The organism is Vibrio azureus, from assembly GCF_002849855.1.
GTDB classification, from domain to species: Bacteria; Pseudomonadota; Gammaproteobacteria; order Enterobacterales; family Vibrionaceae; genus Vibrio; species Vibrio azureus.
In genome coordinates, this window is record NZ_CP018617.1 from 230,687 (window position 1) to 288,357 (window position 57,671).

Sequence of the window (57,671 nt, forward strand, 5' to 3'; positions counted from 1 at the left end):
TTGGTCCTCTTACAAAAAAAATCTATTGCAAGGTTTGAATATCAATACAAACTACCAAATGGCAAACCAGCGATCCGCACTTATCATTCTTACAGTGGTGATGCGCCGATTACCAAAAGCTTGCAAGGAGATGCTGAAGCTAAAGAGCGATTTAGGCAATGGTCAGAGGCAGAGATGCGCAATGAAAATGAAGTATTAGTTACGGGGAAAATATCCGAGCAGGACTATGCAACCATGGAGCGTTACTTTAAAGCCTCTTCTTATGCGCAAGCCAATGATGCAGAGATAAAGGCATTACGTAGAATTGAACAAGATATGAATGCTGGAGTGATTACTTCTGGTGGAGAGCTCAGAGTCTACGTGAACCAAATACCTTGTCAGTCATGCATGCCGTTATTTGAAGAGCAACTAAAGCAATGGGATTTGATTGAAAGCGCGACAGTCGCGTATTTACCGCAAAACCGCAGTTATTTCGGAAAAGGCCTCAGTGAAGAGGAGTTGAGTAAAAAATCGGCCTACCTTTATGTCAAAAACAATGGTGCACTATCTGCAAGCGAGGCAGAAGAAGGCTTACAAAGCGCCTTTACTTCTCATCGTGCCACTAAGACGAAATATCAAAATTTTAAAAATGAACTCAATAATACTGCCAGTATTCGTGGCGAAGGCTCGGTAGTAACGGGATGCGGTTACTAAAGGCCACTTACTTTTTGAGCAAGTATGACTGGTACATGCTACAAACTGGTTTACAAAATAAACTAATCCTGACGACAAAAAATCTGATTAGTTGATTGACCTGAATTCGGTTTAAATACCGGCAAAGATTAAGACTTGCTTAAAAAGGTATTTAATATGTATTCAGTCGGTGATGTTGTTGTTGCAACGAAAGGGGTTAACTTTGGTGAATTGGTTGTCACAGGCCAAAGCAGTGGCGGTTCTTACACGCACGTTAAAACAAGCCAAGCAACGTTAACTTACCCTACGAAAGATCTTAAAAAAGCATAAATTGAGATCGCACCTAATAAAGCAGCTTTCGAGCTGCTTTTTGTTGTTTAAGGTAACTTGGATATGAATTCAGGTTATTTAAGGGAAGCGGATACAAAAAAGCGCCGTATTTCTACAGCGCCTTTGATATTTATTAGCAAATCATAATAATGACCTGATTAGAGGTTAGATCAATCCTTGCTCTTTGGCCATTTTGTTCGCGATACTTGGTGCTTTCCAGATACTTGGTAACAAGATAAAAGAAACGGGCACTGCAGTGATAACGATAAAAGACTGCAGGGCAGAAATTCCCCCCGATCCCATAGAGATCAGTGCAATTGCAACCAAGCCCATCATTATGCCCCAAAAGCTCCTTACCATAGCATTTGGCTCGGTTGACCCTGTCATGACCACACTGATGGTATAAGTCATAGAGTCACCTGTTGTGACAATGAATGTCGTGGTTAAGATCAAAAATAAGACCGAAATTATCATTGGAAATGGTAATTGAGAGGTAATGGCCAATAACACCGCAGGTAAGTTGAAACCTTCAAAAGCAGTGGAGATGAGTCCAGGGTTACTGATTTCAAACGCCAAGCCACTGCCACCAACGATACTAAACCAAAAACATGTGATCAGAGGAGCGGCGATACTGATTGATAGGATCAACTGGCGAATTGTTCGACCTCGTGAAATGCGCGCAATGAAAATCGCCATCATTGGGCCGTAGCCAATAAACCAACCCCAGAAGAAGACGGTCCACCAACTAAGCCAACCAGTATCACTACGGAACAAGGCCATCGGGAAGAAGTTGTCGATCATTTGACCCACACCTTGAACGTACCCATCAATAATAAAGCTGGTTGGTCCAACGCATAAAATATAACCAATTAATGCCACCGATAAGACGATGTTATAACGGCTTACTAGCTGAATCCCCTTGCTAACACCACTTAATGCTGACAAGGTGTACATGAGTATTGCTGCTAGAATCACTAAACTTTGAGTGACAAAGGTATCCGGTAAACCGAATAATTCATTGAGAGCATAACTGATTTGTAGACCTAAAAATCCGATTGGGCCAATCGTCCCTGCTGCAACGGCAATGATACTACAAGCATCAGCAAGATTGCCTATCCAACCATTGATCGCTTTGTCGCCAAAAATAGGGTAAAGCAAAGTACGGGGCTTGAGGGGTAAGCCCTTATCGTAGTGAAGGTGCATCAGCACAACAGAAGATAAGCAGCCTAATATTGCCCAAGCAAGAAATCCCCAATGCATGAAAGATTGGGAAAGTGCATTGATAGCTGTTGCTTGTGGTAACGCTTCACCAAACAGTGGTGGTGGTGATACAAAATGTGCAATCGGTTCTGCTGCGGCCCAGAAGACACCACCGCCTGCAAGCAGTGTGCAAAGAACAATCGATAGCCATTTAAAGTTATCGATTTCCGGCTTGGCTAAGCCACCCAATCGAACGTAACCAGTACGACCTAGGGCGATAACTAAACCAATGAGAAAGTTTACGAGAAGTAATACTTGCCAAAAAGCGCCAAAGTATTGAGTTGCTAGGCTAAAGCCTGTGTTGACCCAGTGAGTCAGAGTGTCGGTATATGTCAGTGCAAGAACAACAAATAAGGTAAGAAAGCTGCCGCTTAACCAGAACACAGGGTTGGTAAGTTCAAGGCGTTGTAACAGGGAAGGAGGATGAATCGCAGAATAGTCTGCTTCCTTAACACTAGCATCGGTGGTGGAATTCGTCATATTTGACATAATCACTTCGCTTTTAGGGCCTTAGAGGCCGTGTATTTCCCCTCACACATGATGTACAAAAAGTGTGAGGACGTTCAAAAAGCCGCTGATACTAGCACGTTGAGTTTATTAATATAAGCAATAAAAGTTTTAATTTTGTTCATAAATGTCAACTGGTTGGAATTTAAGTAAAAAGATTTTATATCCGGTGTGTCCAGTTGAATATAAATACCATTCAATAACAGAGGCCATTAATTGACCTCTGTGAATGTTCAAGGCACTTGTTATTGAATGCACTTGAGAAAATGCTAAATGTTCAATAGTGAATGAAACAATGGTTAGCGATGTAAACAGCAATTAGTTAAGTAACCAATAATCAGTTAAGTAACCAATAGCTAACTGGGTTATCAGGGCACTGATATGGACCACACTCAACAAATACATTAATAACGTTTAATGCCACTACGGCAATTGCGAGTAGGCAAACAATACGTCCAAAGCTATTCATTTGGTATGGTTCTGAGCTTTCTTCTTTATTTGTCATCATGAGAATGACTGAAACGGCAAAAATAGTCGCAACAAAGAGAACAAACGCCCATGTGTAATAATGCATGCCAAAAATTGCACTGCCATATTCTGGTGTACCAGGGATCACGTGAAGAGAAACTTGTCTAAGTGACGTAATTACGCCAAATAGAGCACCAATAATGACCACCCCGTAGTGTCTTGACTCTGGTCCGTAAACAACATTGAGTAAGAAACCAAACATGACCATAACGAAGCCTATACGTTGTAATAAACATAAAGGACAAGGTAGTTCATTAAGGGCAAACTGAAGGACAAAACCGATGAGTAGGACAGTCGTAATACCTAATAGACCGAGGGTATTAAACAGAGATAAAGATGCACGATTCATATTTATTTACCTCTTACAATAAAATCGAAAGTTGATCGGTTGCATGGTGATTAAACCAGTACAGTCCAATGATTACCGATGAGGCAAATAAAGCGTAACCAGCGCTTTTTTTCCCGAGAAATGCGCTGAGCATCGCAACGAGTAATAGTAAAAAAATGAGTGTCATCATGAGGGGGTTTCCTTCCTTACTATGAGCTTTAATTATTTTAATAATAGGCAATTCTTTAAAATCTGCGACAGCAGATGATGAAATTGTTATTTAATTTGCAAAATAATCCTCTATCAACTGCTTTAAATGAGAAAATTTGGGTTCTTTTTATAGCGTCGAATTGAGAATAAAGTAGCCTAATACCGAGCGTTTTAAGTCAAGATTTGAGTTAAGTAAGCTTGCTTTTAAGGAGAAGTTTACTGACTTAATTCCACTTATTAGAGCATGCGACACAAGCGATGGTTATAAGTTGTGTCGTCTAACCTCCAGTATCACAATTCTTGACGTTAATTAGAAATAGAATGCTACTTTGGGTGATTTTTTAGCATAAAAAACCTCCATTAGAAATAATAGAGGTTTTTTTGTTATGAAAAGTTATTTTGAGAAAATATATTGCTTGTTTTTATTGACTAGCTTTGCCTAATTTGAGCCAAGTATCAATGACGGTGTCTGGGTTGAGAGAAACAGAGCTAATCCCTTGATCCATTAGCCATTCGGCTAAGTCTTCGTGATCGGATGGCCCCTGACCACAAATGCCTACGTATTTACCGGCTTTTGTCGCTGCATCGATAGCCATTTTGAGCATTGCTTTAACAGCAGGATTACGCTCATCAAATAAATGCGCGACATCTCCGGAATCTCGATCCAACCCAAGTGTTAGCTGAGTCATATCGTTGGAACCAATGGAGAACCCATCAAAATATTTTAAAAACTCTTCAGCTAATATGGCATTTGATGGCAGCTCACACATCATGATAACTTTTAAACCTTCATCACCACGTCGGAGGCCAAATTTTGCCAATATATCGATCACCGAAGCCGCTTCACTTGGTGTGCGAACAAATGGGATCATGATTTCTACGTTTTTGAGTCCCATTTGGTTACGTACACGCTTCAGTGCCTGTGTTTCTAATTCGAAGCATTGTTCAAAGACAGGTGAGATATAACGAGATGCACCCCTGAAGCCCAGCATTGGATTTTCTTCATGAGGTTCGTAGGTTTTTCCGCCGATTAAATTGCTGTATTCATTTGATTTAAAGTCCGACATACGTACGATGACACGTTTAGGCCAGAAAGCAGAGGCAATGGTTGCAATGCCTTCGGTTAATTTGCTGACGTAGAAATCGATAGGATCGTTATAACCACGAATACGCTCTTTGATTTGAGTCTTAACTTCATCGCTTTGCTGTTCAAAATTGAGTAAGGCTTTAGGGTGAATACCGATCATTTTGTTGATGATAAACTCAAGCCGAGCGAGCCCAACGCCTTCATTTGGGATCTGAGCGAAATCAAACGCACGGTCGGGGTTACCAACATTCATCATGACTTTCGTTGGTAGAAGAGGTAAGGCATCGACTGAGGATCGTTTGATTTCAAACGGTAAGTCACCTTGATACACATACCCTGTTTCACCTTCAGCACAAGAAACCGTTACGGTTGTTTCATCGGTCAGTTTACTTGTTGCATCGCCGCAACCAACGATAGCTGGTATCCCAAGCTCTCGGGCGATGATAGCAGCATGACAAGTACGGCCACCACGGTTGGTAACGATGGCAGAGGCTTTCTTCATCACCGGTTCCCAATCAGGGTCGGTCATATCAGTGACTAACACATCGCCTTCTTGAACCAATGACATTTGATCCAAAGATTGCACTAATCGCACGGTACCTTGCCCAATACGCTGACCAATTGCTCGTCCTTCGACAAGAACATCGGCTCTGTCATTCAATTCATAACGTTCAATGACATTCTGATCGTCTTGTGAACAAACGGTCTCAGGGCGTGCTTGCACAATATATAACTTACCGTTTACACCATCTTTGGCCCATTCAATATCCATTGGACGTTGGTAATGCTTCTCGATGATCATGGCTTGTTTGGCAAGTTGCGTTATTTCTTCATCATTTAAAGAGAAGGTATTACGTTCTGTTTCTGACGTATCGACAATATCAACTTGTTTACCGATTTCTTGGCTATTGGCATAGATCATTTTGATTTGCTTCGAGCCAAACGTTTTCTTTACGATTGAGTGATGGCCAGCTTCAAGCATAGGTTTATGCACGTAAAACTCATCGGGATTCACCGCACCTTGAACCACCATTTCGCCCAGCCCCCAAGAAGAAGTGATAAACACAACTTGATCGAATCCAGACTCCGTGTCTAGCGTAAACATGACACCAGAGGAGGCTTTATCTGAGCGCACCATTGTTTGAATACCCGCAGAAAGAGAAATACCACGATGATCAAAACCTTGGTGAACACGATAGGAGATTGCTCGATCGTTAAACAACGAAGCATAAACGTGCTTGGTTGCTTCTAACACGGCTTCGATTCCTTTTACATTAAGGAAAGTCTCTTGCTGGCCTGCAAAAGAGGCATCAGGTAAATCTTCTGCTGTGGCTGAAGAGCGAACGGCAACAGAGACATCAGGATCAGAGGAAACAAGCTCAGCATAATTATCACGAATGTCTTGCTCTAAATCAGCAGGAAAGGGCGCATCCAGTACCCATTGACGAATTTTGGCACCCGTTGAACGTAACGCTTCAACGTCATCAACGTTGAGTTCATCCAGTAGTTGATGAATGCGCTCGTCTAGATTTTCATGGTCTAAAAACGTATTAAAAGCATATGAAGTTGTCGCAAAGCCATTAGGGACAGACACACCAAGATTGTCTAGGTTTGATACCATCTCACCAAGAGAAGCGTTTTTTCCACCGACTTTGTCGACATCATTCATGGATAGGCCATTGAACCAAAGGGTATTCTTTTGCATGTCTTTCTCCAAAACCTTGCAGCAAATGTAGGGACTAAGAGAGCAAACGTTTACGTGATGACATAAAAAAATATTGTGTCTTCAAGGTTCAGTCACGTAGCGGTAAGCCAAAATTTTTAATGGGCATCAAAATGAATTTCGCAGGATGGATTGGCTATATTGAGTAAAGTCTGATTTTCAGGGTGTTACTGAATTTTTTAACCAAGTTAGTATCCTTGCGCCATTCACCTTGAGGTCATTTGTATATATTAATATTATGTTGCTTATCCTAAGCAAATAGTTTTCAAAGTCGAAACACAAATGCAAATTAATAGTCAAAGTCGTGATGTGTTCTATGTTTCTGATGGCACTGCGATAACATGTGAAACCCTCGGTCATGTTGTTTTAGGCCAGTTTCCATTCACGCCGAATGAAAAAGCCTTCCCGTTTGTCGAAAGTGTCGACAAAGTTATTGACGTGATCAGAGAAATTGAAATCTCATACCAACGCCACGGCGTGAAACCCTTGGTTTTTTTCTCCATTGTCTTGCCTGATGTACGGCAAAAGTTGTGTGAAGCACCTGCTTTTTGTTATGACGTTTTAGACAGTATTGTGCAAAAGGTGCAGAGCGATATACAAATGGTGCCTGAGCCTAAGCTGCAACGCTCTCGAAGTGTGAGTAAGGATTCAGATACGTATTTTGATCGTATTGCCGCGATTGAATACACATTGGCACATGATGATGGGATGACCCTAAAAGGATTGGAGGAAGCGGATATCATACTTCTTGGGGTTTCTCGTAGCGGCAAGACACCCACCAGTTTGTATATGGCCATGCAATTTGGCTTAAGGGTTGTTAACTATCCTTTTATTGCTCAAGATATTGGAATGATGCGCTTGTTGCCTGAGTTTGAAATCTATCGACATAAACTGTTTGGCCTCACTATCAATCCAGAACGCTTGAACGAAATTCGTGAAAATCGTTTATCTGGGAGTGACTACGCCAGTGCTGAACAGTGCAAATTGGAGTTAGATACTGTTGAAGCTTTATTCAGAAGAGAAGCCATCCCTTATATTAATACTTCTTCACTGTCGGTTGAGGAGATCACGACACGAGTGATGGAGCAGGCCGGTATGAAACGTCGGTTATTCTAGAGCACAATATTAAGTCTCAGACTTACCCCTTACCCAAGCGATTATTCGGTAGTTGGGTATATCACTTGGGTATATAAGGGTAAAAGTATCAATCAGGCCGCCTCTAATTAGACGGCTTCTTGAAATTGGTGCAGAAGGTCTTTTTGTTTGTCCGAAAGGTTCGTTGGGGTATCTATCTTAAGGGTTACGATTAAGTCACCAGTAATGCCTTTGCGGTTTTTAACGCCCTTACCAGACATTTTCATCTTACGTCCGTTTTGAGTGCCTGCGGGGACTTTTAGCTTGTAGCGATTATTGAATACTTGGACCTCGACTTCTCCTCCGAGGGCAGCGTCAATCATGCTGACATGCGTGGTACAAAGTAAATTGTTATTTTCACGCGCAAGATAAGCATGTGGACGAGTATTAATAATTAAAAGTAGGTCCCCATCTGGTCCGCCGTTAACCCCTTTTTCACCTTTGCCTGCGAAGCGAATTTTTTCGCCATCTTTAATTCCCGCAGGTATCTTGACGTTAATTTTTTTCTGTTTGCCATCAATCGGTAATTCGACAATACGTTCAGCACCTTGTATTGCATCAATAAAATCGACAGTAAAGGTATATTCATGATCCTGGCCTTTTCTTGGGCGAGAGCTTCTACTGTGCGCACCTCCAAAAATATCCTCAAAACCACCAAATCCACCAGCACCTTGGCCAAAGCCGGAAAACCCTTGACCACCTCGTCCAAAAGCACCGCCGAAAATATCTTCAAAGCCTTCGTGACTGTACTGTGCCTGTCCTTCATGATTCCCGTAGCCGTTGCCGAAAGCGGCGTGACCAAAGCGATCATATTGCTGGCGTTTTTCCTTGTCAGTCAGAACTTCATAAGCTTCTTTAATTTCCTTAAATTTTTCGGTTGCGGTTTCATCATCCGGGTTTTTATCTGGATGATACTTCATGGCGAGTTTTTTATAGGCTTTTTTGATGTCTTTGACGGGGGTGTCTTTAGGAATACCCAAAATCTCATAATAATCTCGTTTTGACATATTCACCGCTCATTTTAATTGGTTTTAATTGAAAAGAAGACGCCTGAGTTAGCCTCAAACGTCTACATACAAAAAGCAGGAGAAAGACATTAGGCGACCAAGGCCGCCTAGTCAATCGTGGCTCTTATTTCTTTTCGTCTTTTACTTCTTCAAACTCAGCATCCACGACATCGTCTTCTTGAGACTCTGAGTTTGCCTGTGTGCCTTGGGATTGTTGAGCTTGTGCTTTTTGTTGTGCGATTTCCATCAATTTCTGTGATACCGTCATTAAATCTTGCACTTTTGCATCGATATCGTCTTTATCATCACCTTTTCGTGCGGTTTCTAAGGCAGAAATAGCAGTTTCAATTTTCTCTTTGTCTTCCGCAGGAAGGGCATCAGAAGCTTCTTCTAACTGTTTACGCGTACCATGAACAATTTGGTCTGCTTGGTTGCGAGCCGCAGCGAGTTCTTCGAACTTCTGATCGGCTTCTTTGTTAGCTTCTGCTTCCTGAACCATTTTCTCGATTTCTTCATCACTCAGACCTCCTGAGGCTTGAATGGTGATCTTCTGCTCTTTGCCAGTTTGTTTATCTTTGGCTGAGACATTAAGAATACCATCTGCATCGAGATCAAATGTCACCTCAACTTGTGGTAGGCCGCGTGGTGCAGGCTGAATACCTTCTAAGTTAAATTGTCCAAGCGATTTATTGAAAGACGCTTGCTTACGTTCCCCCTGAAGTACGTGGATAGTGACGGCACTTTGATTGTCTTCTGCCGTAGAGAAGACTTGTTGCGCTTTGGTCGGGATTGTTGTGTTTTTCTCAACCAATTTCGTCATCACTCCGCCCATGGTTTCAATCCCTAGGGAAAGTGGGGTCACATCGAGCAACAAGACATCTTTTACGTCTCCAGAAAGAACACCACCTTGTATTGCCGCACCCATTGCGACCGCTTCATCCGGGTTGACGTCGCGGCGAGCCTCTTTGCCAAAGAACTCTGCCACTTTGGCTTGAACCATAGGCATACGTGTCTGTCCGCCGACTAGGATAACGTCGGTGATGTCATTTACAGACAGCTCTGCATCGGCAAGCGCGACTTTTAATGGTTCTAAAGAACGTTGTACAAGATCTTCCACCAAAGATTCTAACTTGGCACGCGTTACCTTGATGTTCATATGCTTAGGTCCAGAGGCATCGGCGGTTACGTATGGCAAATTGACGTCTGTTTGTGAAGTAGAAGAAAGCTCGATCTTGGCTTTCTCTGCGGCTTCTTTTACTCGCTGCATCGCAAGGGGATCGTTTTTCAAGTTAACGCCTTGCTCTTTTTTGAATTCGTCCACCAAGTAGTTGATCATTCGATTATCAAAATCTTCACCACCGAGATGGGTATCACCATTGGTCGCAAGAACTTCGAAAGTTTTTTCGCCCTCGACTTCATCGATCTCAATAATGGAAATGTCAAAAGTACCACCACCAAGGTCATAGACTGCAATGGTGCGGTCACCACCTGATTTATCAAGGCCATAGGCCAATGCAGCTGCAGTTGGTTCGTTGATAATACGCTTAACTTCTAAGCCTGCGATACGGCCTGCATCTTTTGTTGCTTGGCGCTGAGCATCATTAAAGTAAGCTGGTACAGTAATTACGGCCCCTGTGACTTTTTCGCCTAGAAAATCTTCGGCGGTTTTTTTCATTTTTTTCAGTACTTCAGCAGAGACTTGAGGAGCCGCCATTTTTTGGCCTTTTGCTTCTACCCAAGCATCACCGTTGTCCGCTTTGACGATTTTGTATGGCATGATTTCAATGTCACGCTGCACTTCTTCGTCTTCAAAGCGACGACCGATTAGGCGTTTGATTGCAAACAGTGTATTGGTTGGGTTTGTAACTGCTTGACGCTTTGCTGGTTGACCTACAAGTATCTCACCGTCGGTGTAGGCGATGACAGATGCGGTAGTGCGTTCACCTTCCGCATTTTCAATAACACGTGGTTTGTCGCCGTCGAGTACTGCAACACAAGAGTTAGTTGTACCTAAGTCAATACCAATGATTTTACCCATATTTATATCCTCGTTTTGCATTAGCTTATCTAATGTAATCTGAATTTTTTATGACGATTAGAATGAGAACAACGGAACACGGTTAAAGTAGTCTGGCCCGTTGATGGTTCTGATTCGTCTAGCTTCGTTGTTTGCTCGACAATGCCATGAGACGTGAAAAAGCCTGTTTGACTCTGGCGTCATCAATGGTCTGGCCCTTTTGGACAGCGAGAAACACATTGTTTGAAGTTGATATAACTTTCTGATTAATAAAATTTAATGATTAATAAAATTTACTGACTGATGGGAATCTTTCTTGCTTGCATTGATTCCGGCACTTCTCTTATCAGTTCTATATGAAGCAGCCCATTTTCCATGCTTGCGCCAGTAACCGTGACATAATCTGCAAGCTGAAACTTACGTTCAAAGTTTCGTTCGGCAATGCCTTGATAAATATATGAAGGTTTTGCCTCACTGGACTGGATTTCACCAGAAACAATCAGAACATTTTCATTTTGAATCAAGGTTAATGATTCTTCAGAAAATCCTGCAACAGCCATCGTAATCCGGTAGTTATTTTCATCTTTCAATTCGATGTTATAAGGTGGGTAACCATTCGTTGAAGCTTTATGGTTGCTGCTTTCAACGTGATTGAGCAGACGGTCAAACCCAATGGCATGACGGTAAAGTGGAGAAAAATCTACATTACGCATAATACTATCCTTTTAATAAGCAATAGCTCTCAACGCTCAGTGCGCGGAGATAACACACGTATTCAAGCCGTATAAGCTTTTATCGACATACGTGATGATTTATGTGTGTAAAGAAATCATCGATATTGATTTTCAATGATTGTCCTTACCTTATTTTGAGTTCAAGTTGTTTCCCTTTATAGGCAAAACTCTGGACTCCACGAACTCCATCTAGCAATTCGTGTAATGAATATATGCTTCCGTAGGTTGTTTGTCAACACTTACATTAGAAAATCTAAAATGAAAAAATCATCTGCTGCAGTAACATCGAAATTAAACCACTCATCTCATATTGGTTGGTGCTGTCAGTACTGCCTTGTCGATAACATGTTGCAAGATGTTATAGCCAGCGAGGGCTCCTGAAGCATGCTCAGGTAAGTCGATTTTATCAGTATTCAATGCGTAAACTGTGATTTGATAGTTGTGTGGGGCTGAATTTGGTGGAGGACAGGCCCCCCCGAACCCTTTATAGCCAAAGTCATTGGTTACCATACTGGCACCTTTAGGCAAGCTTTGACCACCTTGAGCACCTGCATTTTCTGCTAAACCTGTTTGATCCGATGGGATATTGACCACTAACCAATGCCACCAACCGCTTCCTGTCGGTGCATCAGGGTCATACATCGTCACGGCAAAGCTTTTTGTTTCTTTAGGTACAGCACTCCAACTGAGTTGAGGAGATTTATTCTCTCCAGTACAGCCCCATTGATTGAAAACTTGGGCTTTGCTGAGAGACTTGCCATTAGTGATATCTGTACTTTCTAACTCGAAGGCTTGGATAGAAAGGACAGGTAGAGCAGTGAATAAAAACGAGACTAACTTAGAACACTTCATTGCAACTCCTAGCAGTTCATGGTGATGAAAGCAATCAAAGCGTAGTTGAATATTATTGCTAGGTTGTTCTGAAAATGGCTTTTGTTACTAAAGCTTGACGGCTCAATCAACATGGCGGTCTGTTAGTGATAATAATCATCAATTGAAGCACTTCTCCTAGCGTTTTGTGGATAGAGTGAGTCAAAAATGAAATTGCTCACCTTTAGTGAGTGATTTGTCATTTGATGGTCTAGATTAAAAAGACAGACGATAGTTAGGAGAAGCCTTGCATGTTTAAACGTTCATTGTTTTGTCTTTTGGTTGTTGGAGGGATGACGGCGTGTGATAGCGACACAAAAGTCACCAAAGGTATTGAGATCGAAGGTACAGAGATCGCACAAAATGAGCAGTGTGATTTAGAAGCGGTCAATTTATTGGATTTTGAGCCTTGGAAAAGAGAAGAGGGCTGGTGGGTAGGCGAATATACCTTTTTAGGGGCTGATGGTAACCCAAATACTTCTAATAGTTGGCCTTATCGATACGACCACTACAAAGGTTTTATCCACTTAGAAGTGATTGGTAACAGTATTAAGCAACGTAATGTTTTCCTTTATCCAGCAAAAGTGGTCAGTGAGTGTGCCGATGACAGCGATGTGATTGGTTCCGGTGTTTGCGGTGTGAATGGCAACGAGAAAATTTTTAGTGCAGACCAAAGTGCTTCTGATTGTAAAGGTGGACTCGCTGGAGCCTATGAAACGTTTGGTTTGACGGTTAATACTTTGACCACTTTGATTGGTGATGATTCGGTCTTATATCAAGTTTACATGCCAGATGGCAGTATTATGCAGAATCAATTAACAACACTACCACCGAACGATACGAGAGTTCGAACTGCTCAAGGCTTTTTTGCTAATGCACCGACCTACGCCAGCTTTTATCGTGAAACGAAAGTCTCCCAAGAAGAATTTATTCAGCAATTGGCAGATGCAAGAACAGATTACAACATTCTTGAGGTCGATTTTTGTGGGTATGACTCCGCGGGGCAGCCTAGCCAAGTGACATGTGAAGAACATTTTGGCACCAACGTGAGTCCATAACGCTTGGTTTATACCCAAGTAACCTCGCTCTGAATCAGGTATCTTGAGGTCACTTGGGTACATCTTTTAGTAAAAAGGTATTTCTATTATGCGTTGGAGAAAAAGCCGTCAAAGCTCAAATGTTGAAGATCGTCGTGGTCAGCAGAGTATGAGGAATTCTGGAGCTACTGGGCTGGTGGCTGGGCAACTTGTTCGTTTCCTTCCTTTTCTTTTGAGGAGTAAGTTGGGACGAGTGGTGTTATTCGGTGCTGCTATTTACTTTGGTTATCAAACTCTAATCGGTAATGACGACCTAGTCGGTGAAATAATGGGGATCTCACCAGCAGAACAAACCAGTGACTCTCCTTCATTGGGGCCTTCTTCTATAGGACAGACACAAACTTTAAAGGACGAACATGGACAATTTGTTGCCGCGATTTTGGGAACAACGGAAAGTGTTTGGCAAACTTTGCTGCCGGATGGGTATCAAGAACCGACGCTTGTTTTGTACAGTGATTCGACGACAACCGCATGTGGTCTTGGCCGAGCTGTGTCTGGGCCATTTTATTGCCCAGCAGACAGTAAAATATATTTAGACTTAAGCTTTATGGATGAGCTGAAGCGTTTGGGCGCTCCGGGTGATTTTGCATTTGCTTATGTGATAGCCCATGAAGTAGGGCATCATGTGCAAAACTTGCTTGGTACCAGTGATCAAGTCCATCGATTACAACGGCAATCATCCCCGTTGGAGGCAAATCGATTGAGTGTGAAACTTGAATTGCAAGCAGATTGCTATGCCGGTGTTTGGGGGTATTATGTGAATAATGAGATGAAGCTATTGGAGCCGGGAGATGTGGAGGAAGGGATAGCGGCAGCAAATGCGGTTGGCGATGACCGTCTACAGAAAATGTCGGGTCGTGCTGTGCAGCCTGACAGTTTTACGCACGGCACATCTGAGCAAAGAATCGCTTGGTTTAAAAAAGGCTTTCAAAGCGGTGATATGGAGCAATGCCGTACGTTTAGATCCCACTGATTTTGTTTAATGCAATGTCGCGAGAGTTAAATTCCAGAAAACTTATTCTTGCGTATAGAGCCATCAGAGGTCACAAGCTGTCAGTAGTCATCCCAATAGGGGGTGCGATGGCCGAACTTTTCACTCAAAAAATCAATGAATACCCGTACTTTGAGTGGTAAATGTTTACGCTCAGGATAAACCGCGTATATAGCATGCTCAGGCAGTGAATAATCGTCCATGAGTGTCATCAAGGTGCCTTTCTTGATGTCACGAGCTGCAATAAAAGTCGGAAGCTGAGCGATCCCACTGCCTCCTAATAATAGTTGCCTTATTGCTTCGCTGTTATTGACGACTACATTCCCTTTCGGAAGTACTTTTACGTCTTGCCCATTGTGAAAGAAAGTCCAGTCGACCCCTCCGCGAAAGTAGGCATAACGAATGCAGTTATGTGCAACTAAGTCTGAGGGCTTGGCTGGAGAGCCATGCTGTTGGAAGTAAGAAGGTGAGCAGCATAAGACGCTTTTACAAGTGGCCAGCCGCTTTGCGATGAGATTTGATAATGAAAGCTCTCCAATACGAATCCCTAAATCAAAACCATGTTTAACGAGATCGACCATTGCATCTTCCAGTTGTAGATCAACATCGATGCCTGGGTAATGGTCAAGAAATTCACTGATCAATGGAGCAATGTGTAAACAACCAAAAGACATTGGCGCGGTGATTTTTAGTTTGCCCTGAGGATTACCTTGAAGTTCTGACACTGCATCAAGACCCTGTTGAGCTAAATGCACAGATTGAACCGCGTAATCATAATATCGGTGTCCAGCTTCGGTGAGGCTGAGCTTGCGAGTTGTCCGGTTTAATAGGCGAATAGCCAAGTCATCTTCAAGCTGGCTGATGCGTTTACTGACTGCAGACTTGGTTAAGTTGAGCTGTTTTGCCGCTAACGAAAAGCTACCGCACTCCACTACGGTGACAAAAATCGGCAATGATGCCATGTTATTCAAGCAAGATTCCTTTCTTTGATTGCGTCATTGGTCGGGGATATGCCCAAGCATCTGGATATAAATAGGTGGATAAAAAGGAAACAATGAATTTCCCTTTAAGGTCATTACCTATAAATTGAAAACAATATAAACTAAACGCCTGAAAAAATGATAATAATGGAAACGATGATGAATTACGATTGGATCTTGTTTGATGCTGATGAAACCTTATTCAACTTTGATGCTTTTAAAGGTTTACAGCGTATGCTTTCTCTCAAAGGCGTTGATTTCACGCAGCAAGATTTTTTGCATTATCAAGCAACTAACAAGCCATTATGGGTTGATTATCAAAATGGCACCATTACTGCTGATGAGTTGAAACATAGGCGATTTCTTGAATGGGCGCAGAAGCTCGATACAACGACAACAGAGTTAAACCGTGCCTTTTTAGAGGCGATGGCGGACATTTGTACTTTGTTGCCTGGAGCAAAAGAGTTAGTTGAACAACTGCATGGCAAAGTGAAGATGGGTATAATTACTAATGGTTTTACAGAACTGCAAGCAATTAGGCTTGAGCGCACAGGTATGACCCCATTTTTTGACTTGGTTGTTATCTCTGAGCAAGTCGGTATAGCGAAACCTGATTTGGGTATCTTTGAGTACGCAATGGCACGTATGGGCATGCCAGCGAAAGAACGTGTGCTTATGGTCGGAGATAATCCGGACTCAGATATTATTGGTGGTCAGAACTTTGGCATCGATACGTGTTGGCTGAATGTATCAGGGGCAAAGTGTGCGGAAGGCATCCTACCTACCTACACTGTCAGTTCACTTTCGGAGCTTGCTCAGCAATTGTCATAATAATAAGCAGTAGATGAATGAAAGGGATAAAGGGCTTTTGTGCAATACATAAAAATTAAACAAGCCATCATGGAGCAAATTGATGCTGGCATGTTATCACCTCGGCAAAAGCTTCCTGCCGAGAGAAAACTCGCGGAATCATTTAAAACAACACGTGTTACGCTACGAGAGGCGCTGTCATTGCTCGAAGCCGAAGGACGCATCTATCGTGAGGATCGTCGAGGTTGGTTTATTTCACCCATGCCGCTTTGCTATGACCTTGAAGAGACCGTTGATTTCACCACGATGGCCAAAGCACAAGGATTTATCCCCGAGACTCAGCTTGTGAGCGCTCAAACCCTTTTGGCGAATAAACAAGCCTCTCGCTTGTTGGGACTGTCCCCCTTTTCTGAAGTGCATAATATTGAACGTGTTCGCTATTTGGATGCACGTCCGGTTATGTATGTGACGAGCTACGTCTGTCCCGAACTGTGCTCTGGCTTATTGGATTATGATTTAAGCCAATCACTGACTCAGCTTTATCGCCAGCAATTTGGCTTGAATCTCAAAACTGTGCGATATCGAATTTCTATCCAAACATTACAAGGAGAAATCGCACAATCACTTAGAGCCACACCAGGGGCACCAGCGATGGTTATTGAGCGTATTAGCCATGCCACAAGTGGTGCTGTGTTAGGTTGTGATGTGGAATATTGGCGACATGATGCACTGACTATTGAATCAAAATCAGCCCAAAAGATCGACAGACCCTAGATATAAAACTTGTGCGTTGTGCTAATTTCTAAGTCTCTGGCTTTATTTTTAAACAAGGTAAGGAGAAGCGATGAGAGTTTTTAGTAATTTCGACAGCGGTAGCATTCAGGTTGTGAAGTTGGATGATAAAAATGATATTCAGCTTAAAATCCCGAATGATAACTTATCAGAGTTTTACCAATGGTTTCATTTTCGTCTTGAAAGTGAAGCCGAGCAGTCTCATACGATTAAACTATTAGATTTAGCAAAATCAGCTTATCCTGCAGGTTGGCAAGGTTATGATGTTGTGGCTTCTTACGATCGTGAAGAGTGGTTCCGGGTGCCAGCTGAGTTTGATGGTGACACGTTGTCTTTCACTGTGATCCCAGAAAGGCGTTCAATCTATTTTGCCTACTTTGCGCCCTACACTTACGATCGACACTTAGACTTATTACATATGGCGCAGAGTCAACACCATTGTAATTTAGAAACCTTAGGTCATACGTTGGATAATCATGATATGAGCTTGCTGGTTTTTGGGGAAGAAGAGCCAAGTAAAAAGAAGATTTGGATTATTGCACGCCAACACCCAGGAGAAACAATGGCTGAGTGGTGTGCAGAAGGGATGATACAACGGCTGCTTGACGAAAATGATATGGTTGCCCGTGCCTTACTGGAACAAGCCGTGCTTTATGTTGTGCCAAATATGAACCCTGATGGTGGTGTGCGAGGGCACCTACGTACTAATGCTGTGGGCGTTAATCTTAATCGTGAGTGGCAATCCCCTTCAATGGACAGAAGCCCCGAAGTGTTCCTTGTGCGTCAGAAGATGCTTGCGATAGGCGTTGATTTGTTTCTTGATCTGCATGGTGATGAAGCGCTGCCATATAATTTTGTGGCAGGTTCAGAAGGTATCCCATCTTACAATCAATGTTTGATGGATCTGGAAACGGCGTTTAAAGCGGCTTTATCTACAATCACTCCCGAGTTTCAAGATGAAGTGGGGTACGATAAAGATGAGCCTGGTCAAGCGAATTTAACCGTTGGCTCAAACTGGGTTGCGGAGCAATTTAAATGTTTATCTTACACGGTTGAGATGCCCTTTAAAGATAATAACAATTATCCTGACCCTCTATACGGCTGGTCAGCAGAGCGGAGTGTGCTTTTTGGCCAAGATATTTTGGCTGCAACTTTAGCTGTTTTAAGCAAAATCTGAACAAAAAAAGCACAGTATTAGTATGATAACTGTGCTTTTTTGTAACCTTTTCTCCACTCATTACTTATGCTGTAGTTTGTTTATTGTTCTGTTTGTTTTCTTTTTAATCTCACTTTGGTTGTTTTTTGTTTAACGATAAAAAAAACTAATCGTTTCAATAAGAAATCTAATTTACAATAAAGTTGATTGTTCTGTTAAAGTGGGTTTTGAGATTTGCGTCACAAAGTCACCGTGGTTCAATCATCTTTGTCGACCCGCCATGTTTGCCATCAATCAAAATGGTGAAATGAGACTGGTTAGATGACAAAGAGGGGGAGTTACAGTGGAGTACTCATGTCTTGCCTAAGTTTTGTAAAGGCACTGTTGAGAGACATTAGTTCAAGCTTGTTGGCGTAGTTTTAAATCACTTGAAATAGCGTCGGTTTTTGCTTTGTGTTTGACGACTATAACGTTGTACCAATATCAAGCACACCTTCGCGCTAAAGGTAAAATAATGAAAAAAATTGCTCTTGCAGTGGCTACCATTCTTGCTGGTGGCGTAATGTCGAATGTTGCTCTTGCAGATACATACATCGGTGGTAAGCTAGGTTACAACTCTCTAGATGATTCTTGTCATCTAAACGCACCTTGTGATGACGATGCTTTTGCTGCTGGTCTTCACTTGGGTTACAACTTTAATGAGTACATTGCTGCTGAATACGGTGTCGACTACCTAGGTGACTTTACCGGTAACTTCAACAAAGCGGGTAAAAACGTTGTTGATGGTGATCTATGGGCGATTACTCTTGCTCCTAAATTCAACCTACCACTTAACGATGCTTGGAACCTATTTGCAAAAGTAGGTGGCGCTTATATGATGGCTGGTGACGAGAAAGATTTCGTTCCAACGGGTTCTCTTGGTGCTGAATACCAAATCAACTACAACTGGAGCCTACGCGCTGAGTACCAACGTTACCAAGATATGTCTGATGACATCATCAAAGATATGGACGCAAACTTCTTTGGTTTAGGTGTAAACTACAAGTTTGGTGCTGAGCCAGTTGTTCAAGAAGTTGTAGAAACTCGTCCAGCAACTCGCATTATTGATAATGAATACCCAGCTCAAACTGCAACAGTTCAGTTCGACCTTGAAAGTGCTGAAGTTCACAATGCATCAGTAATCAACGGCACTGTTGAGCTAATGAATACTTACCCACAAGCTCAAGTTGAGATTACGGGTTACAGCGATACGACAGGTACTGAAGCTTACAACCAGAAGCTAACTGAAAAACGTGCACAAGCAGTTGCTGAGGAATTCCAATCTCAAGGTATTACCGCTGAGCGTATGACTGTTAAAGGCATGGGCGAAGCGAACCCAGTAGAAAGCAACGCAACTCGTGCTGGCCGTGAAGCTAACCGCCGTGTAGAAGTTGTTGTTCCTGCGTTCCAATACCAAACAACGGAAGAAGTTAAATAATTAATATTTAATTTCGTGATTTTGAAAGCCAGCGTTGAGACGCTGGCTTTTTTTGCAATGAGCATGGCAGTTTTAGCAAGAAAGTTTTAGTAGGGACAGGTAAGTTTTCAGTTATCTTTGAACAGAAAGTATTAATCAAGGACAGACACAATAACTCTCCTCATGTCTTTGCAAATCAGTAGGTTCGTAATATCTCTTACTTGAGAGAAATTGAAACTTTCGAGTAATTTTATAAAATGCAGGTAAAGTAAAAATTAAAAGAGTCAATTAAGTTAGAATGGGTCTTCTGTCGCACAGATTATAAGAAAGTAAGTAAATCTTGTTTAAATGAACTACTGTTTATATATACATAAACACCTTGACTTGGAAAGCTATGACAGTTGCTCGCTCTACCCTGATTAATGTTGAAGCCACGCCTTATTATCATTGTATTTCTCGTTGTGTACGTCGTTCATTTTTATGTGGCTTCGACGAATATAGTAGAAAGTGTTTTGAGCATAGGCGTGGTTGGATTGAAAAGCGCTTAATTTTATTAGCTCAAAGTTTTTGCATCGATGTATGTGCATACGCCATTATGAGTAATCACTATCATCTAGTGCTGCATATCAATACCAAAAATGCTGATAAGTTATCCTATATTGAAGTCGCCGAGCGATGGTTAAGCTTGCATCGTGCACCAGCCTTAATCACTCGCTTCTTATCAGGTGAACCACTATCTTCGGCTGAAAAAGCACGAAGCATTGAAATTATTGAACACTGGCGTAAACGTCTAGTTAGTATCAGCTGGTTTATGAAGTTACTTAATCAATATATTGCTGCCGAGGCTAATCGCGAAGAAGGATGCACTGGACATTTTTGGGAAGGGCGTTTCAAAAGCCAAGCTTTATTGGACGAGAAAGCGTTGGCAGCTGCGATGGCTTATGTCGATTTAAATCCCATTCGAGCTTCTGTTGCTGACACACCAGAGAGCTCAGACTTTACTTCCGTCAAAGAACGAATATTAGCACTCAGGAATGATCAGCAAACTGCCCCTTTTCTCTTTCCTTTTGTGGGTTATTCAAGAAAATCAATACCTGAAGGTCTCCCTTTTCGCCTTTTAGATTATTTAGAGCTAATTGATTGGAGTGCAAGACAGATCCGAGGTGATAATAAAGGTCATCTGGAGCAAGTATTACCTCCTATTTTACAACGTATAGGTTTAGAAGGAGGCTCTTTGCTTAACATTTTCCAGCAGATAGAGAATTGGCCGATGTTTGGTACAACTGAATCGCTCAAAGTTTCACTGCCCTTATTTAATCGGCAACGAATATCGGGTTTATGTCTTCCTAGTCATTAGGCAAAGCTACGGTCCTGTAAATATTTTTCTATAATACTTGATTTCCCGTTACTTTTCTCGCTGAGAAGTAGCCTGCTTTGCACTTTATTCGTTACAGAAATAACATCCACAATATCTCACTTCAAAATACAGAGAAAAGCGAGTTGTAGTATTAACTCTTTCTCTGAGCAATCTTACCTGTCTGTCCTTTTTATTTTCGTGTACTTATTATTTTCGCTTATAAGTGTCTGTCCCAATCTAAAATGACTTCAATACTATAAGCGTCGTAAAACAACATCACAAAAAATATCCCCCTCGGGACAACTCAATGACAACGTGCTCTGAGTGCCTTTCGTTGTAGAACTTTCATCGTGGTAGTAATGAGCTGATGAAGCTGAGAACGACATAATGCTTATTATAATGGTGAAGATTATTCTCATTGTATTTTCCTTTTTAGTAGATATTTTAATTTTAAATCTAGAAGTACTACGAGTTTCGACCCAAGTTGGTCTTAATTAATGCTTTAAAATGTGACTAAGTTATAAATTAAACGCAACTCCACATAAATGGTATATTTAACAATATTTATTCCGACGGTAAGTCATTAAGTAGTAATAAAATATTAATTTTTTTGTCCGTTAGAGTGCTCACTTGTGACAAAGAAGTATTTTTAAAACTTGTTTAAAGTAAAGTGTTGCAATATAATTCGCGATATTACACTTTGTTACAAATGATATCTCCATGTTTGGAATTAAAAAACTTAAAGCTGAAAATAATGCGTTAAAACAAGAACTAGCGACGTTAAAAAAGAAGTATCAGGCCGACGTGATTGCTGTTGAAAATCAGCTTCAAGAGGCCAAGCAATCTGCAACACTGGCGCAGAAAAACTTCCAAAGCCGTGATGATTTGATGCTGAGTAGCCTTAGAGGCGGCACCATGTTGCAGACAATTCGAACTGAAATGGTCGAAAGTGCGCAGTCAATGGCTCGAGAGAGTGAGGACCTGAAACAACTTGATGACATGTTTCAACAAACTCACCAAGCTCTGGGTCATTTGGACGATCGAGCTTGCAAGATAAGTTCCCAAGCATCGCAAAGTAGTGAGTCTGTGCTTATTTTGGACCAAACGGCGACGTCTATCTCACACTTAGTTTCGAGTATTCAAGAAATCTCGGATCAAACTAACTTGTTGGCTTTGAATGCTGCGATAGAGGCTGCTCGCGCAGGTGAGGCAGGTAGGGGCTTTGCTGTTGTTGCGGATGAGGTCAGAACGTTAGCAGGAAAGGCCAGTGAAGCCAGCGAACAAATCGACACACTGGTGAAGCAAGTTTTAGCGCAAGTTGGAACGATTAAAACTTCTATCGATGCGAACCAAGCCTGTGCCGAAGAAGTTTCTACCTCTTCTGCTCAAATTGGCGCAATCGTGAATGAAGTTGTCGTTAAATCTGAACATATGAAACAAGTTATCCACTTGGCATCAACAAGAGCATTCCTTGATACGGTAAAGCTCGATCATGCGATATGGAAGAATAACATTTACCGCTTATTACAAAGTGGTGCTTTCTCCGAAACCGTTAACAGTCATTCGGAGTGTCGATTAGGTCAATGGTATTACAAAGGAGATGGTCTGAATTACAGCCATCTACGAAGCTACAAAATGATCGAAGAGCCACACAAAGGTGTTCATAATAGCGGTCGTGAAGCTATGAAGCAGGCAAATAATGGCAACATGAATGGTATGGTAGAATTCATTAATACCATGGAAGATGCCAGTGAAGAAGTGGTTGTTCAAATTGATCACTTAATCAATGAGATTGTTGTTCAGTAAGCGAAGTATAAGAAAAAATTAAATAAAGTGTGAAAAATAACGCCCGGTAATTGGGCGTTTTTTTGTATATTTATTCATTGGCTTCTTATGGTGAGGCTTTTCGTTTATTCCACTTGTGTCCAATTTACACTTTTTTATTCATGCCTGTCCTCGTTATTTCCTCGTTATTTGGTTATTTGTTTCACGTGTCTGTCCGCGTTATTCGTGTCCGCGTTATTCGTCCGCGTTATTCGCAGGGAGGAGAAAGGTGAATAACCGCAAGTCCGCCAAGGGATGTTTCGCGATACTTTTTGTTCATATCTTTCCCTGTTTGATACATGGTTTCTATGACTTTATCGAGTGAAATTAGGCATTTGCTGTTACGTTTTAGAGCCATGCGTGAAGCATTGATGGCTTTCATTGCCCCCATTGCGTTTCGTTCAATACAAGGAACTTGAACCAGTCCTCCGATAGGGTCGCAGGTCATACCTAATGAATGCTCCATGGCTATTTCTGCAGCGATACACATCTGTTCGTTACTGCCACCACGAAGAGCTGTTAATCCAGCGGCTGCCATAGAAGAAGAGACACCGATCTCCCCCTGACACCCCACTTCTGCGCCAGAAATTGAGGCATTAGTTTTGTATAAAATACCGATAGCTCCAGCAACCGCAAGAAAGTCTTTGAGTTGCTTTGTATCAAGGCTTTTGATAAAACGATGGTAGTACATCAGCACTGCGGGAATCACACCAGCAGCCCCATTTGTGGGTGACGTGACGACTTGACCTCCTGCTGCATTCTCTTCACTGACTGCGAAAGCAAATAAGTTAATCCAATCCATGATCGCCATCGGATCGCTCTCAATTGCGCTATTCGCTTCCAACTTCTTGAGGAGGTTAGGAGCGCGTCGAGTAACATTTAACCCGCCATCAAGCACACCCTCTGTATCAAACCCGCGTTGCATGCATAGTGACATCACTTGCCAAATTTTGTCTGCTTTATTGTCGATCTCAGCCAGATCATGAAACTTTAGCTCATTTTGCAAAATCATACCGCCAAGGCTCAAGCCGTGATTATCTGCTTTTTCTAGCATTTCATCGGCAGAACGAAATGGGAAAGGAACCTTAATTGTGGCTTGATTATCACGACTCTCTAGCTCTTTGGCAGTGGCAATAAAACCACCACCAATGGAGTAATAAGTTTCAAACTCTAAGGTTTGCATCTTGGCGTCAAAGGCCGTAATCGTCATACCATTCTCATGCAGTGGTAAGTTCTCACTATGAAAAACAATGTCATGGTCGTAGTTAAAGGCAATGTCATGATGACCAGCAATGCATAGAAGATTGTTATTTATTGTATTTTGAAGTGCCTTTTTAGCACTGGTCATTTTTATCGTATCAGGTTTATTGCCCATCAAGCCCAATACTGTGGCCCGGTCAGTGTGATGCCCTTTGCCTGTTAAAGATAATGAACCATAGAGATCGACCTGTAGCTTATGTACAGTGTCAATTTTATCTGCCAATAACTGCGTAAAGTGATAGCCTGCCAACATAGGGCCATTGGTATGTGAGCTTGAAGGGCCAACACCAATCTTAAAGATATCGAATATGGACAGCATCATTGTACTCCTTGGAGAGTGAGAGCGTTAAATTTAAAGTGCTTTGAGATGAGATTTATAGGATTAACCTATCCTAGCTATAAGCGTATACCTAGCTGCTCTGATGCGCTGACTTTTAGTCATAATGATGCATTAAAATGGGAGTTGGTAATATTTTATTCTAGCTAGCACAGTTGCTGGGTGATGAAGTCAACAAAGACTCGTAAACGTGCCGGAATATATTTCGATTGAGGATATTGCATCGCAATCGCGCCATGGTAGTTACTTTTGATTGTCCAGTCAGATAGGACAGTCATCACTTCTCCTTGCTCTAAGGCTTCTTTAATCACAAAGTCATGGAAAATACCAATACCTAACCCTGCCTTCACACCATTTAAGCGCATTTGTGAGTGATTAACAGCATATCGACCTCGCACTGGAATGGAATGGAAGATGTCTTTTTTGTAAAACGACCAGATATTATCTTTATCATTTTCAGCAAGGTAAAGGCAGTCATATTGATTTAACTCCACTGGATGCGTAGGTGTACCATGCAGGGCGAGATAATCTGGTGAAGCACATAGAACTAGGCTGGTTTTGCTGATTTCGCGTAGAACCAAATTTTCATCGGGTTTGTCAGTCAGTTTAAATGCTACGTCAATGCCTTCACGAAACAGATCAATCTCGCCATCGGCGGCTCGCAGCCTAAGTTCAACCTTTGGATAACGTTGTAAAAAAGGCAGAACGAATGGTTGCAGGACCGAATTGAGAAAAGCCTCTGGCGCAGCCACAGTGAGCGTTCCGGTTGGCTCTGTGTGATCTTGGGCTGATACTTCAACGGCCTGCTTGGCAGCATTTACCATGGTGATACTTTGTTCATACACCTTACTGCCTGCTTGGGTAATGATTAAGCTTCGAGTGGTTCGTTCGAAAAGTTTGACTGACAGAGCGTGCTCTAAACGAGTAATTAACTTACTTAGAGCTGAAGGCGTCACCCCCAGTTTTCTGGCGGCGGCGGTAAAACTACCTTCGTTAACAACGAGAATAAAAGCGGCCAGATCTGGCAATAAAGCGATAAGTTTTGGGTTAACCATAATTCGTATGCTTAGCAAAGTATAAATGGAGTATACCTTGAGATGAGTTTATCAGCGAGCGGATAACTTGAAGGCCATTGAATGGAAAATTGGTACATAGGATACCGCTTAATTCTGGTTAACGTTTTGAGCAAGTTTTGAGGTGCTAATGTTTGGTTAATTTTGCTAATTTGTTTCTTGGTAAAGTAGTAATAAAGAAAAGTGCGCAACAAGTCACTTAATAGCTGACAAAGTATCGACTTTATGAAATTATCACAATAAGTATGTTGTTCGGTATTTTTTATTGTTTACATGCCTAATAGCTTTTTAAGTGTGTGAAGCTCAGTTCTAGTGAACACCTTTATTCAAACACGAACAGTTATTGGAGCATCATTTTCATATTGTGATAAGGATAAAGTGTATGCTGGAGCAGGCACTAACAAAGACCAATCAAAGTCGTCGTAATTTCATTAAAGGGGCGACAGGTGCTGCTGTTGCAGGTATTGGGGCGTCTGTTTTTTCGGGGACAGTCCATGCTAACGTTGAAGGTATAGATTGGGAACATTCGGCCACAGATTACGCTGACAATCAGCGCTTTTGGTGGAAGGTACAAAAGCAATTTGTTTTGGATAAGCGCAGTACTTATATGAACGTAGGTACAACCGGGTCAATGCCAAAGCATGTTTTAGACGCTTATGATCGTAATAACACATTAGTCGCCAAACACCCTTGGGATATGAAAGATAAATTTGGTCCTTTTCCGCATGTTGAAGAAATGTTCCAAACGATAGCACCGGGCTTTGGTGCCCATGCTGATGAGTTAGTTCTAACGCGAAACACGACAGATGGAGTGTGTTCGATCATCAATGGTCTACACTTTGAGCCAGGTGACGTTATTTTAACGACCAACCATGAGCATGTTGCGGTGAACTCGCCATTACATGTTGCAGCACATCGATTTGGTGTTCAAATCATTGAGGTTCAATTACCGGTGTTTACTGGAACAGAAACAGTGTCAGAGAAGGATTACATCAATGCTTTTCGCGATGTGATTTCGGCACAACAGAATATCCGCTTAATGGTTTTTTCTCACGTAACTTACAAAACGGGCACCACTCTGCCCGCCAAAGCGATTTGTCGACTGGCTAAAAAGCATCGTATTCCAACTTTGGTCGACGGTGCGCATACCATTGGTATGTTGGCGCTTGATTTTCATGATATGGATTGTGATTTCTATGTCGGTTCTGGCCATAAATGGCAATGTGGTCCTGGTGGCACAGGGATTCTCTACATCAGAAAGGATGCTGAGCGGCTTAATGAATATTGGCATGATCGCGCAACGCCGTTATGGATGATTAACTCGTCGTTATCTCATGCTGAACATCTGAGTAAACAATTACGCATGCAGTACGTAGGAAATGATAACTATCCTGCAAAGCAAGCACTAACGGACAGTTGCAAGATGTGGGACCAAATAGGCCGACAGTCCATTCAAGATCGTATCTTAGCATTAAGCAAGCAGTGTAAAACACAGCTGCGAAAAGCGTTACCTCATGCCACCATGTATTCGCCAGATGTAGAAGGCTTGACCAGTGGTTTAACCACATTTAATCCTTTTTCTGACTCGAGTAATGAAGAGCAATTGATTCTTTTCCGAGATCGCTTACGAGAAGAGTACGGTTACATCATTCGTACCACCAGCTTTAAGCTAACAAAAGAAGATCAGCAAGAAACTCATGCGTTACGCATTTCAACCCATTTGTTTCATGATGAGCAGGATGTCACCGGTCTCATAGCAGCAATTAGCCAGCTGTATTATACGTTTTAGTTAAGTCAATGTGTGCTCCTCGATATTGAGGAGCACACAAACAGGTATCACTATGTTAAACAAGGTATTTAAGCGCTGCTTAGCAAAAGGAATGATCTCGTTATTGCTCTTTTCACCCTTAGCTTTAGCCGATGATGTGAGAGATATTCAAGAGCGAGGAGTGTTGCGTCATATTGGCGTTTCATACGCAAATTTTGTCTCTCATATTGAGCAGGGCAAAATCCAAACGCTAGCAGGCTTAGATGTCGAAATTATCAAAGGTTTTGCAACCTCACTTGGTGTGCGCTACGAATATGTTCCAGCTCAATGGAATAACGTGATTGGCAAATTAGTTGGTCATCATGTCGAATATAAAAATAAAGACATTGCCATAGGGCAAGCGATGGCAATCGAAGGAGATTTGATCGCCAATGGAGTAACGATTCTTGATTGGCGAAAAGAGGTCATTGCCTTTTCAGATGATTATTTTCCATCTGGCGTATGGCTAGTGGCTCGTACCGATTCTTCGATGAAACCGATCAAGCCGACGGGCTCGATCCAAAAAGATATTCGTCAAGTAAAGGGTTTGCTAAAAGGTCGAACCGTACTGGCGATGGAGCACTCTTGTCTTGATCCAAACCTTTATGATCTGTACGAAACACAGGCCGATATTATCTTCCCAGATGGTCGTCGTCACCTTAATGAAATGGTGCCAGCGATCATGAAAAATGATGCGGAGAGCACCTTGCTTGATGTCGCAGACACGTTAATTGCAATGGAGAAATGGCCAGGTGAAATTAAAGTGATTGGTCCTATTTCAGAGCATCAAAGAATGGCTGTGGCATTTCGTCATAATTCGCCAGAGCTTAGAATAGCGTTTAACCAATACTTAAATAAGATTAAGCAAGATGGAACCTATCAGGAACTGGTTGAAAAATACTACCCCTCCATCTTCTATTTTTATAATGACTACTTCTTGGTAAATAGTAAGAACGAGTTATGAAAAAGCTTGTAAAAAAAATATCAAGTACACGAATAATTATCATATGTGCTGGCTTAATCTCGATGTATTTAGCCACCATTATTACGGTGACTGGCCTAGGTCAAAATAAATTAAAAGACTCCCAGCATCGTGAACTGGGCTTACAAGTAAAAAGTTATGCGGGAAGGCTTGATAGTGTATTAACCATTGCGAAGGAAGACATGATTCACCTGTCTACGGATAAAACACTGCAAACCTTCTTTGCCAACCTCGCCTCAGGCATGTCAATGGAGTATGGCTTGGGCGCGAGCGTGATCAACCTGAAGAGAAAACTGAAAGCGAAATCACAAACAAAGCTTAAGAATGATCAGCACTTATATCAGAAGCTTATCTTGATTGGTCTAGATGGCAAAGTCATTGCTTCGACGGGCACGAGGGGGACGCGATTATTGGCGATTGATAAACCATCGAATCAACAGCCCCTTAAATTATCTAAAAAACTGCAGATCGTAGAAGAAGGAGAGAAAAAGTACATTCGGTTGGCTCAAACCGTGCTCTTCTCGGGAAAACGCGTTGGCTACTTGATCGCAGATCTTAACCAGAGTGCAATCATCGACTCATTAAACAAGCCTGATGAAAACAGACAAAATAGCCGATTAGTGCTCAGGCTAGGTGAAGCAGAAATGCTTCTATGGAACTTGAACCATTATGATAATTCTGAGCAAAGCCGTGCAACTTTAGACAAATTAGGCAGCGACTTACAAGAAAGCATCTATTTTGCTGTGCCTGATGAGAAGAACCAATACACTTTGATGGCTTGGTTTGAGCCCTTTAACAAGCGAGATCTTTACACCTCAAAGCTATTTATCACGATACTCAGTGTTATTGCCATATTAATGGTTGCAGGTTTATTGTATGCGTTCTATCTCAATAACACACGAGTAGAACTGAAGATTAAGTTGGAGGAAGAAAAGCATCGTAAAGACTTTCTTTCTCAACAAAACGAACGTTTAACTCAAGAAATTGAGCGACGTAAGTTCTCGGAAACAGAGCTGGCTTTTTTAGCCAAACATGACGCATTAACGGGTTTACCTAATCGTTTACACGGCTCCGAGCGGTTGAGCTTTGAGCTTTCTCGAGCCAGTCATAGCGGCGCTAAAGTATTAGTGATGTTCATTGATTTGGACCATTTTAAGCAAATCAATGATTCAATGGGTCATTTTGTTGGCGATGAAGTACTTAAATTAGCGGTGAAACGTCTAAAACAGACCTTACGAGAAACGGACTTTTTAGCCAGAATTGGAGGAGATGAATTCCTTCTCATTGTTCCTGAGATGCAAAGTACAGAAAACACCAAACATTTTGCAGCAAAAGTATTATCGGCCTTTCAACAGCCATTTATGTGGCACAATCATGAATTCTTTTTATCTGCCAGCATAGGAATGTCTGTGTTTCCTGATGATGGTGACAAGGTAGAGCAGTTATTGGCCTGCGCTGATATGGCAATGTACCGTGCGAAACAAGAAGGGCGTAATGCTTTTTGTTTTTATAACCATAATATGAACCAGGATTTACAGCGTTTTCTTACTTTAGAGAAATGCCTACGTCAGGCAATCGTGTACGAACAACTCAGCTTATATTATCAACCTATTATTGACTTACGCAGTGGTAGAATTGTTGGTGCAGAAGCCTTGATGCGTTGGAATGATGTCAAGCTGGGGTCAGTCAGCCCTGATGAATTTATCTCAGTTGCAGAAAAAAATGGTTTGATACACCAATTAGGTGATTTTGCGATTCGACACGCTTGTCACCAAGCAGCACGATGGCAATCTATTGCCCCCATATCGATCTCGGTGAATTTTTCCAGTGTGCAGTTTAGATATTGTGAGCGGTTACTGGATCAAATCAAACACCACCTCAGTGAATCTGGTTTACCCGCAGACAAGTTCGATATTGAAGTAACCGAAGGTTTATTATTCAGTGATACGAAAGAGCTCAAAGGCTTATTGGATGATCTTAAAGCATTGGGAGCAAAGTTGGTTATCGATGATTTTGGCACGGGCTATTCGGCACTGAGTTATTTACAAAAATTCCCATTTGATCGTCTCAAGATAGATCGAAGCTTTATGCAAAATATGTTTGAAAACGATTCTGACCGTGCGTTAGTCAAAGTGATTATTGCGATGGCGCAAGCGTTGAAACTTGAAATTGTTGCGGAAGGCATTGAAGAAAAGCGGCATCTGGAATACTTACAAAACTTAAATTGTGAGTTTGGCCAAGGTTTTTACTTTAGCCAACCATTGCCCGCTGAAGAATTTGAGCGACTACTTAAGCATTCAAAGGAAGAGTGTTTGGTTTAAAATCAATGAATTAGCTTCATGATTTATTATTTGTGCCCTGAGTTCATTAATGTTTTTCCACCTTGAGGGATAATCGTTATTTCTTGCTTCAATTACACTGTGTCCATATCAACGAAAAGCACACAAGTTCAGGTATCGCCTCTGCTGGTTAATGATTCACCTCATTCAATGAACGGATGTTCGGGAGGATCGAAGTAGGGCGTCGATACATCATCAGAATCGAAAGAAGGAAAAGCGAATGTCTGCTGACTTTTACCAACAAATTGCCCAGCAAATTGAAGATGTGAAAGAAGAAGGTTTATATAAATCTGAGCGTATCATCACTTCACAGCAGCAAGCGGCAGTGAAAATTTCCACGGGTGAAGAAGTATTAAACTTCTGTGCTAATAACTACTTAGGTCTTGCAAACCACCCTGAGTTAATTGAAGCCGGTAAAGCAGGCATGGAAGCACATGGCTTTGGTATGGCTTCTGTTCGTTTCATTTGTGGTACACAAGACATTCATAAAGAGCTAGAGCAGAAACTGTCTAAGTTTTTAGGCAAAGAAGATACCATTCTTTACACCTCATGTTTTGATGCCAATACTGGTTTGTTTGAGACCATTTTGGGTAAAGAAGACGCGATCATTTCTGATGCGTTAAACCACGCTTCGATTATTGATGGGGTTCGTCTATGTAAAGCGATGCGTTTCCGTTACGCAAATAACAACATGGAAGAACTTGAACAACAATTGATCGCGGCAAAAGAAGCGGGCGCTCGCCATATTCTAATCGTTACTGACGGTGTCTTTTCTATGGACGGCGTGGTTGCGAACTTGCCCGTGATCTGTGACCTTGCAGACAAATACGGCGCATTGACCATGGTTGATGACTCACACGCAGTCGGTTTTATGGGCAAAACAGGTGCAGGGACACACGAGCACCATAACGTTGTTGACCGTATCGACATTATTACAGGCACACTCGGCAAAGCGATGGGTGGTGCTTCAGGCGGTTATACTTCAGGTAAAAAAGAAGTGATCGACTGGTTACGTCAGCGTTCTCGTCCATACCTATTCTCTAACTCGGTGGCTCCTGCGATCGTTAATGCATCTATCCGCGTGTTGGACTTACTTGAAGAGAGCGGTGACTTACGTGACCGTCTATGGGAAAACGCAGCGCATTTCCGTGCTCGTATGGAAGGTGCAGGCTTTACAATGGGCGGAGCTGATCATGCGATCATTCCAATCATGCTGGGTGATGCAAAAGTAGCTGCAGAGTTTGCTGAACGTGCTCTAGAGAAAGGCATCTACGTGATTGGGTTCTCATTCCCAGTCGTACCAAAAGGTCAAGCTCGTATCCGTACCCAAATGTCTGCGGCACATTCTCGTGAGCAGTTGGATCGTGCTATCGATGCGTTCATCCAAGTTGGTAAGGACATGGGCATCATCTAAGATTCTAGGACCTAGGATCTTGAGTTAAGGTTATATTATGAAGATTAAAGCGCTATCAAAGCTAAAGCCTGAAGAAGGCATCTGGATGACCGAGGTTGAGAAACCGGAAATGGGTCATAACGACATTCTGATCAAAATCAAGAAAACCGCCATCTGCGGGACAGACGTGCATATTTACAATTGGGATGAATGGTCACAAAAGACAATTCCAGTTCCTATGGTTGTTGGCCATGAGTACGTCGGTGAAGTTGTGGCGATTGGTCAGGAAGTACGTGGCTTTGAGATTGGTGATCGTGTTTCTGGTGAAGGTCACATTACATGTGGTCATTGCCGTAACTGTCGTGGTGGTCGTACTCATTTATGTCGTAATACCATCGGCGTGGGTGTAAACCGTGAAGGTGCCTTTGCAGAGTACCTTGTGATCCCAGCCTTTAATGCTTTTAAGATCCCGGAAGGTATTTCTGATGATCTTGCATCGATCTTTGACCCGTTTGGTAACGCGGTACACACTGCGTTGTCGTTTGATCTCGTCGGCGAAGATGTCCTAATCACAGGGGCAGGCCCAATTGGCATTATGGCGGCAGCTGTTGCGAAACATGTAGGTGCTCGCCATGTTGTTATTACAGACATTAATGAATACCGTCTGGATCTTGCACGTAAGATGGGTGTCACGCGTGCAGTCAATGTCGCAGAAGAGAAATTAGAAGACGTGATGTCAGAACTTGGTATGACAGAAGGGTTTGATGTTGGTCTAGAAATGTCTGGTAACCCATCTGCGTTTAACTCCATGTTAACCACCATGAATCACGGTGGTCGTATTGCGCTGTTGGGTATTCCACCATCAGACATGGGCATCGACTGGAACCAAGTGATCTTCAAAGGTTTGATCATCAAAGGTATCTACGGCCGCGAAATGTTCGAAACCTGGTACAAGATGGCTTCTTTGATTCAATCTGGCTTAGATCTCTCACCGATCATCACCCATCACTACAAGATTGATGACTTCCAAGAAGGCTTCGATGTCATGCGTAGCGGGGCTTCCGGCAAGGTTATCCTTGATTGGGAATAGGCAAAATTAGCTCCTAAATAGCAAAAGGCGACAGTGTAAATTGTCGCCTTTTTTACGTCTAAAACCGATAAATAACGCTCTATTACAGTGGCTGCCGCCATTTTGTCGCCACTAATTCTCTAAAGGATTGAGGTGAACAGCTTGTATTAAATGCTCTGGAGCAAAATGAGAATACGCCATTGTCTGCTCAATTTTTGTGTGGCCGAGAATACGCTGCAGCACTAAAATATCTCCTTTATTCATCATAAAATGCGAAGCAAAAGTATGCCGTAGAACATGGGTCGCTTGCCCATTCGGAACGTGCTCAGGTAAGGCTCTTTTTATGTAACGCCAAGCATCTTTGTAACTGGTGTTAAATATGTCATGGTCACTCACCGCTATATCTAAAATCTCTTGATATAAAGATGGTGAGATAGGCACACTGCGATTCCTTTTCCCTTTTGTGTCGGTATAAGTCAACTTGAGCTCGGTTATTTGTGTGCGAGTTAAAGTGAGTGCCTCACTGATTCGTGCACCGGTGGCTAAGCAAATTTTTGCGATGACAATAATTTGTGGGATTGATGCCTTGATAACTCGATTGCAGTTCTGCAGATTGTCAAAAAACTCTTCGATTTGTGGCTTGGTTAGATAGGCAAGATGCTTTTCACTGGTTTTGATAGGTTCGATCGCTTCAAGTGGGTTGGGGTATTTCCATTGATTGTACTTAATCAACTTCTTGAACATGCCCTTTAGATAAATCAGCTCAAGGTTGTGTGTGGTTGGGGATATCTCGATGGATTTATTCTTACCCCGATAGGGGATTCGAGCTGCCCGATACGCTAGGTAGTCTCGCTCTTTAAACTGGCAGGCAATTGGGTTACCCAACTCTTCAATTGTTTTAGATATGAGGTCTCTGGCTTGCTTGCCTGACTTTAAAGTATGGCCATGGATGGTCCACCAAGTTTCCAAAAGCTCACTCATTCTTCGGTTATCCGGTTTAATACCCATCCAGGGCTTATCGTCAATTTCCTTCATCGTGTGAAGCTCAAAGGCTTTGGCTTCACCTTTGGTGGTAAACCTTTTGCGCACACGCTTACCGGTGCGGCCGTATGGGTAACATTCGCAAAGCCAGGGTTTCTTAGAACCGTCTTTTAAGTTTCTGATAGACATAGGATACTTGAATTAATACTGTACATAAAAACAGTGTAATTCGTGGTGAGACGTGGTGCAATGTTTTGTTTCGCTTGGGGTAAACAGGTAGGAAATCATTAAATTAAGGTATTTTGTACTGTTTGTGGCGTTCTTGATGCGTGTCAATTAAACGGAGTGTTGTTCTGTATATTATCTGAATAATTTAACTGTTGGAAAATATATGAAAATCAGAAATGTAAAAATTGAAAACTTCCGTGGTATTACTAAGGCAGAGATTGATTTAAATAATTTTACTACTCTTGTTGGACCAAATAATATTGGGAAATCTACAATCTTATCAGCTTTGAATCTAGTTTTAGATAACAAAAAACCCAAAGTGGAGGATTGGCCAGGTCAACAGCAAACTGACGAGATTATGTCTATTACTTGCACATTTGGTGAACTTGAAGAATGGGAACGTAATAAACCAGCTATCTCTCAACTTTTAAATGGGGATGAACTAATTTTAAAAATGGAGGCGTCTTGGGCTGAGAATACTGATTCGCCAACTTGTAGGTATTTAGTTCATCACGCCCCTACTACTACTCCTTTCACTGGTAAAACAATTACACAAGCACGCGCGGATGAAGAGCTCAGAGATATCCTGATTGAATGTGGTATAACATCAGCAGCTTTGTACAAAGAGAAGAAAAGTGAATTAGAGCACTATATGATCGCTAAATATCCTAATATGATTACTTGTGAATTGGATTGGCATGAAAAAACGTTCGCAAACTCTCTTCAACAAGCAATACCTCATGTAATGTACGTGCCTGCAAGCTTCAAGATCGAAGATGAACTGAAAACTAATGGAACTTCTCCATTTGCATATTTATTTAAAAACAAACTTTTCCCAAAAGTTAAATCTGATGAATCATATTCTTTGTACATTGAGAAGGCACAAAAACTACAGGAAAAGCTTAAAGGTCAGGCTGAAGATGGCAGTGAGATTGATGGTTTGTCTGGAGCTCTTGAAGCTGTTTCTCAAACATTAAATGATATCTTGGACTTTGATACAAAAGTGAAATTAGCTGTTGGAGATATTGATATAGAGCCTCTGTTCATGAAAGCAGCGACATTTCTGATCGATGAAGAATTAGAAACTAGCCTGCAATATCAAGGTAGCGGTGTGCAAAGGGCATTAGCGTTTGCAATGCTAGAAAGTAATGCAGCCACTGAAGCCCAAGTCGACGGAGCTCAAAGAACAACGATTGTTTTGTATGAAGAACCTGAACTTTATATCCATCCTCATCTTATGCGCAGATTGAGAGATACACTTCAAACAAGATCATGTAATCCGCTTTGGCAAATAATTTGCTCAACTCATTCGCCATTTTTAATTGATTTAGCAAACAGGCCCGACTCGGTTAAATTAATCAAACGAGCAAACAATAACGAGAGAGTCATTTCGCAGCTACCGAAAGAGTTATTCGAACAAAGTAGAGAATATGATGAAAAAGTAATGCTAAGAGCTGTTTTAGACTTTCATCCATCAGTTTGTGAAAGTTTGTTCGCCAAACGAGTTGTAGTGGTTGAAGGTGATACCGAAGTAGCTGTATTTACTATGATTGATGAGTTAGTAAGAAAATTAGGTATTGAAGGTTCTAAGCACAAAGATACGACGGTTGTTTCAGCAGGTGGAAAATGGACGATTACAGCGATAGTTAAAGTTCTCAAAGGACTTGGTATAGATTATAAAGTAATTCATGACACTGATCGAAAGGGTAAAACAGATGGCGAGCTTGCTCAATTAGGCAATCTACACCCTTTTAAGGCAAATGCTAAGATTAGAGAAGTAGCTTCAGCAGAAAACGTGTTTTTAGTAGAAGATACATTTGAGCACGTGCTATGGGATCCCCAGGTCGAAAGCATCAAATCGAGTAGTAAGCCTTTTCATTCTTGGAAGAAAATAAGGGAATTTTTAGATGATGAAAAAGATTTGTCTGACAGTAGTAAATCAACTTTAAGAGAGATTATTGAGTTTGCCTTCTGTGATTAATATTCACAAGCCAAAAAGTAAAATTCTTGCTCCAAGCTAATTAAAGAGAGTAAAGGCTAATTTATACTAGCTGTTAGCCTTTACTGGTTTATTATTCCACAAGGACAATTTTTTTGACAGGGGTATCATCCTCAGAATCTGTTGGTTTCTGCCAGTAGTAGCCAGATTGTAAAAGTGTTACAAATTCAACTTGAGTTAATAAAAGGGTATCTACCAGCTCAACCTTTTCCTTTGTTTCATCTGGTCGATAAACTCCTACAGTAAGAACACCTGAATCATATATGTAACTTGCTACTTCAATAGGTGCATCTAAGACATCTTTAGATTGTGCATGAGTTTTCGTTTTAAAGTAATTACCTTGAAATGTACCTTCAAGGCGCTGGTTCTCAACAAAGCCAGCAGGCGTTGCAAATTTAACTTGCAGCATGATCGCATTGTCTGCATTTAGAAATGCTCCCCAGTCTTTATTGGGATTTGGCCAAGAGAGTGTATCTCCACGCTTGAATGAGTATGCATGACCTTGTGTCCATGTTTGATAAGTCTTTGAATGTACGGTTACTGGTGTCAGTTTAATATCCAGTGCGTCTCGAAAGGCCTGATGTACATAAAATTTCCAGCCAACTGCTTGCTCATCGTGGAAAGTGGCTATTAGGTTCTCTCGCCTTGGAAACTCTTTGAGGCCTTTGAGGTTCGTATTAATGTGTTTTACAAGATCCTCGAATTCGTCGACTCTGGCTCTTTCCTTGGCTTCAGTGACCGTGATATCACCAGGTAGCGCTTCAGGAAGTTCGCCAGTATCAAGCAGGTTTTCGAACTGTGATTTCGTTAAAGCTGTGACTCCTTGCATTGTTGCCTGGTTAACTTTTGCTGGACCTGCATTTGGACCAAAACACAAAATGTCCAAGTTAACTGTCACACTCTTACGAACCAACATGCTTTTGGATTCTGCAAGGCGAGTTAATGATTCTCTGGTGTCCTTGTCAAAGCCAGTGAAACAAACATCAAATGTTTTTTCTGAGGAATTTGGCGCACGTTTTGGTAAGTTAATTATGATATCGCTGGCAAAATCAGCTTTAGATTCTAGGTGAAAATCAGCATCATCAGCGCTATCGAATACACCTAAAACCCTCTCAGTTTTGAGAGTGATTGGGTGTTTGTGTTTGTATGACCAGCCTTGGATATAACTACTTTTTTCCGTCTCAGTATGCTTGGCATTGGCAAGTTCTTGCACACTCGTATTACCCTTAGCATCCTTGTAGATACATATAAACTGCCCATCAGCTTCTTCTATAGCGCTCTTAATTGATTCCATTAGATCTTTCTCCTAGCTACTGTTTGTGAGTGGATATTAACCGTATAGTCTAGGTTTTGAACTAAAAATGTGCGCTTTTGTGCATATTCGTGATCTACCGTTAGGTATTGCTTTGATGGGGTTATATGTTACTTAAGAGTGGGCTGCGTCGAAAAATAAATTAAGAGTTAAGCTACAAAATGTGTAATTAATAGAACGAGTACTTGTGAAAATTTTAGAATCCTCGTCCTTAGGTTATTAAATATAAGGCATTATTATATATGTCAATAATAGGAGGGATATTGTTGTAATATACAGCCCAAACCACCACCAAATTTTATGACAAGCAGTATAAATAGAGAAGATTGAGCATAGAATTAAAATTGAAATGAAAGTTACTGGTATTAACAAAAGTGTATATTCTTCTCTAATTAATAATAGTAACGGCCAGTATGGTATAGAGAATAATATATTTTTAACTACGGTTTTCATAGCTGGATTACCATTTTGGCTAGCTGTTATGATTTGAGTATGTAATTAATTTATCATTGAAAACAGTTGCTTGTCACCATAAATCAAATTTTTGCGATAGTTTTAGTACTAACAGAAAGCGAAGGTTATCGAAATAAAAAAGCTGCCCGAAAGCAGCTTTTTAGTGCAAGCGAAGTAAAATAAGGCTATCTTCGAAAGTCAGGGAGATCATAACTTGGTCAGATCTTAATACTAGCCACTATCTACCTAGCTGCGAGGGGCCTCAAACAGATAGGTGCAACAACTATTTCTTTTCCATGGCCAGTGCAACTCTACCAACCACTATCACCTCATTTTCATCAACGGTTAATGTTGAACCATTAAAGCTAATCGCCAGTTTTTTACCTGGTAAGCGTTGGATCTCGTTTAGAGAGAGTAGGCCATCCATATCGACTAGGTATGTGCCGCTTACTGCCTGACGAGATTCTTTGTTTACAATGAATGTGTTCTGGCCGTCTTTGATTGCCATGACGTTTACAGCACCCAACTCATTGAGAACTGCTTTATCAAATGAAATCGTGCTTCTGTTCTTAAGTTTCCCATCTTCTATTGAAAAACAATCTATATCGAAAATGGAAATTTCTTTTTCGAACTTAGTCGTGTGCTTATTCACATTTGAGTTAATGAAAGGCTCACCTTCATCAAGTAACAGCCAATTTAAAGACACTCCAAGTTTCAAATGCGCTCTAACAGCAATCTCATGTGGCGTTAGATCACGTTGTCGCCAAGTTGCTAGGGTAGATTTGGGCACACCAAATATCGCCGCAAGCTCCTGTTGTTGCTCGGTATCTGTAACTTTCATGAGTTTTTTTAGAAAGTCTTTACCGCTAATGTAGTTCGGAACTTCGATTTTTAGTTGATTAGTTTGCATTATCGATCCATAATCGCATTGTCGATTCGGGTGAGCGGCAACTCATAAGCCCGATGTAATACATTCAATTACCTAAAGGATATCACTATGCTCTCTTATCAAGTAGTTTTAAATACACCTTTCATGACTTATGACCAGTATTCTCAGTTTTCAGGCATGCCTAAGCGTACCATCATGGACTGGGTATCAGACGGCCGTTTACCTATTAAAACCAAAGCAAAAGGCAAAGAAACACCACTGATCAACATGGTGGCTTTGCTTGAGATCGCGACTCGTGAAGCCATGCAAAACTTAGGTTGATAACCATGCGCTTATCTTCCCTGGTCCCAACCAAAGAGTATTGCCCATTGTGGTTAAACATCCTTGGTTGGAGTTTTGTTTTACTCCCGTTTTTCTTCTATTGAGTATTCGCTATGAACCCAAATGACTCAATGTGCGAATTCCGTGGCTCTAAACAAAAAGCATTTAACGAAGCGTGTTGCGCATTTGCGAACTCGGAGAACATGACCAAGTTAGCTGAAATGGTGGGGATGAACGCCACCATGCTGCGCAACAAGCTTAACCCAGAGCAACCGCACATTCTTACCAATGTAGAACTTGTGATGATCACGAAGGCGAGTGGCAACTTCACCATTCTTAACAGTCTTTTGCTTGGCCTCGGTGTCGTGACCGCACAAATCCCAAATGATGCGAGTGAAGAAACCTTCATTAAACGTGCGTTGGAAAATGCTATGCACTCCGGTGAGCTTTCCCGTATGGCGCTTGAACATGCAGGCAGTGATCGTCTAAGTCGTACCCACAAACACACCATTATTCAAAAAGCACAGGCAGGCATCAGCAATCTTGTGCTGCTTATCAACGATATCGAAAGCAAAACAAAAGGCGTTTCACCATTTTTAGCGATGAGTGTGGATTTTGTCGCTAACGGTGCCGCCATACCTGGACTTGCCTAACTCATTAACGAATAAAGGAAGTTTTACCATGATAAAGATTGAATTAAACACCCTTGAGGAAGCGATACACATCCATAACATCGCCGCTCTTAATGCTTACAAATATCAACAGAACCCTGTTAAAGGCCAAGAGTGTCAGCAAAACGCCAATATCCGTATTTGGAAAGATATTCGTGATCAAGCCATCAAGGATATCGAAAAATTTGCCGGAGCAAAGGAGACCGCCTAATGGAATATGTCGCTATTCGTCTGTTTGGTGATGGTGCAATGAAGCGCCATAAACACACCCAAGAATTAGAAACCACAACACTTGGAGACTTTGACTGTTTTGATGACGCGATCCATCAAGCTTGTGAACAGCTTAAGTGCAATCACGTTCGCCACGGTGTACTCAGCGAAGGCGAAGGGGCAGGCGGTTTTATCGTCGTGGATACACAGGAGTTTGTTGAGATATGAGTATTCGCAAAGGTTGGTTTCAACAAATCAAGCGTGGAGAAGAGCATTATCAATATGGAAAGCACCATCCCACGTATTACAACATTCTCGGACAAAAGTTTGGCAAGCTCACGGTTACTAAGCAAGACCCAGGGAAAGGAGTAGAGTGCCGTTGTGAATGCGGAAATACTCATATTGAAAAATATACCGTCGATCTTCGCAGAGGGTATCGCAAGAGCTGTGGAAAGTGCAATAACCTTAGCAGCCCAAATTTCAAGTTTGACGAAGATGCTCTTATTTTGAAGTGGGCTGGTATTAAATCGACTCAGGAGATTGCCAAGTTAGTTGAGCAGCTTGGATACAGAAAAGCTTCAATCAGCACAATCAAAAACAGAGTAAGGACGCTTAATCGCCATCGAGAGAAGAGTAACAAAATATCGTTGCGCAGAAAGGGGGAGCTCTACCCACATGCAAAGTGCTCAGATAACGATGTTGAATTATGTCGATGTCTTTATGACGAGGGACTCACGCCATCTCAGATTGCTGAAAAAATGGAAATGAATCGTTCTCATGTCAGTTCAATCGTTTATTACCATTCTCGCACAGAGCCTGCTTTTAGTCGGAGTTTCAGATGAGCACGAAAATATACATAAACCCATGCCATTTGCCTTGCCCTGATTTAGAGCATTACTCGTTGACCAAAGAAGATAAAGAGCGAGGCCTCATTCAGCTAGCAAAAGTACGCAAAGAGCTGGCCGCGAAAAGGGAGGCAACAGAAACGCTTCGAGAACGGCGCAAGAGATTGTGGCTTGAGAAGCTAAAACAAAAGTCTCTGCGCTTACCTAATCGAGTGATAACGCCTTACTAAACATAATGAAAAAACACAATCTCAACCTGAATAATCCTCTTAATCGACTCCCGAGCAATCTGCATCGGGAGTTGCTTTCTTATCTGGACAATCACAAAGGCACTTCTCAGCTTTCTTTTATTAATGGTGAATGGGTTCATGACGGAAAACTAACCCCAAGAGAAAGAGTTTTTGAGTTTGCATCATCTATGGCCAATAAGCTCAAGCTACCTTATGACATTCGAAACTATATCGATAAAGCATCAGCCAGCAGGTTAAAAAAGTATGGTTTTAAGCGTGCGGTAGATTTTATTGAAAAACGAAGCACTGCGGTTGCTGCAGCGTTTTCGGTCTTGCCTGAGCCGTGGTGGAAAGTCGATAGCGAAATTAAAATCGCTAAGCTGGCCATAGAAATGGCCGGGCGTTGTGGTAATCGAGTTAGGTTGGCATCTGATCATGGTATGTCGCCAATGGAGAGCATTGGGTTTATTAACGAGTTCACCGGGGCTTCTTTATGGCTTCCTCATTTTGCTTATGTTGAAAGTTCTGACCAGGCATATTCGATGATATGTCGACTGATGGATGAAGGATTTTGGCGTAGAGCTATCGGTCGCATTGTGGTAGCCGTATTTGAAAATGCTCGCCGGGCTGCAGGTATGGTTTCGCCACACAGCTCTCCTTATGCGTCCAATGCGGCTTGTGAGTGGTTAACCATTCGGCAGGACCGACAAAGAGAATGGATTGAGCTCATGGCCATTGAATCTGAAAATGGTGATGTGGTTGATCTTAAAACCGTCATTGATTCGTCCCAAAGTAACCCGGCTAATCGAAGACATGAACTGATGACTCGTATTGCAGGTTGTCAGGAATATGCAGAAAGCAATGATCATGTGGCGATTTTTGTCACTATGACGGCGCCCAGTCGTTTTCATCGACTTAAAAAGCACGGTAAATACTGGGTTGAAAATCCTAAATTTGATGGCGGTAATCCCAAAGATGCCCATGCTTGGTTAAGCAAAGGTTGGAACTTGTTTAGAGCCTGGGCAGATTATCGTGAATTGACTTATTACGGTATGAGGGTTGTTGAGCCTCATCAGGATGGAACACCGCACTGGCATGGTGTGTTTTTTATGCCTCTTGATCATGTACAAGCATTCATAGCAGGGCTTCAGGCGTATCAGTTTAGAGAAAATAGAGAGCTGTTCTTTGACGATGGTTCTCCAAGAACGAAAGCCATGAAGGCCCGGTTTGAGGCCAAGCTTATCGATAAGTCGGCAGGCGGTGCCGTGGCTTATCTGGCCAAATACATATCAAAGAACGTTGATGGTTATGCGCTTGAAGGTGAAACCGATCGAGACAACAAAAGAGCGAAGCTTCAAGAAACCGTTAAAAACGTGACCGCCTGGTCGCGTACATTTAGTTTTCGTCAATTCCAATTCCAGAAAACCCCACCTGTCACTATTTGGCGTGAGCTTCGCCGCATTGATGAAGAGCAAGAATACTGCTTATTTGAGAAAGCGAGAAGGGCGGCCGATCTTGGCTTTTTCTCCGCTTACATGGATTACATGGGCGGGCACCGACTTCGTTCATCTGAGCGCCCGCTCCGGTTGGTTAAAAAGGAAAGAGAAAACAAATATGGTGAAATCGTCAAGGTAACTGACGGGGTGCAAGGGTCCGGTTTGATGGTTTATACACGGGAAACGGAATGGAAACTCGTTAAGAAAGACTCCGACTTGTCGGAGGCTTCTGAAGGGAGCGGGAGCGACCGACCTTGGTCCAGTGGCAATAACTGTAGAATTTCACCCAAGAGCCAAAAAATCATCGATAAATTCTTCTTAGAAATGGAGTTAGATAGGGGAGAGCCTGAATGGGAACGCTTTATGAAGGCTGAAACGATAGCCAGTCCACATTGATGAGCTTATAAAACAATCCTAAAAAGATATAATCCTCACTAGAAAACTGTATGTATATACAGTATATTGCCTATGTCATCATAAGGAGGGCTTGTCATGTCTAATAAAAACCAACTTTTCCAACAAGCATTAGAGTTAATCGTAGATGGGGTCGCGTTAAGTACCGAACTTGAGAGCAGGGCAAAAGTCGGTGTGTATTTGATGGGGTTGGTGATTGCAGACAATCAAGGCGAGCTTGATAGCAATAAGATAGAGGCCATGAAGATGATCATTCAGATGGCGGATGAAACAGAAAGCCCAAGGTTTAATTTATAGTATTGAGAGCTGGTTTTTCAGCTCTTTTTTTTGCTCTGGGCCAAGTGCTTTAACCAGGTTAAAGGCCATTTGTGTGGTGGTCTTAGCGGAAGGGCTAAGCGTATGGCTGAAGGACAGATTCATCACGAATGTGTGGCCGCATTCAGGATCGCTGCAGCTGCAATATAAATCGCTGTAGCTCGTTGAAATACGGTTTGATTTTTGTATACAGGCTTTCGCACCACATTCGGGGCAAATTACTCTCATCACATTGACCTAACTTAGCTGACTGATAGTGTAATATTATTTTAAATACTGTCCATTTGTACAGGTTAATTTGCAGTTCACTTTTTGTTTTGCTCGATTGGAAAGATAGAGGGTTATTGAGGAGACGAGCAGTTCTTCAGGTAATTTTAGCCAGGATGATATAACATGGATGAAGCATGAGGCTGCTGAAAGCTGGTATGAAAAGAAGCATAAAGCTGGATATGCTGAGTCACATGCTGCAGCAGAGAAAAAGTGGACAGGATTTCCATGGGATGAAGAATAAATGATATTTACTTACAATGATGGCTTCTATAAATTAGCCAGAATAACAGGTCCTTGCCATAATTTATTGTGTATTAAGTTATCTAATGTAAGTGTGGACAACATAATAATGACACCTGTAGGTGCTGAGCAACCTGAAAACATAACTGCAGACGAAGTACATAAACAAGTAATTGAGGGACTGCAATATATAAATGAACATTTCCCATTAAAATTTCACGTCTCTGAAGTTCAATATCTCCCATCAGATACATATTCTCGAAATGTCTATCGCAAACTTATCATAGAAATAGCGAGACGCATATTACTAGAATCTACAGATTGATGCTCTAGATAAGCGGTAAAGATTACAAGCCTTAGTGTAGAGACTTTTGAATAAATAAGTGTGATTACTTTGATGCTGGCTTTTTTATACCTGCCACCAAGCCACCGAAAGTACGAGCGCCCGACGGAAAACGCACTCCTCCTCCCCACCTGTGACGTTTTTGATCTCGTTTTTTCGTAATTTTTATTCAGGGCAATTAGGCTATCTACGGAAGGCACCAAGCTACCGCGAGCCCTTGAAATGTGGCAAGGTACCACCAAAATTGGTGTCAAAGTTAAAGGATACCTATATCCTAAACAAACGGTTTACCCTTTAGAATAAGAGAATTAACTATGAAAATGTATTTTGTTTGGAGACTTGAATTTGGTACAAGAATAACTCCTTATAGTTATTGTGATACTCCAGCATTTAAAGACTGCGACCCTTTAGGGGGAGTTTTATTTGACGATGGTGGGTTGGGCTTTGAGGAAGTGCTCGAAAGAACTAAAAATGGAATTGAAGATACTAAGAAAGTTATTGAAGGCCAAATTGAAAAAGGAGAGATACATACTGAAACATTCTATGCAGAGATTGGTAGAGAGCGTACGGAAATCTCTTTCAATTTTGATGAATCATATAATCAATTTATCTCGACAACGATCTTTTTAAAAATTCTTACCGAATGGTATGAGTTTATCAAACTTCCTCCTCAAAAAGAGGTTACTAAAGAAGTCGAATTTTAAAGGTTCACTGCAAGAGTGAAAGAGATCTCTGAGGCGCTCATTTGGGCGCCTTAATTTATGCATAAAAGTTTTAATTAAAGTTTGGTGCATCATCAATCCTGAACTGGGTCACCGAAAGTACGAGCGCCCGACGGAAAATACACTCCTCCTCCCCACCTGCGACGTTTTTGATCTCGTTTTTTCGCAACTTTTATTCAGTGCAATTAGGTTATCTAGGAAAGTCGCCAGCCTGCCGCGAGCCCTTTAGAAATCATGGGGGATAGGGAATAGTTGAGGCGCTAAGAATGGCTTACAGAGGTCGAGAGAAAATTGCGAAGAGTGCAAAAAATTGCAAGAAATTGAAATTTTAACGATCAGGGTTGATCTGATTGGTTTGGCTAAGTTGTTGAAATTAAATGGGCTGTGTATTTTAGGTCACTTTTTTGATGATCATTTGTGTTTTTTTGATGATCTCTTAGGCGAGGTGTCAGCCCTTAGTTTGTAAGGGCTGAGGGCAATAATACAGTGCAAAACAAAATTGCAAAAAACTTCGCTGCAGTTACTTGGCGGCATTCTCAAGATTAAAGACCAAATGCAGACTTTTGGGCACTTCTGGGTCGCTGTTTACGGCGTCCATGAACATCTCACACGCTGGGATAACTTCATTTTTGCAGTAGACATAATCAAATTTGATTGGGTCGCCTCGCGTGCCGCCATTGGGAATGATGGCGGCCAGCTCGACGGGGAAGCGATGACCTGTGATCACCTCCTGCGCGGTCACGTTCTTAATCTTTTCGTATTCATCCTTGGTGGCAATGTCACCAACGGGGATAAGTTGGATCCCTTTTTCATTACCGTTAGGAATATTGACGAACATAGAACGAAAGTTACCCACGCCGCGGCTTGAGGCCATCTTTTCTTTGAGATCTTCCTCATCTTCTTTGCTTAGGTTTGGGTCGGTGGCGTAGAAGATAAAGCCCATGTGCAAGCCGTTCTTGTAGTAGCGGCGACGAAAGGTGGTCGAGTCTTGGCTTAACAAGGCCGACTGAACACAACCAAGGTAATCTGGCCCGCCATAGACTTGCTGAACAGGGTCATACTGTTTGATGAAAATGATGTCTTCTTTCTTGTAACTCTTCTGTTTGTTGTCGCGTTCTAAAAACGCAAAATCGCCATTTTTGCGTTTGCGTAAATAGATGGAAGGGATGGGCCAAAGGCCGACAACTTGGCCAAAGTAATTGCGCAGTTTTAAAATGGCGGTATCACCGAACTCTAAAAAGTCGTGGACGGCGGATTGCATCTGCTGCTTTTGCATACCGCCTTGAAGGTAACGACCTGCGATCATGTTGCGACGAGCCATTAAAATCGAGCCATGATAGGCGTTGGCTCTGGTCAGTTTATTTAGGCCGGCTCTATCGAGTGGCGGCTCCCAATAATTCCCATCGTCGTTGTAGTACAGTTCGCTGTATTCGTAGTTGGTGAAATCACGATTCATGATTTCGGGTTCACCAAAGCTAAAGATTAAGCTTTCATCCTTGGTGGTCGATTGAGTGATGGTTTCCGTTGTCTTTTGCGTCATAGGTTTACATCTGCCAAGTTGATTTACGTTTTTCAGTGTGATCGAGAGGCTCGTTGATACAGGCGTGTGAAATGGCCCAAAAGGCATCAGCATGGCCTGTTAATTCGCTGCGCTCGGCTTTAAACGTCATGTTGTTGCCGCTGTTGGTGGGCGCCCGTTTGATCGCCATGAAGGCCATTGCGATGTCTTTATGCTCTGCATCGAATTGAATTCGATTGGCCTCAACGACATCAATCATTTTCATGACCAAACGGTTTTTACTTTCGTTACTGTATTGAATGGCCACGGTTTCTCTGGGGTGCTTTTTGCTGATTAAGTCATAGACGCCCGCGCCAATGCCCGTGGTATCTATCCCTAAGTAGCTGACGTTGTAACGCTCAAAGACTTTGGACACTTGTTGGGCCTGGTATTGAAAGTTCAAGCCTTTCCAGTAGTGCTTTTCCAGAACTCGGAACTTTTCAACCGCGACAATTGGTGGGGCAATCACCACCAAACAGGCGTTATCTCGGGTGCGACTTGGGTCGTACCCTAACCACACTTCGCGTCGGCCAAACGGGGATTCATCATTGGGTTTGAAGTCTTGCCAACGGCTAATGTCCACCATGGCTTTTTCGAGCGCCGAAAACTTAAAGACTGAGCTGGCGCCATCAACGAAAATGCACATGAACAGATTATCGAAATCATCCTTGCTGTATTCGTCGCGCAGTTCATCAATATCAAAAAGCTCACAGCCTCCTGCGGCCGCATCCTCAATCGTGACCACATAGCGCCATTGTTTGTCGGGACAAAGGCGACCACCATCGCGATAGTCATCAAAGGTCGGAAACTCAATATTGGCGCGGGTTTCTCGGCCTCGACGCCATTGTTCGCCTGTCCAAAATGGATACGCCTGGTGCGTCTTCGCTGAAGGGGTCGAAAAATACGTTTTGCGCCAGTTCTTATGAGTTGCCATGGCGGAAGCCAGTTTATTGAGCTCATCGAATTTCGGTATCCAGAAATACTCATCTACATACACATGGCCATGGTAACTTTGCGCGGTTTTCGAGTTGGTCGATAAAAATCGAAGCTCGGCCCCGTTGGATAGAATGATTGGGTTACCCGTTAACTCAACGCCTAAAAATTCTTCAGCAATGGCGATGATGTAACTTCGAAAGACCTCCGCCTGTGCGCGGGAGGCCGATAAGAATATTTGGTTGTCGCCCGTTAAGATCGCATTTTCTAAGGCTTCACCACTGAAATAATAGGTCGCGCCAATCTGGCGAGACTTGAGGATATTCCTGATCCGTTGATGCAGGTTCTTACGCATCGTGTGTTGGTATTCAAACAGCGAGGAATGCCAGTTGGTGAAATGGTCCTCGGAGAGGTGAGCAATATTGTTTTTCTTACTTTTCTTCTTTGGTTGGCTTTTTTGAGGTGGCTGGGAACGCGCGCTTTTGCTTTTCGGTGGCTTCACCGTTTCTTTGTCTGCAGAGGGCGCATTCTCGCTGACAGGTTGAGATTGAGCGTTGAATTTTTTCAGTTGTACATGGTGCTTGATGAGCCTATCAAGCATATCGAGCTGGCTTTTTGTCGGGTTTTCCAACTCAAGTAAGGTTTCAATTCTGCGCGCAATCGACTCATCAATGGTTTGCTCGCGCAGCATGTCACGCCATCCGTATTTGTCAGCCCAGTGATAAAGAATTCGGGTGCTGTTCAAACCTAATTCGGAAGCGATTTCTTTGGGGGTCCAAGCCTTTAAATAAAGGGCTCGGGCCGCGTGTCGTGTTTCGGGAGTATATGCCATGAGCCCATGATAAGCCCAGTTAACCCCCTAAATTGCATAGCAAAATTCGGATGGGTTCGGATATCGGCCATATCCGAATTATTCGGAATTGAAGTGGCTGAAACGCGTGATTCAAAGGCGTATTGTGAACACCAGAAACACAAACTGACCAATGAAAATTAGGTAAACACTCAAATGGCAAAAATCAGTGATTGGAAGATTGTAGCAACAGAAGGGCCCACGGTAGATGGTCGCAAGATCACCCGCGAATGGCTGACGCAGATTGCAGAAAATTACGCCCTGAGTGAATTCACCGCGTTGATTTGGCCAGAGCATAGGCGCTTTGGCGGTTACGGCAGTAACTGGGGCAAAGTACTGGAAGTCAAAGCCGAAGAAGTGGACGGCAAAATGCGCTTGTTTGCCAAGCTTGAACCAAACCAATACTTACTTGAAGCCAATAAGCTTGGGCAAAAGCTGTTTACCTCCATAGAGCCGAATCCAGATTATAAAGGGCAAGGAAAGTGCTACCTAATGGGGCTAGCCGTGACCGATTCCCCGGCGTCCTCTGGGGTGTCATTACTTCAGTTTTCACGACAAGAAGGCCACACCACACAGCTCAGTTGCAGCCAACTGGAAGCCATTAACTTAGATGAATGTTATTCCAAAACCGAGCGCTTTTTTGCCCTATGTAATGCCTTTTTTAATTCTGGTGATGAACAACCAGAGCGAGCACCTGATCCTGAACCAGAGGAAGAAGAAGTGACAGAAGAACAACTCAAAGCGGCACTGCAAGAGCAGTTTAGCATCATGAAAGGTGAGCTAAAGGATGAGCTGAAACAAGAGTTCAACCAGCAAGCGCCAACATCGAGCGAGCCGCAAGGCCAACCCGAAGATGACGTTCAAACCCTCTCTTTAGAGCAGTTTTCCAGTGAATTGGAGAAGCAGCTAGCGCCTGTGACCGAGCAAGTGAAAAACCTTGAAACCCAGTTTGCCGAGTTAAAGCAAGAAAAACCCGACCAAAAGCCAAGTGAAGAAGGCAATGGCGGCGAATCAATCGTGGAGGTGGTGTAAATGCTTAATGCAATATCGACTCAGTATTTAGAAGAGTATTGCCAAGCGGTGGCCCAAGCGGGCGGGGTGGCCGATGCCTCCAAACAATTTAATATCACCCCAGTGATGGAAACCAAGCTTCGCCAAGCCATTATTGAATCGGATGCGTTTCTAAACCGCATCTCGAATATTTTGGTTGACCAAATTAAAGGCCAAGTGATTGATGTGGGCGACGGTGGATTGCTGACAGGCCGCGTGAAAGATGGCCGTTTTATGGCCTCCCTCGACCAAAGCGGTAACACCTACGAGTTAGTTGAAACGGACTCCGGTGCCCATATCAACTGGATCACCATGACCATTTGGGCCAACTCGGGCGGGAAAGGTCAGTGGATGAAGCTGATGAACAACGCCATTACCCGTAATTTTGCCTTGGACAAACTGCGCATTGGTTTTCATGGCACGTCGATTGCGGGTGAAAACACGGACCCAGAAGCGAACCCAATGGGTGAGGACGTCAACAAAGGTTGGCTGCAACTGGCCAAAGAGAAAGCGTCAGCCCAAGTGTTATCCGAGGCCAAACTCGATTCAAAAGGCGAGACGGAAGGCGCTTATCGCAACCTCGATTCCTTGGTCAATGATCTCATCAACACCACTATCCATGAAGTGCATCAAGGCGATCCAGATTTGGTGGTGCTGCTTGGTCGTAATTTGGTGGCCGCAGAGCAGCATCGTTTGCTGGAATCGGCGGAAGTCCCGACCGAACACAAAGCCGCGCAAAGTTTAGCGAAGACCGTGGCAGGCAAAACGGTGTACACGCCGCCTTTTTTCCCACCGGATATGGTCTGGGTGACGAACTTAGCCAACCTGCAAATCCTGACTCAGAAAGGGACCCAATGGCGCAAGTCTCGCAATGAAGAAGACCGCAAGCGCTTTGAAACCTCTTATCTGCGTATGGAAGGTTACGCGGTCGGGAATTACCACAAGTTCGCAGCGATTGAAAAAGTCACGGTCGTTGAAGCGGAACAAGGTTAGGGGAAATTCATGGTCAGTCCATTAGCCAAGCTACGCCAACAAGCTTTAGCCAAACAACACAAGCAAGCCACACCCGAAAAAGGCAAGGTGGCGAATCCCAACAGTTTGCACCTGTTATTGGCAGAGCTTGAAAGCGATCTCAAAGTGCTCAGTGGTTTTAATCGAACCGATGAAAAAATCAATCATAAACGTGATGTGTTGGTACCGAAATATCGTCAAGCGGTCGAAGAGTACCTAGCAGGGGAGGAGCAATTTGATAACCCCTTGTTCACTCAGATGGTCATTTGGTTATTCGATATCGAAGAGTTAGACACAGCCATCCAATGGTGTGATATCGCGATTGCCCGTGGCTTAGACACGCCAGAGCGATTTAAACGTGACTTTGCCACCTTCTGCGCCGATGAAGTTTTATCTTGGTCAGAGCGTATGGCGGAGAAAGGCCAATCGATAGAGCCGTATTTCTCACAAGTGTTCGAGAAAGTGACCAACGATTGGACCATCAATGAAAAGCCAACGGCCAAGTGGCTCAAGTTCGCGGGTCTGCATTTACTTCGCAATGAGAAAGGCAAACCTCACGCGGCTTCGATTGGCGATATCGACACATTACAAACGTCTCGCGCACTCCTTCAAGAAGCGCATGAGCAATACGCCGCGATTGGTGTTGGGACCATGCTCGATAATATCGACCAGCGTATCCGCGCCTTAGAAAGTGGCGACAACCTTTGATTTAAACCAGCTCCTACGCCACCGCGCCTCGACTGACGAGGAAAAACCAATGCGTACCATTCGGTTTGTTCCGTCGAATCAGTGGCCAGAGGCGCACCTATTAAGGAAAGTACGATGTTTGATGGCAAACCCAGCCCCGCTTATCAAGATACCGACATCACCAACGATGGCTTTTGGCCCGATTTGAATGTGGGGGATTTTGAGAAGCGCCGCGGCATTCCTGCCCAGCTCGACAGTGAGGCGGTGGCGATGGCCTTGGTGGCCGCGATGAGCCAAATCAACATCGAACTGAGCACCGTCAAAGCGCACTACCAAGCGCGAGGCGTTGAAAAGGCCAGCTTATTGGAAAGGCTGCCAATGGTACTGGGCAAAAATAGCGTGGTGGTGCTGTATGAAAAAGCCGTGTTTGCCAGAGCCAAGTCGGCCATGGTCGCGGAGTTTGCCAGCTTAACCACCAAGGATGTGGGGGACCGCTTAGCCGAGAATGAGCGTGACATTACCGACCGTTTACTAGCGGAGAGTCAGCAACATATCCGAGCGTTAGTGGGTGAGCGTCGATGTGGGGTGGCCTTGTTATGACCGAGCCGCTTATCCAAGAACAAGCGGGGTACCTGCTGCAAGGGCTAAACCAGCACTTTAGCCGCACGATAGACCCACGTTTGCACCAGTATTGTGAATGTTGGATGGAAGACGTTGAACTCAAATTTGCCCCTAAAGACCAAGGGCTCGGGCGCGACATTGGCTGGATAGAATACACCGCGGTATTCAGTTTTGAGAATTTCCCATTCAAGCAGTGTCAGCCATCTGTGCTGATGGCCAACACCTTGGCTTGGCTGGGTGACCATGATGAGTTTCGCGAGCAGCACAACTTGAGTGATCCCAGCTTTGATATTGAGCCTGCAAGTGACGACACGGTGATCATGACCATTGAGGTGGTGATGACCGAGCCCTTGATGTTGGTTGAAGACGAGCAAGGGCCGATTATCTGGGATGGCAAGCGATGGAAAAACGCCCCGTATGAGATTTGGTGTGCAGAGCACATTGATGTGTTAAGCGGTCATAACCCGCCCAGCTCGGTGACGGCAGATGATAAAGATTAAGGTCGATAGCCACTCTCAGCGCACGGTAATAGATGCTATCCAGGCGATGACGCTGAGTAAAAGCCGCCGCAAACGCGTGCTCACGGCCGCGGCAAAAGCCTCGGTCAAAACGTCCCGACAGAACCAAAGGCAACAAAAAACGCCGTCTGGAAAACGTTGGCCATCCCGCGCTGACAAGAGCAAGAAAAAGATGCAAGTGCGTTTGGCCAAGTTTCTCACGGTCACGGCAAGCGATGACAGCGCCGCCACCCTCAGTTGGCGAAAGTCACGCAGCGCACGTGTGGCAGCCAAGCACCACTATGGCCACCGAGAGAGGCACACCCGAGCGGCAGCAATAAAGAGGTTAAGAAATGGCAACGCAAAAGCTCGCCAAAGCGCTTAAAGCTGAGGGGTTTAAGGTGTTCGCTCGACGGCTCAACCCGAATGCGCCCGCCGGAAAGCTGCGTAAGCCCACGCTGAAGTGGATACGTGAGCATCTTAGTAACGAACAAGCAGGGCTGATTTTACGCCAATTACGCGGCAAACCGACATCATCATGGGAAACCGTCTTGCCTGCTCGGCCGTTTGTCACGGTGGACCGAGAGCAAGCACGGGCCGCACTGAAAAAAGAGTTAACAAGGGGAAGATAACCAATGGCTTGGCCAATCATCAATGTAAATGCCTTAAACCAAATGCAAGGACCCGTGACGGAAGTCGAACGTCATTTCTTATTCCTTGGTTTAGGCACAAAGAACGCGGGCAAACTGGTGTCTGTGAATACACAATCGGACTTTCACGCCTTGTTTGGTGAAGGGGTATTAACCGATACCTTGCAAGCCGCCATGGTCAACGCCGGACAAAACTGGTCTGCTGCCGCTTATGTGCTGACCGCGCCAGAAGATTGGACGCAGGTGGTTAAAGAAGCGCAGAAGACCCAGAGTTTTGAAGCCGTGGTGCATACGGTCCCAACCACCGACCAAACCGCCATCACGGCGGCCCAATCGCTCTATCATGAGCTGATTGCCAAGTATGGCCGCTGGACTTTCTTCATGCTCAGCTTGCCTAGCATCGATGAGCAAAGCCAAACGTGGGCCGATTATGAAGCGCAAATGGTCGCGGTCCAGGACACGATCGCCGCCGATGGGGTGATGTTGGTTCCTGACTTGTTACCTGCGGCAATTGGCAAGCTGGCAGGGCGCCTATGTAATCGCGCCGTGTCGGTGGCCGATACGCCCATGCGGGTCAAAACGGGGGCCTTGGTTGGGGATGTAACTTTACCCGTTGACAGTGACGGTGTGGCGCTTTCCACCGCCACCTTGCAAACCCTTGAGCGCAACCGTTTATCGGTGTGCGCTTGGTTCCCAGATTACGACGGCATTTATTGGGCCGACGGTCGGATGCTGGATGTGGAAGGCGGGGATTTTCAAGTGGTTGAGAATCGCCGAGTGATTGACAAGATTGCCCGTCGCGTGCGGCTGATTGCCATTGCTGATATTGGTGACCGCTCATTTAACAGCACCCCAAGCAGCACCGCCAGGGCCAAATTGCGTTACACCCGCCCCATGCGAGAGATGGCCAAAAGCACCACCATTGGTCAAACCGTCATACCTGGCGAAATTGAAAGCCCCAAAGATGAGGCGATTGCCATCACTTGGAAGAACAAAAACACCGTCGAAATCTACATGACGGCGACCCCGCTCGATTGCCCTAAATCGATTTCAGCGGGATTAATGTTAGACCTGAGCGGTCCGGAGAGTGCCTAAATGAGCAAACGAATTTCAGGGTTGAGTTTTGATGTCGACATTCATGACGTGTTGGTCCATGTCGAGAAAGCCACCGTATCCATCACCGATGACAGCCAAGCCGCCAAAACCCGAGGCGTGCCGGATGGCCATACCGATGGCGCCGTCAGTGCTGATGTCGAATACGAGCTTGATACTAAGAACTTTAAACACCTCTTGGCTGCGGCCAAAAGCGCGGGCAGCTTTCGCTCGATTGAGCCTCATGACTGCCTCTTTTACGCCAACACGGGCGGGGAAGAGCTGGAAATCAAAGTGCATGGGGTGAAATTGATGATTGATAGCTTGCTCGACATCGATCCCAGCTCGTCAGATAAAACCAAACACAAAGTCAAAGGGGTGGTGACCAGTCCGGACTTTATTCACATCGATGGGACGCCTTATTTGAGTAAGGAAGATACCCGCGATCTACTTGGCTAACAGGAGCGACTATGGATGTGTTTGACCGTGCCAGTGCGCTTGAAGCCCAACAGAATGAAGTGGCGCTGGCCAATCATTTCGCCAAACAAGCACAGGGGACACCGCAAGTCAGTGCCTCAATGTGTCTGGAATGCGATAGGCCAATCCCAGAAGGAAGACGTCAGGCCATGCCCGGCTGTCAATATTGCGCCACTTGCCAAACGTTAATGGAGAAACGAAACCGATGAAATTAGGACCTTTACTGAAACGGGCCGTGATTGAGCCCACCTTAGACCACTTAGCGGCGGCAAGCGCGTCGCAGGGTTACATCAACTCGCAGGCGGCCATCAATCTCATCTTGATGATTATGGCCCACGAATCGGGGCAGTTGACGTATACCCGTCAAGTGCGTGGCCCTGCGCTTGGGTTTATTCAGATGGAGCCTGCAACCTATCAATGGTTGGTCAAATGGCTGGGTAAACACCGCCCACACTTTCTGGCCGTGTCACACAGCTTTGTTGATGAGCCAAGCGCCGAGCAAATGATCATTAACCCTCAGTATGCGGTGTGCATGGCCAGATTAAACCTGCTGCGTTTTCCTGAAGCCTTACCGGATGCCGAGGATTTGCCTGCTCTGGCTGCATACGCCAAAAAGTATTGGAACACCTCAGCCGGCAAAGCAACGGAAAACGATTATCTCACCGCCTATCAACGCATCATGGAGCAGAAACAATGACATTGTTTAAAGGGATTGTATTAAAAGGGGTTTGGGAGCTGCTGACCAGTTTGGTGGCCAAAATCACTTGGGAAGTGGTGCTGGAGCGTTTTGCCACCCGCTTAGTGGTGTGGGGGCTGGAGACCTTAAAAAAGCTGAGCACCAATGATGTGCTGCACGATACGGTCGAAGACATTTTGCTGGCTTTGCAAGGTAAGCGCCTTAAAGCGTTGCCGCTTAGAACGGGCTCAGTAAAAAAGGAATAGCCATGGCTTTTGATGCAAATTGGATCCATGCCCTTGTGGCGGTCGCCAGCTTCTTAGTGCTCGTAAGCAGCATTTTAATTGGCTACCTATTCCGACTGGCCAAAGAGCTCGCCGAATTTAAGTTGTACGTGGCGACGTATCACGCAACCAAAGACGAAGTAGAGAAACTGGGTGAAAAAATTGATAACCGCCTAGAAACGCACTTTAACCGGATTTACGACATTCTTAATCAAAGGAACATCGCATGACAAAACCAGTGATCACCATCAACGTCAATCAAACTGCCATTCGTTTCGAGCCTTCTTTGGAAGCGTTTAACAAACTCACGAATGAAACCTTGCCGTTCGATAAAATCGCGCCAACCACCAATTATCTGCGCCGCATTGTGGTGAAAGACGATAAAGCCGCGTTGGATGAAGCCTTGAAGCTGCCTGGTGCCGTGATGACCATCGCCTCTCTGGTGAACAGCGAATACCAAGGTGATTTGGACATTGAAGTAAAAAACTGATCCGTCACGCCAAGGCGATTGAAGAAAACGAATTGGAGCAAGTGTTTGCCTTAAAAGCGCATTACTTGCCCCATGCCCCTGATACCACCGAGAGCTATGCCAGAGCGTTATGGCTGTCTAAATACCATGCCCAAGTTGTTGCTAATGGCATACGAGAGGCGTTTGCACCAGGAGACTGACCACTTATGAATGCCGTGGATAAATTGATGATGCAAATTGGGTTGCAAGACTACGCTACCCAGCCGCTCAAAGGGATCCAGAAAACGGTCACTCAAACGGCTGACGTGAGTCGACAATCTTGGGAAAAAGTCGCAGGGGGCGCCGCGACCTTGGTCGGTTCGGGCTTGGCCATTCAACAAGCCCTGATGCCCGCGATTGAGATGGATAGGGTATTGGGTGAAGTCAAATCCCTTGGCGTGATGGATCAGGATTTAAAAATACTCGAGCAAACCGCGCTGGGCTTTTCGTCTGCCTATGGCAAATCGGCCACGGAAGTCGTCGGCGCGGCGTACGACATTAAATCCGCGATGGGTGAGTTGTCGGGCCAAGAGCTGGCAGGGGTAACCGAAAGCTCGGCCATCTTAGCGGCGGCCACTAAAGCCGATACCGCTGTGATAACCAGTTACATGGGCACGCTTTATTCTATTTTCGAGCAAGATGCCGAGCGGCTTGGCAAAGGGAATTGGGCGGAGCGCATTGCCGGAATGACGGCCAAATCGGTGGAGAAATTTAAAACCACGGGTCAAGGCATGGCGGATGCGTTTAAAGGCGTGGGCGCACTGGCGAAAACCCATGGCATTGAAATTCAAAACCAAATGGCCATTTTGGGCATGCTGCAGGGGTCGATGTCGGGCTCTGAGGCGGGTACCCGTTACAAAGCCTTTTTGGCAGGGGCGGTCAAAGCGCAAGATAAATTGGGGCTTAGCTTCACCGATAGCAACGGTAAGTTGCTGCCCATGTATGACATTTTAGAGAAAATCAAAGCCCAGTTTGGTGATTTGGATTCTACCGAGGTGGATAGGTTAAAGACCGCTTTTGGCTCCGATGAAGCCATTATGGTGGTGACGGATTTGATCGGCAAAACGGACGCACTGAAGCGCAATGTCATGGATTTAGATAAATCCGGGCGTTTAGAAGTGGCCAGCACGATGGCGGGGGCAATGACCGACCAATGGGAACGGCTCGAAGCCAGTTGGTTTTCGGTTCGCGCCAGTGCGTTTGGGCTGATCCTGCCCACCATTAATGGCATTGCGGGAGCGATGGCCGATGGGTTAACCACCTTGCAGCGTTACACCCAAGAATACCCCGTGTTAACGCAAGGAGTGGGGTATTTTGCTCTGGCCGTGGCAGGCGGCGCGGGCGTGATGGGCGCGTATCATCTGACATTAGGAGCAGGACGCTTAGCCATGAATGCACTGCAAGCGCCGTTACTGATGAGCCGAGTGGGGGTGTTAACCCTGAGCGGCGCCTACACCAAAGCCAAGTGGTCCTTGTGGGCGTGGAACTACGCCATGTTAAAGCAAGGCGTGTACAGTCATCGCGCTTCTCTGGCTTCAAAAGCCTATGCGGCGTCGACCTTCTTAGTCGATAAGGCCTTAATGGTTGCCTCCGGTGGCATCAAAGCCTTTGGCGTCGCATCGCTGAAAAGTGCCGCCATGATGATGGCCAACCCGTTATTTTGGATCCCTGCCGCGATTATGGCGGTGGGCACGGCGGCGTATATGCT

Annotated in this window: 59 protein-coding genes (2 of these 59 running past the window's edge); 42 read left to right on the forward strand and 17 right to left on the reverse strand. The window is 43.6% G+C overall.

The window, feature by feature from the left end; genetic code table 11:
- Positions 1-693, forward strand: the 3' portion of a protein-coding gene (locus BS333_RS14800) for a hypothetical protein (RefSeq protein WP_021710388.1). Its footprint begins 240 nt before the window's first position; 693 of the gene's 933 nt are visible here — the last part of the coding sequence; its start codon lies off the left edge, out of view; the stop codon is at positions 691-693.
- A gap of 156 nt (positions 694-849) precedes the next feature.
- The gene (locus BS333_RS22190; RefSeq protein ID WP_021710389.1) at positions 850-1,002 is read left to right on the forward strand and encodes a hypothetical protein; all 153 of its coding nucleotides are present in this window, start codon (positions 850-852) and stop codon (positions 1,000-1,002) included.
- Between the two features lie 165 nt (positions 1,003-1,167).
- Here the strand turns inward: BS333_RS22190 and BS333_RS14805 are convergent, their stop codons facing one another.
- The 4 genes from BS333_RS14805 to ppsA all read right to left on the reverse strand — a co-directional run bounded on the left by BS333_RS14805 (position 1,168) and on the right by ppsA (position 6,627).
- Positions 1,168-2,751, reverse strand: coding sequence for a BCCT family transporter (locus BS333_RS14805; protein ID WP_033004028.1), 1,584 nt, complete (start codon positions 2,749-2,751; stop codon positions 1,168-1,170).
- Between the two features lie 355 nt (positions 2,752-3,106).
- Positions 3,107-3,646, reverse strand: coding sequence for a disulfide bond formation protein B (locus tag BS333_RS14810; protein ID WP_021710391.1), 540 nt, complete (start codon positions 3,644-3,646; stop codon positions 3,107-3,109).
- Between the two features lie 13 nt (positions 3,647-3,659).
- Positions 3,660-3,815, reverse strand: a complete 156-nt coding sequence (locus BS333_RS22195) for a DUF5993 family protein (protein ID WP_021710392.1) — start codon at positions 3,813-3,815, stop codon at positions 3,660-3,662.
- Positions 3,816-4,257: 442 nt separating this feature from the next.
- A complete protein-coding gene (gene ppsA / locus BS333_RS14815) occupies positions 4,258-6,627 on the reverse strand; it encodes a phosphoenolpyruvate synthase (RefSeq protein WP_021710393.1) in 2,370 nt (789 codons plus the stop codon).
- A 300-nt stretch (positions 6,628-6,927) separates the two neighbouring features.
- On the opposite strand from ppsA, the gene ppsR reads away from it, so the two are divergent.
- Positions 6,928-7,761: a posphoenolpyruvate synthetase regulatory kinase/phosphorylase PpsR gene (ppsR, locus tag BS333_RS14820; RefSeq protein WP_021710394.1), complete on the forward strand. Its 834-nt coding sequence runs from the start codon at positions 6,928-6,930 to the stop codon at positions 7,759-7,761.
- Positions 7,762-7,868: 107 nt separating this feature from the next.
- Here the strand turns inward: ppsR and BS333_RS14825 are convergent, their stop codons facing one another.
- The 4 genes from BS333_RS14825 to BS333_RS14840 form a co-directional block, all read right to left on the reverse strand.
- Complete coding sequence (locus BS333_RS14825; RefSeq protein WP_021710395.1) at positions 7,869-8,786, reverse strand: DnaJ C-terminal domain-containing protein; 918 nt, start codon at positions 8,784-8,786, stop codon at positions 7,869-7,871.
- Positions 8,787-8,910: 124 nt separating this feature from the next.
- The gene (gene dnaK / locus BS333_RS14830; RefSeq protein WP_021710396.1) at positions 8,911-10,824 is read right to left on the reverse strand and encodes a molecular chaperone DnaK; all 1,914 of its coding nucleotides are present in this window, start codon (positions 10,822-10,824) and stop codon (positions 8,911-8,913) included.
- 272 nt (positions 10,825-11,096) lie between these two features.
- On the reverse strand, positions 11,097-11,516 hold the full coding sequence (locus tag BS333_RS14835) for an Hsp20 family protein (protein WP_021710397.1): 420 nt from the start codon (positions 11,514-11,516) through the stop codon (positions 11,097-11,099).
- Positions 11,517-11,837: 321 nt separating this feature from the next.
- A complete protein-coding gene (locus tag BS333_RS14840) occupies positions 11,838-12,389 on the reverse strand; it encodes a YbhB/YbcL family Raf kinase inhibitor-like protein (RefSeq protein WP_021710398.1) in 552 nt (183 codons plus the stop codon).
- Positions 12,390-12,658: 269 nt separating this feature from the next.
- Between BS333_RS14840 and BS333_RS14845 the strand changes: the two genes are divergently transcribed.
- Both BS333_RS14845 and ypfJ read left to right on the forward strand, forming a co-directional pair.
- Positions 12,659-13,465, forward strand: coding sequence for a hypothetical protein (locus BS333_RS14845; RefSeq protein WP_021710399.1), 807 nt, complete (start codon positions 12,659-12,661; stop codon positions 13,463-13,465).
- An 88-nt stretch (positions 13,466-13,553) separates the two neighbouring features.
- Entirely contained in the window at positions 13,554-14,477 is a 924-nt protein-coding gene (gene ypfJ / locus BS333_RS14850) for a KPN_02809 family neutral zinc metallopeptidase (protein WP_021710400.1), read from the forward strand.
- An 80-nt stretch (positions 14,478-14,557) separates the two neighbouring features.
- Here the strand turns inward: ypfJ and BS333_RS14855 are convergent, their stop codons facing one another.
- A complete protein-coding gene (locus tag BS333_RS14855; RefSeq protein WP_021710401.1) occupies positions 14,558-15,466 on the reverse strand; it encodes a LysR family transcriptional regulator in 909 nt (302 codons plus the stop codon).
- Between the two features lie 168 nt (positions 15,467-15,634).
- Here BS333_RS14855 and yjjG point away from each other — a divergent pair, with 168 nt between their 5' ends.
- The 6 genes from yjjG (at position 15,635) to BS333_RS14885 (ending at position 22,852) form a co-directional block, all read left to right on the forward strand.
- Positions 15,635-16,306 (forward strand): pyrimidine 5'-nucleotidase, encoded by a 672-nt coding sequence (yjjG, locus tag BS333_RS14860; RefSeq protein ID WP_021710402.1) that lies wholly within the window; start codon positions 15,635-15,637, stop codon positions 16,304-16,306.
- A 39-nt stretch (positions 16,307-16,345) separates the two neighbouring features.
- Entirely contained in the window at positions 16,346-17,059 is a 714-nt protein-coding gene (gene phnR / locus BS333_RS14865; protein ID WP_021710403.1) for a phosphonate utilization transcriptional regulator PhnR, read from the forward strand.
- A 70-nt stretch (positions 17,060-17,129) separates the two neighbouring features.
- Positions 17,130-18,254, forward strand: a complete 1,125-nt coding sequence (locus BS333_RS14870; RefSeq protein ID WP_021710404.1) for a M14 family metallopeptidase — start codon at positions 17,130-17,132, stop codon at positions 18,252-18,254.
- Between the two features lie 493 nt (positions 18,255-18,747).
- Positions 18,748-19,710, forward strand: a complete 963-nt coding sequence (locus tag BS333_RS14875) for an outer membrane beta-barrel protein (RefSeq protein WP_021710405.1) — start codon at positions 18,748-18,750, stop codon at positions 19,708-19,710.
- Between the two features lie 373 nt (positions 19,711-20,083).
- Positions 20,084-21,046, forward strand: coding sequence for a transposase (locus BS333_RS14880; protein ID WP_021710406.1), 963 nt, complete (start codon positions 20,084-20,086; stop codon positions 21,044-21,046).
- A 720-nt stretch (positions 21,047-21,766) separates the two neighbouring features.
- Entirely contained in the window at positions 21,767-22,852 is a 1,086-nt protein-coding gene (locus tag BS333_RS14885) for a methyl-accepting chemotaxis protein (RefSeq protein ID WP_021710407.1), read from the forward strand.
- Positions 22,853-23,078: 226 nt separating this feature from the next.
- Here the strand turns inward: BS333_RS14885 and BS333_RS14890 are convergent, their stop codons facing one another.
- Positions 23,079-24,449 (reverse strand): L-serine ammonia-lyase, encoded by a 1,371-nt coding sequence (locus BS333_RS14890; protein ID WP_021710408.1) that lies wholly within the window; start codon positions 24,447-24,449, stop codon positions 23,079-23,081.
- A gap of 164 nt (positions 24,450-24,613) precedes the next feature.
- Positions 24,614-25,522, reverse strand: coding sequence for a LysR family transcriptional regulator (locus BS333_RS14895; protein WP_021710409.1), 909 nt, complete (start codon positions 25,520-25,522; stop codon positions 24,614-24,616).
- 400 nt (positions 25,523-25,922) lie between these two features.
- On the opposite strand from BS333_RS14895, the gene BS333_RS14900 reads away from it, so the two are divergent.
- The 5 genes from BS333_RS14900 to tdh all read left to right on the forward strand — a co-directional run bounded on the left by BS333_RS14900 (position 25,923) and on the right by tdh (position 33,151).
- Positions 25,923-27,329: an aminotransferase class V-fold PLP-dependent enzyme gene (locus tag BS333_RS14900; RefSeq protein WP_021710410.1), complete on the forward strand. Its 1,407-nt coding sequence runs from the start codon at positions 25,923-25,925 to the stop codon at positions 27,327-27,329.
- 52 nt (positions 27,330-27,381) lie between these two features.
- Positions 27,382-28,311, forward strand: coding sequence for a transporter substrate-binding domain-containing protein (locus BS333_RS14905; RefSeq protein ID WP_033004033.1), 930 nt, complete (start codon positions 27,382-27,384; stop codon positions 28,309-28,311).
- Complete coding sequence (locus BS333_RS14910; protein WP_021710412.1) at positions 28,308-30,650, forward strand: EAL domain-containing protein; 2,343 nt, start codon at positions 28,308-28,310, stop codon at positions 30,648-30,650. Before BS333_RS14905 ends, BS333_RS14910 begins: the two co-directional genes overlap by 4 nt.
- 238 nt (positions 30,651-30,888) lie before the next feature.
- A complete protein-coding gene (locus BS333_RS14915; RefSeq protein WP_021710413.1) occupies positions 30,889-32,082 on the forward strand; it encodes a glycine C-acetyltransferase in 1,194 nt (397 codons plus the stop codon).
- A gap of 37 nt (positions 32,083-32,119) precedes the next feature.
- Positions 32,120-33,151 (forward strand): L-threonine 3-dehydrogenase, encoded by a 1,032-nt coding sequence (tdh, locus tag BS333_RS14920; protein WP_033004036.1) that lies wholly within the window; start codon positions 32,120-32,122, stop codon positions 33,149-33,151.
- A 111-nt stretch (positions 33,152-33,262) separates the two neighbouring features.
- Here tdh and BS333_RS14925 read toward each other — a convergent pair whose 3' ends face one another.
- Positions 33,263-34,300: a phage integrase gene (locus BS333_RS14925; protein ID WP_021710415.1), complete on the reverse strand. Its 1,038-nt coding sequence runs from the start codon at positions 34,298-34,300 to the stop codon at positions 33,263-33,265.
- Between the two features lie 202 nt (positions 34,301-34,502).
- On the opposite strand from BS333_RS14925, the gene BS333_RS14930 reads away from it, so the two are divergent.
- The gene (locus BS333_RS14930) at positions 34,503-36,320 is read left to right on the forward strand and encodes an ATP-dependent nuclease (RefSeq protein WP_021710416.1); all 1,818 of its coding nucleotides are present in this window, start codon (positions 34,503-34,505) and stop codon (positions 36,318-36,320) included.
- A gap of 91 nt (positions 36,321-36,411) precedes the next feature.
- Here BS333_RS14930 and BS333_RS14935 read toward each other — a convergent pair whose 3' ends face one another.
- Positions 36,412-37,632 (reverse strand): BRCT domain-containing protein, encoded by a 1,221-nt coding sequence (locus tag BS333_RS14935; protein ID WP_021710417.1) that lies wholly within the window; start codon positions 37,630-37,632, stop codon positions 36,412-36,414.
- A 754-nt stretch (positions 37,633-38,386) separates the two neighbouring features.
- Complete coding sequence (locus tag BS333_RS14940) at positions 38,387-39,013, reverse strand: phage repressor protein CI (RefSeq protein WP_021710418.1); 627 nt, start codon at positions 39,011-39,013, stop codon at positions 38,387-38,389.
- An 87-nt stretch (positions 39,014-39,100) separates the two neighbouring features.
- Here BS333_RS14940 and BS333_RS14945 point away from each other — a divergent pair, with 87 nt between their 5' ends.
- From BS333_RS14945 to BS333_RS14980, 8 genes are all read left to right on the forward strand, one after another.
- Positions 39,101-39,313 (forward strand): hypothetical protein, encoded by a 213-nt coding sequence (locus BS333_RS14945; protein ID WP_021710419.1) that lies wholly within the window; start codon positions 39,101-39,103, stop codon positions 39,311-39,313.
- Between the two features lie 113 nt (positions 39,314-39,426).
- Positions 39,427-39,966, forward strand: coding sequence for a phage regulatory CII family protein (locus tag BS333_RS14950; RefSeq protein WP_021710420.1), 540 nt, complete (start codon positions 39,427-39,429; stop codon positions 39,964-39,966).
- A 28-nt stretch (positions 39,967-39,994) separates the two neighbouring features.
- Positions 39,995-40,195 carry a hypothetical protein gene (locus tag BS333_RS14955; protein ID WP_021710421.1) on the forward strand — a complete coding sequence of 67 codons (201 nt, stop codon included), beginning with the start codon at positions 39,995-39,997 and terminating at the stop codon, positions 40,193-40,195.
- On the forward strand, positions 40,195-40,422 hold the full coding sequence (locus BS333_RS14960; RefSeq protein WP_021710422.1) for a hypothetical protein: 228 nt from the start codon (positions 40,195-40,197) through the stop codon (positions 40,420-40,422). The genes BS333_RS14955 and BS333_RS14960 overlap by 1 nt, the downstream gene beginning before the upstream one ends.
- Complete coding sequence (locus tag BS333_RS14965) at positions 40,419-41,036, forward strand: hypothetical protein (RefSeq protein WP_021710423.1); 618 nt, start codon at positions 40,419-40,421, stop codon at positions 41,034-41,036. Before BS333_RS14960 ends, BS333_RS14965 begins: the two co-directional genes overlap by 4 nt.
- Positions 41,033-41,269, forward strand: a complete 237-nt coding sequence (locus tag BS333_RS14970) for a hypothetical protein (RefSeq protein WP_021710424.1) — start codon at positions 41,033-41,035, stop codon at positions 41,267-41,269. Before BS333_RS14965 ends, BS333_RS14970 begins: the two co-directional genes overlap by 4 nt.
- A 5-nt stretch (positions 41,270-41,274) precedes the next feature.
- Positions 41,275-43,161 (forward strand): replication endonuclease, encoded by a 1,887-nt coding sequence (locus BS333_RS14975; RefSeq protein WP_021710425.1) that lies wholly within the window; start codon positions 41,275-41,277, stop codon positions 43,159-43,161.
- Between the two features lie 96 nt (positions 43,162-43,257).
- On the forward strand, positions 43,258-43,476 hold the full coding sequence (locus BS333_RS14980; RefSeq protein ID WP_021710426.1) for a hypothetical protein: 219 nt from the start codon (positions 43,258-43,260) through the stop codon (positions 43,474-43,476).
- Here BS333_RS14980 and BS333_RS14985 read toward each other — a convergent pair.
- A complete protein-coding gene (locus tag BS333_RS14985) occupies positions 43,471-43,722 on the reverse strand; it encodes an Ogr/Delta-like zinc finger protein (protein ID WP_021710427.1) in 252 nt (83 codons plus the stop codon). The two genes, BS333_RS14980 and BS333_RS14985, sit on opposite strands and share 6 nt — an antisense overlap.
- A gap of 939 nt (positions 43,723-44,661) precedes the next feature.
- Here BS333_RS14985 and BS333_RS14995 point away from each other — a divergent pair.
- Positions 44,662-45,051 carry a hypothetical protein gene (locus BS333_RS14995; protein ID WP_021710429.1) on the forward strand — a complete coding sequence of 130 codons (390 nt, stop codon included), beginning with the start codon at positions 44,662-44,664 and terminating at the stop codon, positions 45,049-45,051.
- A 538-nt stretch (positions 45,052-45,589) separates the two neighbouring features.
- On the opposite strand, the gene BS333_RS15000 is transcribed toward BS333_RS14995, so the two are convergent.
- Together BS333_RS15000 and BS333_RS15005 are read right to left on the reverse strand one after the other, a co-directional pair.
- The gene (locus BS333_RS15000) at positions 45,590-46,609 is read right to left on the reverse strand and encodes a phage portal protein (RefSeq protein ID WP_021710431.1); all 1,020 of its coding nucleotides are present in this window, start codon (positions 46,607-46,609) and stop codon (positions 45,590-45,592) included.
- A gap of 4 nt (positions 46,610-46,613) precedes the next feature.
- Positions 46,614-48,392, reverse strand: coding sequence for a terminase large subunit domain-containing protein (locus BS333_RS15005; RefSeq protein ID WP_021710432.1), 1,779 nt, complete (start codon positions 48,390-48,392; stop codon positions 46,614-46,616).
- Positions 48,393-48,566: 174 nt separating this feature from the next.
- Here BS333_RS15005 and BS333_RS15010 point away from each other — a divergent pair, with 174 nt between their 5' ends.
- The 16 genes from BS333_RS15010 to BS333_RS15080 form a co-directional block, all read left to right on the forward strand.
- Positions 48,567-49,442, forward strand: a complete 876-nt coding sequence (locus tag BS333_RS15010; RefSeq protein WP_021710433.1) for a GPO family capsid scaffolding protein — start codon at positions 48,567-48,569, stop codon at positions 49,440-49,442.
- A complete protein-coding gene (locus tag BS333_RS15015) occupies positions 49,443-50,453 on the forward strand; it encodes a phage major capsid protein, P2 family (protein ID WP_021710434.1) in 1,011 nt (336 codons plus the stop codon).
- Between the two features lie 9 nt (positions 50,454-50,462).
- Positions 50,463-51,179 (forward strand): phage terminase small subunit, encoded by a 717-nt coding sequence (gene gpM, locus BS333_RS15020; RefSeq protein ID WP_021710435.1) that lies wholly within the window; start codon positions 50,463-50,465, stop codon positions 51,177-51,179.
- Positions 51,180-51,293: 114 nt separating this feature from the next.
- Positions 51,294-51,758 (forward strand): head completion/stabilization protein, encoded by a 465-nt coding sequence (locus BS333_RS15025; protein WP_101903928.1) that lies wholly within the window; start codon positions 51,294-51,296, stop codon positions 51,756-51,758.
- Positions 51,755-52,279, forward strand: coding sequence for a phage tail protein (locus BS333_RS15030; RefSeq protein ID WP_101903978.1), 525 nt, complete (start codon positions 51,755-51,757; stop codon positions 52,277-52,279). The genes BS333_RS15025 and BS333_RS15030 overlap by 4 nt, the downstream gene beginning before the upstream one ends.
- The gene (locus tag BS333_RS15035; protein WP_039990680.1) at positions 52,266-52,661 is read left to right on the forward strand and encodes a phage virion morphogenesis family protein; all 396 of its coding nucleotides are present in this window, start codon (positions 52,266-52,268) and stop codon (positions 52,659-52,661) included. Before BS333_RS15030 ends, BS333_RS15035 begins: the two co-directional genes overlap by 14 nt.
- Entirely contained in the window at positions 52,630-52,908 is a 279-nt protein-coding gene (locus BS333_RS15040) for a hypothetical protein (protein WP_050567437.1), read from the forward strand. The genes BS333_RS15035 and BS333_RS15040 overlap by 32 nt, the downstream gene beginning before the upstream one ends.
- Before the next feature lie 3 nt (positions 52,909-52,911).
- Positions 52,912-54,021 (forward strand): DUF2586 domain-containing protein, encoded by a 1,110-nt coding sequence (locus tag BS333_RS15045; protein WP_101903929.1) that lies wholly within the window; start codon positions 52,912-52,914, stop codon positions 54,019-54,021.
- A complete protein-coding gene (locus BS333_RS15050; RefSeq protein ID WP_021711892.1) occupies positions 54,022-54,477 on the forward strand; it encodes a phage protein in 456 nt (151 codons plus the stop codon). It abuts the gene before it with no gap.
- An 11-nt stretch (positions 54,478-54,488) separates the two neighbouring features.
- Complete coding sequence (locus BS333_RS15055) at positions 54,489-54,704, forward strand: TraR/DksA C4-type zinc finger protein (RefSeq protein ID WP_021711893.1); 216 nt, start codon at positions 54,489-54,491, stop codon at positions 54,702-54,704.
- Positions 54,701-55,192 (forward strand): hypothetical protein, encoded by a 492-nt coding sequence (locus BS333_RS15060; protein ID WP_021711894.1) that lies wholly within the window; start codon positions 54,701-54,703, stop codon positions 55,190-55,192. Before BS333_RS15055 ends, BS333_RS15060 begins: the two co-directional genes overlap by 4 nt.
- Positions 55,189-55,437 (forward strand): hypothetical protein, encoded by a 249-nt coding sequence (locus BS333_RS15065; RefSeq protein ID WP_039990625.1) that lies wholly within the window; start codon positions 55,189-55,191, stop codon positions 55,435-55,437. The genes BS333_RS15060 and BS333_RS15065 overlap by 4 nt, the downstream gene beginning before the upstream one ends.
- 2 nt (positions 55,438-55,439) lie before the next feature.
- Positions 55,440-55,685, forward strand: a complete 246-nt coding sequence (locus BS333_RS15070) for a hypothetical protein (protein ID WP_021711896.1) — start codon at positions 55,440-55,442, stop codon at positions 55,683-55,685.
- A complete protein-coding gene (locus BS333_RS15075) occupies positions 55,682-55,945 on the forward strand; it encodes a putative phage tail assembly chaperone (protein WP_021711908.1) in 264 nt (87 codons plus the stop codon). The genes BS333_RS15070 and BS333_RS15075 overlap by 4 nt, the downstream gene beginning before the upstream one ends.
- Before the next feature lie 41 nt (positions 55,946-55,986).
- Entirely contained in the window at positions 55,987-56,124 is a 138-nt protein-coding gene (locus BS333_RS22245) for a DUF6890 family protein (RefSeq protein WP_371860810.1), read from the forward strand.
- Between the two features lie 6 nt (positions 56,125-56,130).
- On the forward strand, positions 56,131-57,671 hold the 5' portion of the coding sequence (locus BS333_RS15080; RefSeq protein ID WP_021711909.1) for a phage tail tape measure protein. 835 nt of this gene lie beyond the right edge of the window; 1,541 of the gene's 2,376 nt are visible here — the first part of the coding sequence; it begins with the start codon at positions 56,131-56,133; the stop codon falls past the right edge of the window.

Bases quoted from the DNA above. Each gene is read 5' to 3' on its own strand.
- BS333_RS14870 (WP_021710404.1), top strand. From the start codon at position 17,130: ATGAGAGTTTTTAGTAATTTCGACAGCGGTAGCATTCAGGTTGTGAAG.
- BS333_RS14880 (WP_021710406.1), top strand. From the start codon at position 20,084: ATGACAGTTGCTCGCTCTACCCTGATTAATGTTGAAGCCACGCCTTAT.
- tdh (WP_033004036.1), top strand. From the start codon at position 32,120: ATGAAGATTAAAGCGCTATCAAAGCTAAAGCCTGAAGAAGGCATCTGG.
- yjjG (WP_021710402.1), top strand. From the start codon at position 15,635: ATGAATTACGATTGGATCTTGTTTGATGCTGATGAAACCTTATTCAAC.
- BS333_RS15025 (WP_101903928.1), top strand. From the start codon at position 51,294: ATGTTTGATGGCAAACCCAGCCCCGCTTATCAAGATACCGACATCACC.
- BS333_RS15055 (WP_021711893.1), top strand. From the start codon at position 54,489: ATGGATGTGTTTGACCGTGCCAGTGCGCTTGAAGCCCAACAGAATGAA.
- BS333_RS15040 (WP_050567437.1), top strand. From the start codon at position 52,630: ATGGCAACGCAAAAGCTCGCCAAAGCGCTTAAAGCTGAGGGGTTTAAG.
- BS333_RS15000 (WP_021710431.1), bottom strand. From the start codon at position 46,609: ATGACGCAAAAGACAACGGAAACCATCACTCAATCGACCACCAAGGAT.
- ppsR (WP_021710394.1), top strand. From the start codon at position 6,928: ATGCAAATTAATAGTCAAAGTCGTGATGTGTTCTATGTTTCTGATGGC.
- BS333_RS14975 (WP_021710425.1), top strand. From the start codon at position 41,275: ATGAAAAAACACAATCTCAACCTGAATAATCCTCTTAATCGACTCCCG.
- BS333_RS14945 (WP_021710419.1), top strand. From the start codon at position 39,101: ATGCTCTCTTATCAAGTAGTTTTAAATACACCTTTCATGACTTATGAC.
- BS333_RS14970 (WP_021710424.1), top strand. From the start codon at position 41,033: ATGAGCACGAAAATATACATAAACCCATGCCATTTGCCTTGCCCTGAT.
- BS333_RS14960 (WP_021710422.1), top strand. From the start codon at position 40,195: ATGGAATATGTCGCTATTCGTCTGTTTGGTGATGGTGCAATGAAGCGC.
- BS333_RS14935 (WP_021710417.1), bottom strand. From the start codon at position 37,632: ATGGAATCAATTAAGAGCGCTATAGAAGAAGCTGATGGGCAGTTTATA.
- BS333_RS15030 (WP_101903978.1), top strand. From the start codon at position 51,755: ATGACCGAGCCGCTTATCCAAGAACAAGCGGGGTACCTGCTGCAAGGG.
- BS333_RS15050 (WP_021711892.1), top strand. From the start codon at position 54,022: ATGAGCAAACGAATTTCAGGGTTGAGTTTTGATGTCGACATTCATGAC.
- dnaK (WP_021710396.1), bottom strand. From the start codon at position 10,824: ATGGGTAAAATCATTGGTATTGACTTAGGTACAACTAACTCTTGTGTT.
- BS333_RS14955 (WP_021710421.1), top strand. From the start codon at position 39,995: ATGATAAAGATTGAATTAAACACCCTTGAGGAAGCGATACACATCCAT.
- BS333_RS14995 (WP_021710429.1), top strand. From the start codon at position 44,662: ATGAAAATGTATTTTGTTTGGAGACTTGAATTTGGTACAAGAATAACT.
- ypfJ (WP_021710400.1), top strand. From the start codon at position 13,554: ATGCGTTGGAGAAAAAGCCGTCAAAGCTCAAATGTTGAAGATCGTCGT.
- BS333_RS14950 (WP_021710420.1), top strand. From the start codon at position 39,427: ATGAACCCAAATGACTCAATGTGCGAATTCCGTGGCTCTAAACAAAAA.
- BS333_RS15060 (WP_021711894.1), top strand. From the start codon at position 54,701: ATGAAATTAGGACCTTTACTGAAACGGGCCGTGATTGAGCCCACCTTA.
- BS333_RS15070 (WP_021711896.1), top strand. From the start codon at position 55,440: ATGGCTTTTGATGCAAATTGGATCCATGCCCTTGTGGCGGTCGCCAGC.
- ppsA (WP_021710393.1), bottom strand. From the start codon at position 6,627: ATGCAAAAGAATACCCTTTGGTTCAATGGCCTATCCATGAATGATGTC.
- BS333_RS14940 (WP_021710418.1), bottom strand. From the start codon at position 39,013: ATGCAAACTAATCAACTAAAAATCGAAGTTCCGAACTACATTAGCGGT.
- BS333_RS14985 (WP_021710427.1), bottom strand. From the start codon at position 43,722: ATGAGAGTAATTTGCCCCGAATGTGGTGCGAAAGCCTGTATACAAAAA.
- BS333_RS15010 (WP_021710433.1), top strand. From the start codon at position 48,567: ATGGCAAAAATCAGTGATTGGAAGATTGTAGCAACAGAAGGGCCCACG.
- BS333_RS14905 (WP_033004033.1), top strand. From the start codon at position 27,382: ATGTTAAACAAGGTATTTAAGCGCTGCTTAGCAAAAGGAATGATCTCG.
- BS333_RS14895 (WP_021710409.1), bottom strand. From the start codon at position 25,522: ATGGTTAACCCAAAACTTATCGCTTTATTGCCAGATCTGGCCGCTTTT.
- BS333_RS22195 (WP_021710392.1), bottom strand. From the start codon at position 3,815: ATGATGACACTCATTTTTTTACTATTACTCGTTGCGATGCTCAGCGCA.
- BS333_RS14980 (WP_021710426.1), top strand. From the start codon at position 43,258: ATGTCTAATAAAAACCAACTTTTCCAACAAGCATTAGAGTTAATCGTA.
- BS333_RS15075 (WP_021711908.1), top strand. From the start codon at position 55,682: ATGACAAAACCAGTGATCACCATCAACGTCAATCAAACTGCCATTCGT.
- BS333_RS14825 (WP_021710395.1), bottom strand. From the start codon at position 8,786: ATGTCAAAACGAGATTATTATGAGATTTTGGGTATTCCTAAAGACACC.
- BS333_RS14930 (WP_021710416.1), top strand. From the start codon at position 34,503: ATGAAAATCAGAAATGTAAAAATTGAAAACTTCCGTGGTATTACTAAG.
- BS333_RS14900 (WP_021710410.1), top strand. From the start codon at position 25,923: ATGCTGGAGCAGGCACTAACAAAGACCAATCAAAGTCGTCGTAATTTC.
- BS333_RS14840 (WP_021710398.1), bottom strand. From the start codon at position 12,389: ATGAAGTGTTCTAAGTTAGTCTCGTTTTTATTCACTGCTCTACCTGTC.
- BS333_RS14915 (WP_021710413.1), top strand. From the start codon at position 30,889: ATGTCTGCTGACTTTTACCAACAAATTGCCCAGCAAATTGAAGATGTG.
- BS333_RS14890 (WP_021710408.1), bottom strand. From the start codon at position 24,449: ATGCTGTCCATATTCGATATCTTTAAGATTGGTGTTGGCCCTTCAAGC.
- BS333_RS14965 (WP_021710423.1), top strand. From the start codon at position 40,419: ATGAGTATTCGCAAAGGTTGGTTTCAACAAATCAAGCGTGGAGAAGAG.
- BS333_RS15065 (WP_039990625.1), top strand. From the start codon at position 55,189: ATGACATTGTTTAAAGGGATTGTATTAAAAGGGGTTTGGGAGCTGCTG.
- BS333_RS15015 (WP_021710434.1), top strand. From the start codon at position 49,443: ATGCTTAATGCAATATCGACTCAGTATTTAGAAGAGTATTGCCAAGCG.
- BS333_RS15005 (WP_021710432.1), bottom strand. From the start codon at position 48,392: ATGGCATATACTCCCGAAACACGACACGCGGCCCGAGCCCTTTATTTA.
- BS333_RS22190 (WP_021710389.1), top strand. From the start codon at position 850: ATGTATTCAGTCGGTGATGTTGTTGTTGCAACGAAAGGGGTTAACTTT.
- BS333_RS15045 (WP_101903929.1), top strand. From the start codon at position 52,912: ATGGCTTGGCCAATCATCAATGTAAATGCCTTAAACCAAATGCAAGGA.
- BS333_RS14925 (WP_021710415.1), bottom strand. From the start codon at position 34,300: ATGTCTATCAGAAACTTAAAAGACGGTTCTAAGAAACCCTGGCTTTGC.
- BS333_RS15035 (WP_039990680.1), top strand. From the start codon at position 52,266: ATGATAAAGATTAAGGTCGATAGCCACTCTCAGCGCACGGTAATAGAT.
- gpM (WP_021710435.1), top strand. From the start codon at position 50,463: ATGGTCAGTCCATTAGCCAAGCTACGCCAACAAGCTTTAGCCAAACAA.
- BS333_RS14875 (WP_021710405.1), top strand. From the start codon at position 18,748: ATGAAAAAAATTGCTCTTGCAGTGGCTACCATTCTTGCTGGTGGCGTA.
- BS333_RS14805 (WP_033004028.1), bottom strand. From the start codon at position 2,751: ATGTCAAATATGACGAATTCCACCACCGATGCTAGTGTTAAGGAAGCA.
- BS333_RS14835 (WP_021710397.1), bottom strand. From the start codon at position 11,516: ATGCGTAATGTAGATTTTTCTCCACTTTACCGTCATGCCATTGGGTTT.
- BS333_RS14845 (WP_021710399.1), top strand. From the start codon at position 12,659: ATGTTTAAACGTTCATTGTTTTGTCTTTTGGTTGTTGGAGGGATGACG.
- BS333_RS14810 (WP_021710391.1), bottom strand. From the start codon at position 3,646: ATGAATCGTGCATCTTTATCTCTGTTTAATACCCTCGGTCTATTAGGT.
- BS333_RS14910 (WP_021710412.1), top strand. From the start codon at position 28,308: ATGAAAAAGCTTGTAAAAAAAATATCAAGTACACGAATAATTATCATA.
- BS333_RS14885 (WP_021710407.1), top strand. From the start codon at position 21,767: ATGTTTGGAATTAAAAAACTTAAAGCTGAAAATAATGCGTTAAAACAA.